Source organism: Oxalicibacterium solurbis (genome assembly GCF_014635845.1).
Classification (GTDB): Bacteria; Pseudomonadota; Gammaproteobacteria; order Burkholderiales; family Burkholderiaceae_D; genus Oxalicibacterium; species Oxalicibacterium solurbis.
This window is the reverse complement of record NZ_BMDP01000003.1, coordinates 564739-622409: the sequence shown is the minus strand read 5'-3', so window position 1 is coordinate 622409 and position 57671 is coordinate 564739. Positions and strand designations below refer to the sequence as shown.

General features: G+C 60.8%; 55 protein-coding genes and 1 tRNA gene (1 of these 56 running past the window's edge). 27 read left to right on the top strand and 29 right to left on the bottom strand.

Going from position 1 to position 57671, the window contains the following annotated elements; all coding sequences use genetic code 11:
* The 7 genes from rpe to trpC all read left to right on the top strand — a co-directional run.
* Window positions 1-541 carry the 3' portion of a ribulose-phosphate 3-epimerase gene (rpe, locus tag IEV40_RS12895; RefSeq protein WP_188422321.1) on the top strand. It extends 125 nt beyond the left edge of the window, so only the last 541 of its 666 coding nucleotides appear in the window; the start codon falls outside the window, past its left edge; its stop codon occupies window positions 539-541.
* On the top strand, window positions 541-1236 hold the full coding sequence (locus tag IEV40_RS12890) for a phosphoglycolate phosphatase (RefSeq protein WP_188422319.1): 696 nt from the start codon (window positions 541-543) through the stop codon (window positions 1234-1236). The genes rpe and IEV40_RS12890 overlap by 1 nt, the downstream gene beginning before the upstream one ends.
* A 191-nt stretch (window positions 1237-1427) precedes the next feature.
* Window positions 1428-2924, top strand: coding sequence for an anthranilate synthase component I (gene trpE, locus IEV40_RS12885; RefSeq protein ID WP_188422317.1), 1497 nt, complete (start codon window positions 1428-1430; stop codon window positions 2922-2924).
* A gap of 108 nt (window positions 2925-3032) precedes the next feature.
* Window positions 3033-3707 (top strand): hypothetical protein, encoded by a 675-nt coding sequence (locus tag IEV40_RS12880; protein ID WP_188422315.1) that lies wholly within the window; start codon window positions 3033-3035, stop codon window positions 3705-3707.
* 31 nt (window positions 3708-3738) lie between these two features.
* Window positions 3739-4299 carry an aminodeoxychorismate/anthranilate synthase component II gene (locus IEV40_RS12875; RefSeq protein ID WP_188422313.1) on the top strand — a complete coding sequence of 187 codons (561 nt, stop codon included), beginning with the start codon at window positions 3739-3741 and terminating at the stop codon, window positions 4297-4299.
* 12 nt (window positions 4300-4311) lie between these two features.
* Window positions 4312-5343: an anthranilate phosphoribosyltransferase gene (gene trpD, locus IEV40_RS12870; protein WP_188422310.1), complete on the top strand. Its 1032-nt coding sequence runs from the start codon at window positions 4312-4314 to the stop codon at window positions 5341-5343.
* 40 nt (window positions 5344-5383) lie between these two features.
* Entirely contained in the window at window positions 5384-6184 is an 801-nt protein-coding gene (gene trpC, locus IEV40_RS12865) for an indole-3-glycerol phosphate synthase TrpC (protein ID WP_188422309.1), read from the top strand.
* A gap of 63 nt (window positions 6185-6247) precedes the next feature.
* Here trpC and IEV40_RS12860 read toward each other — a convergent pair whose 3' ends face one another.
* The 3 genes from IEV40_RS12860 to IEV40_RS12850 form a co-directional block, all read right to left on the bottom strand.
* Window positions 6248-8041: a M61 family metallopeptidase gene (locus tag IEV40_RS12860; protein ID WP_188422307.1), complete on the bottom strand. Its 1794-nt coding sequence runs from the start codon at window positions 8039-8041 to the stop codon at window positions 6248-6250.
* 138 nt (window positions 8042-8179) lie between these two features.
* The gene (locus tag IEV40_RS12855) at window positions 8180-8911 is read right to left on the bottom strand and encodes a DsbC family protein (protein ID WP_371870059.1); all 732 of its coding nucleotides are present in this window, start codon (window positions 8909-8911) and stop codon (window positions 8180-8182) included.
* Between the two features lie 80 nt (window positions 8912-8991).
* On the bottom strand, window positions 8992-10179 hold the full coding sequence (locus IEV40_RS12850; protein WP_188422302.1) for an FAD-dependent monooxygenase: 1188 nt from the start codon (window positions 10177-10179) through the stop codon (window positions 8992-8994).
* Between the two features lie 109 nt (window positions 10180-10288).
* On the opposite strand from IEV40_RS12850, the gene IEV40_RS12845 reads away from it, so the two are divergent.
* Window positions 10289-10364: transfer RNA gene (locus IEV40_RS12845), tRNA-Phe, on the top strand.
* Window positions 10365-10465: 101 nt separating this feature from the next.
* On the opposite strand, the gene IEV40_RS14685 is transcribed toward IEV40_RS12845, so the two are convergent.
* Window positions 10466-10813 (bottom strand): hypothetical protein, encoded by a 348-nt coding sequence (locus IEV40_RS14685; RefSeq protein WP_229724104.1) that lies wholly within the window; start codon window positions 10811-10813, stop codon window positions 10466-10468.
* A gap of 27 nt (window positions 10814-10840) precedes the next feature.
* Between IEV40_RS14685 and IEV40_RS12840 the strand changes: the two genes are divergently transcribed.
* The 11 genes from IEV40_RS12840 (at window position 10841) to prmC (ending at window position 23126) form a co-directional block, all read left to right on the top strand.
* The gene (locus tag IEV40_RS12840) at window positions 10841-12046 is read left to right on the top strand and encodes an acetamidase/formamidase family protein (RefSeq protein ID WP_229724103.1); all 1206 of its coding nucleotides are present in this window, start codon (window positions 10841-10843) and stop codon (window positions 12044-12046) included.
* A 92-nt stretch (window positions 12047-12138) separates the two neighbouring features.
* Window positions 12139-12348 (top strand): XapX domain-containing protein, encoded by a 210-nt coding sequence (locus IEV40_RS12835; protein ID WP_188422298.1) that lies wholly within the window; start codon window positions 12139-12141, stop codon window positions 12346-12348.
* A 41-nt stretch (window positions 12349-12389) separates the two neighbouring features.
* Complete coding sequence (locus tag IEV40_RS12830; RefSeq protein ID WP_188422295.1) at window positions 12390-12584, top strand: DUF1427 family protein; 195 nt, start codon at window positions 12390-12392, stop codon at window positions 12582-12584.
* A 477-nt stretch (window positions 12585-13061) separates the two neighbouring features.
* Window positions 13062-14111: an alpha/beta fold hydrolase gene (locus IEV40_RS12825; RefSeq protein WP_188422293.1), complete on the top strand. Its 1050-nt coding sequence runs from the start codon at window positions 13062-13064 to the stop codon at window positions 14109-14111.
* Window positions 14112-14643: 532 nt separating this feature from the next.
* Window positions 14644-15333, top strand: coding sequence for a response regulator transcription factor (locus IEV40_RS12820; RefSeq protein WP_188422291.1), 690 nt, complete (start codon window positions 14644-14646; stop codon window positions 15331-15333).
* A 36-nt stretch (window positions 15334-15369) separates the two neighbouring features.
* Window positions 15370-16779: a FecR domain-containing protein gene (locus tag IEV40_RS12815; RefSeq protein WP_188422289.1), complete on the top strand. Its 1410-nt coding sequence runs from the start codon at window positions 15370-15372 to the stop codon at window positions 16777-16779.
* Between the two features lie 15 nt (window positions 16780-16794).
* Window positions 16795-19173: a CHASE2 domain-containing protein gene (locus IEV40_RS12810; RefSeq protein ID WP_188422287.1), complete on the top strand. Its 2379-nt coding sequence runs from the start codon at window positions 16795-16797 to the stop codon at window positions 19171-19173.
* An 84-nt stretch (window positions 19174-19257) separates the two neighbouring features.
* Entirely contained in the window at window positions 19258-20547 is a 1290-nt protein-coding gene (gene hemA, locus IEV40_RS12805) for a glutamyl-tRNA reductase (protein ID WP_188422285.1), read from the top strand.
* A 100-nt stretch (window positions 20548-20647) separates the two neighbouring features.
* Complete coding sequence (gene prfA / locus IEV40_RS12800) at window positions 20648-21730, top strand: peptide chain release factor 1 (RefSeq protein WP_188422283.1); 1083 nt, start codon at window positions 20648-20650, stop codon at window positions 21728-21730.
* Window positions 21731-21806: 76 nt separating this feature from the next.
* Entirely contained in the window at window positions 21807-22283 is a 477-nt protein-coding gene (locus IEV40_RS12795) for a disulfide bond formation protein B (RefSeq protein WP_188422281.1), read from the top strand.
* Window positions 22284-22286: 3 nt separating this feature from the next.
* Complete coding sequence (prmC, locus tag IEV40_RS12790) at window positions 22287-23126, top strand: peptide chain release factor N(5)-glutamine methyltransferase (protein ID WP_188422279.1); 840 nt, start codon at window positions 22287-22289, stop codon at window positions 23124-23126.
* 101 nt (window positions 23127-23227) lie between these two features.
* Here prmC and IEV40_RS12785 read toward each other — a convergent pair whose 3' ends face one another.
* The 5 genes from IEV40_RS12785 to IEV40_RS12765 form a co-directional block, all read right to left on the bottom strand.
* A complete protein-coding gene (locus tag IEV40_RS12785; protein WP_188422277.1) occupies window positions 23228-23743 on the bottom strand; it encodes a TlpA disulfide reductase family protein in 516 nt (171 codons plus the stop codon).
* 121 nt (window positions 23744-23864) lie between these two features.
* Window positions 23865-24530 carry a BON domain-containing protein gene (locus IEV40_RS12780; protein WP_188422275.1) on the bottom strand — a complete coding sequence of 222 codons (666 nt, stop codon included), beginning with the start codon at window positions 24528-24530 and terminating at the stop codon, window positions 23865-23867.
* Window positions 24523-25119, bottom strand: a complete 597-nt coding sequence (locus tag IEV40_RS12775) for a phosphoheptose isomerase (protein ID WP_188422274.1) — start codon at window positions 25117-25119, stop codon at window positions 24523-24525. Before IEV40_RS12775 ends, IEV40_RS12780 begins: the two co-directional genes overlap by 8 nt.
* Before the next feature lie 87 nt (window positions 25120-25206).
* Window positions 25207-25578 carry a YraN family protein gene (locus tag IEV40_RS12770; RefSeq protein WP_188422272.1) on the bottom strand — a complete coding sequence of 124 codons (372 nt, stop codon included), beginning with the start codon at window positions 25576-25578 and terminating at the stop codon, window positions 25207-25209.
* A gap of 28 nt (window positions 25579-25606) precedes the next feature.
* Window positions 25607-26803 carry a penicillin-binding protein activator gene (locus IEV40_RS12765; protein WP_229724102.1) on the bottom strand — a complete coding sequence of 399 codons (1197 nt, stop codon included), beginning with the start codon at window positions 26801-26803 and terminating at the stop codon, window positions 25607-25609.
* Between the two features lie 84 nt (window positions 26804-26887).
* Between IEV40_RS12765 and rsmI the strand changes: the two genes are divergently transcribed.
* Window positions 26888-27817, top strand: coding sequence for a 16S rRNA (cytidine(1402)-2'-O)-methyltransferase (gene rsmI / locus IEV40_RS12760; RefSeq protein WP_229724101.1), 930 nt, complete (start codon window positions 26888-26890; stop codon window positions 27815-27817).
* A 3-nt stretch (window positions 27818-27820) separates the two neighbouring features.
* On the opposite strand, the gene IEV40_RS12755 is transcribed toward rsmI, so the two are convergent.
* The 6 genes from IEV40_RS12755 to IEV40_RS12730 form a co-directional block, all read right to left on the bottom strand.
* Entirely contained in the window at window positions 27821-28954 is a 1134-nt protein-coding gene (locus tag IEV40_RS12755; protein ID WP_188422268.1) for a septal ring lytic transglycosylase RlpA family protein, read from the bottom strand.
* A gap of 46 nt (window positions 28955-29000) precedes the next feature.
* Window positions 29001-30104 carry a rod shape-determining protein RodA gene (gene rodA / locus IEV40_RS12750; RefSeq protein ID WP_229724100.1) on the bottom strand — a complete coding sequence of 368 codons (1104 nt, stop codon included), beginning with the start codon at window positions 30102-30104 and terminating at the stop codon, window positions 29001-29003.
* A 62-nt stretch (window positions 30105-30166) separates the two neighbouring features.
* Entirely contained in the window at window positions 30167-32080 is a 1914-nt protein-coding gene (gene mrdA / locus IEV40_RS12745; RefSeq protein WP_188422263.1) for a penicillin-binding protein 2, read from the bottom strand.
* Window positions 32081-32162: 82 nt separating this feature from the next.
* A complete protein-coding gene (gene mreD, locus IEV40_RS12740; RefSeq protein WP_188422261.1) occupies window positions 32163-32681 on the bottom strand; it encodes a rod shape-determining protein MreD in 519 nt (172 codons plus the stop codon).
* Window positions 32678-33658, bottom strand: a complete 981-nt coding sequence (gene mreC / locus IEV40_RS12735; protein ID WP_188422259.1) for a rod shape-determining protein MreC — start codon at window positions 33656-33658, stop codon at window positions 32678-32680. The genes mreD and mreC overlap by 4 nt, the downstream gene beginning before the upstream one ends.
* Window positions 33659-33831: 173 nt before the next feature.
* On the bottom strand, window positions 33832-34875 hold the full coding sequence (locus tag IEV40_RS12730; protein ID WP_188422257.1) for a rod shape-determining protein: 1044 nt from the start codon (window positions 34873-34875) through the stop codon (window positions 33832-33834).
* A gap of 262 nt (window positions 34876-35137) precedes the next feature.
* Here IEV40_RS12730 and gatC point away from each other — a divergent pair, with 262 nt between their 5' ends.
* From gatC to gatB, 3 genes are all read left to right on the top strand, one after another.
* Window positions 35138-35440 (top strand): Asp-tRNA(Asn)/Glu-tRNA(Gln) amidotransferase subunit GatC, encoded by a 303-nt coding sequence (gene gatC, locus IEV40_RS12725; RefSeq protein ID WP_188422255.1) that lies wholly within the window; start codon window positions 35138-35140, stop codon window positions 35438-35440.
* Between the two features lie 70 nt (window positions 35441-35510).
* Window positions 35511-36971, top strand: coding sequence for an Asp-tRNA(Asn)/Glu-tRNA(Gln) amidotransferase subunit GatA (gene gatA, locus IEV40_RS12720; RefSeq protein ID WP_188422253.1), 1461 nt, complete (start codon window positions 35511-35513; stop codon window positions 36969-36971).
* Window positions 36946-38475 (top strand): Asp-tRNA(Asn)/Glu-tRNA(Gln) amidotransferase subunit GatB, encoded by a 1530-nt coding sequence (gene gatB, locus IEV40_RS12715; RefSeq protein ID WP_371870060.1) that lies wholly within the window; start codon window positions 36946-36948, stop codon window positions 38473-38475. The genes gatA and gatB overlap by 26 nt, the downstream gene beginning before the upstream one ends.
* Before the next feature lie 72 nt (window positions 38476-38547).
* Here the strand turns inward: gatB and IEV40_RS12710 are convergent, their stop codons facing one another.
* The 3 genes from IEV40_RS12710 to pyrE form a co-directional block, all read right to left on the bottom strand.
* Entirely contained in the window at window positions 38548-38865 is a 318-nt protein-coding gene (locus IEV40_RS12710) for a DUF805 domain-containing protein (protein WP_188422249.1), read from the bottom strand.
* A 159-nt stretch (window positions 38866-39024) separates the two neighbouring features.
* Entirely contained in the window at window positions 39025-39669 is a 645-nt protein-coding gene (locus IEV40_RS12705) for a DUF4124 domain-containing protein (protein WP_188422247.1), read from the bottom strand.
* Window positions 39670-39696: 27 nt separating this feature from the next.
* The gene (gene pyrE / locus IEV40_RS12700; protein WP_188422245.1) at window positions 39697-40362 is read right to left on the bottom strand and encodes an orotate phosphoribosyltransferase; all 666 of its coding nucleotides are present in this window, start codon (window positions 40360-40362) and stop codon (window positions 39697-39699) included.
* A 179-nt stretch (window positions 40363-40541) separates the two neighbouring features.
* Here pyrE and IEV40_RS12695 point away from each other — a divergent pair, with 179 nt between their 5' ends.
* The 3 genes from IEV40_RS12695 to IEV40_RS12685 all read left to right on the top strand — a co-directional run bounded on the left by IEV40_RS12695 (window position 40542) and on the right by IEV40_RS12685 (window position 44882).
* Window positions 40542-41315 (top strand): exodeoxyribonuclease III, encoded by a 774-nt coding sequence (locus tag IEV40_RS12695; protein WP_188422243.1) that lies wholly within the window; start codon window positions 40542-40544, stop codon window positions 41313-41315.
* A 307-nt stretch (window positions 41316-41622) separates the two neighbouring features.
* Window positions 41623-43629, top strand: coding sequence for a PhoX family protein (locus IEV40_RS12690; RefSeq protein WP_188422241.1), 2007 nt, complete (start codon window positions 41623-41625; stop codon window positions 43627-43629).
* Between the two features lie 143 nt (window positions 43630-43772).
* Window positions 43773-44882: an MFS transporter gene (locus tag IEV40_RS12685; protein ID WP_229724099.1), complete on the top strand. Its 1110-nt coding sequence runs from the start codon at window positions 43773-43775 to the stop codon at window positions 44880-44882.
* A gap of 11 nt (window positions 44883-44893) precedes the next feature.
* On the opposite strand, the gene IEV40_RS12680 is transcribed toward IEV40_RS12685, so the two are convergent.
* The gene (locus tag IEV40_RS12680; protein ID WP_188422237.1) at window positions 44894-46063 is read right to left on the bottom strand and encodes a putative sulfate/molybdate transporter; all 1170 of its coding nucleotides are present in this window, start codon (window positions 46061-46063) and stop codon (window positions 44894-44896) included.
* A gap of 253 nt (window positions 46064-46316) precedes the next feature.
* On the opposite strand from IEV40_RS12680, the gene IEV40_RS12675 reads away from it, so the two are divergent.
* Window positions 46317-47699, top strand: a complete 1383-nt coding sequence (locus tag IEV40_RS12675) for an AmpG family muropeptide MFS transporter (RefSeq protein ID WP_188422235.1) — start codon at window positions 46317-46319, stop codon at window positions 47697-47699.
* Window positions 47700-47711: 12 nt separating this feature from the next.
* Here the strand turns inward: IEV40_RS12675 and metW are convergent, their stop codons facing one another.
* From metW to IEV40_RS12625, 10 genes are all read right to left on the bottom strand, one after another.
* Window positions 47712-48314, bottom strand: a complete 603-nt coding sequence (metW, locus tag IEV40_RS12670) for a methionine biosynthesis protein MetW (protein ID WP_188422233.1) — start codon at window positions 48312-48314, stop codon at window positions 47712-47714.
* The gene (gene metX, locus IEV40_RS12665; RefSeq protein WP_188422231.1) at window positions 48311-49495 is read right to left on the bottom strand and encodes a homoserine O-succinyltransferase MetX; all 1185 of its coding nucleotides are present in this window, start codon (window positions 49493-49495) and stop codon (window positions 48311-48313) included. The genes metW and metX overlap by 4 nt, the downstream gene beginning before the upstream one ends.
* A 333-nt stretch (window positions 49496-49828) precedes the next feature.
* Window positions 49829-51568, bottom strand: a complete 1740-nt coding sequence (gene ptsP / locus IEV40_RS12660; protein WP_188422229.1) for a phosphoenolpyruvate--protein phosphotransferase — start codon at window positions 51566-51568, stop codon at window positions 49829-49831.
* 79 nt (window positions 51569-51647) lie between these two features.
* Window positions 51648-51917, bottom strand: coding sequence for an HPr family phosphocarrier protein (locus IEV40_RS12655; RefSeq protein ID WP_188422227.1), 270 nt, complete (start codon window positions 51915-51917; stop codon window positions 51648-51650).
* Between the two features lie 27 nt (window positions 51918-51944).
* Entirely contained in the window at window positions 51945-52352 is a 408-nt protein-coding gene (locus IEV40_RS12650; protein WP_188422225.1) for a PTS sugar transporter subunit IIA, read from the bottom strand.
* Between the two features lie 62 nt (window positions 52353-52414).
* Window positions 52415-53368, bottom strand: a complete 954-nt coding sequence (gshB, locus tag IEV40_RS12645) for a glutathione synthase (RefSeq protein ID WP_188422223.1) — start codon at window positions 53366-53368, stop codon at window positions 52415-52417.
* Window positions 53369-53486: 118 nt separating this feature from the next.
* Window positions 53487-54785, bottom strand: a complete 1299-nt coding sequence (gene gshA / locus IEV40_RS12640) for a glutamate--cysteine ligase (protein WP_188422221.1) — start codon at window positions 54783-54785, stop codon at window positions 53487-53489.
* A gap of 193 nt (window positions 54786-54978) precedes the next feature.
* Window positions 54979-56373, bottom strand: coding sequence for an ammonium transporter (locus tag IEV40_RS12635; RefSeq protein WP_188422219.1), 1395 nt, complete (start codon window positions 56371-56373; stop codon window positions 54979-54981).
* Window positions 56374-56383: 10 nt separating this feature from the next.
* Window positions 56384-56722 carry a P-II family nitrogen regulator gene (locus IEV40_RS12630; protein WP_188422217.1) on the bottom strand — a complete coding sequence of 113 codons (339 nt, stop codon included), beginning with the start codon at window positions 56720-56722 and terminating at the stop codon, window positions 56384-56386.
* A 14-nt stretch (window positions 56723-56736) separates the two neighbouring features.
* Window positions 56737-57495: a TorF family putative porin gene (locus tag IEV40_RS12625; protein WP_188422215.1), complete on the bottom strand. Its 759-nt coding sequence runs from the start codon at window positions 57493-57495 to the stop codon at window positions 56737-56739.
* Between the last annotated feature and the right edge of the window lie 176 nt (window positions 57496-57671).

Below are 57671 nucleotides of genomic sequence, written 5' to 3'. Positions count from 1 at the left end.
CGTTCCCAACCTGACGGTCGGCCCGCTGGTCTGCGAAGCGATCCGGCCGCACGTGCAGGTGCCGATCGACGTCCATCTGATGGTCAAGCCGGTCGATCGCATCATTCCGGACTTCGCCAAGGCTGGTGCCAACATCATCACTTTCCATCCGGAAGCATCCGAACACATTGACCGCTCGCTGCAACTGATCCGCGACAATGGCTGCAAGGCCGGCCTGGTCTTCAATCCGGCCACGCCGCTGCATTATCTGGAACACGTAATGGACAAGCTCGACATCGTCCTGCTGATGTCGGTGAACCCCGGCTTCGGCGGCCAGTCCTTCATTCCGCACACGCTGAAGAAGATCGAGGCCGTGCGCAAACTGATCGACGAATCGGGACGCGACATCTTGCTGGAAGTCGACGGCGGCATCAAGGTCGACAATATTGCCGCCGCGGCAAAGGCCGGCGCCGATACTTTCGTGGCCGGCTCCGCTATTTTCGGCAAGCCGGATTACAAAGCCGTCATCGACGCCATGCGCGGCGAACTGGCAAAAGTCTGATGACGGGAAACACCGCAGTGCAGCCGCTGCATGGTATTCGCGGCGTCATCGTCGACCTCGATGGCACCATGCTGGATACCGCGCAGGATCTGCATGAAACCGTCAACCGCGTGCGCCGCGATCTGCATCTGGCGCCGCTCGATCGGCAAACGGTGGTTTCCTTCGTCGGCAAGGGCGCCGAGAATCTGGTGCGCAGTGCATTGCGCATGAATTTTTCGCCGGAACAGCTCGAACAGCATTTCGCCAATGCCATGCAGGCATTCAACCGGCACTACCACGACATCAACGGCGACTACGCGACCGCCTACCCGGAAGTGCACGAAGGCCTGCAGGCCATGCGCGCCAAGGACTTGCGGCTGGCTTGCGTGACCAACAAGCCGCTGGCCTTCACGATCCCGCTGATGCAGAAAACCGGCCTGCACGACTATTTCGAGATCATCTACGGCGGTGATTCGTTCGCAAAGAAAAAACCCGACCCGATGCCATTACTGCAAGTCTGCAAGGATTTCGCGCTGCAACCGCAGGAAGTCGTCGCCATCGGCGATTCGATCAACGATTCGCAGGCAGCGCGCGCGGCCGGCTGCCGCGTGCTGAATGTCCCGTATGGCTACAACCACGGGCAATCTATACAAGAAGTCGACAGCGATGGTATAGTTTCCTCGCTGCTCTGTGCAGCGCAACTGATCAATCCCTGAATCCATTCATGTCTCTCGGCAAAAAACGATTCGCGACACCCGGCACGCATGAGGCCTGGCTCTGGCGACGCTGGCAATTCTGGTGCTAACCACCAGCTGCCGCTGATCGCCTGTGCGCGGTCGGCAACGTTTTTTGAACACCGTCTACTGTGACGAACCGCTCGACTACAATAGCGGTCCGGGAGAAAACCATGACTGAACTCGAATTCAAATCGCTGGCCGCGCAAGGCTACAACCGCATTCCGCTGGTCGCTGAAGCCTTTGCCGATCTCGAAACCCCGTTGTCGCTGTACCTGAAACTGGCGCAGACCCAGAACGGCGGCAAGAACACCTTCCTGCTGGAATCCGTCGTCGGCGGCGAACGCTTCGGCCGCTACTCCTTCATCGGCCTGCCCGCCAACACACTGATGCGCAGCTACGGCAACCGCGTCGAAGTGGTACGCGACGATGCCGTCATCGAAACCTTCAACGGCAATCCACTCGATTTCATCGCGCAGTTCCAGTCGCGCTACAAGGTTGCGATCGCTCCGGGCATGCCGCGCTTTTGCGGTGGCCTCGCCGGTTACTTCAGCTACGACACCGTGCGCCATGTCGAAAAACGCCTGGCGAACACCGCACCGAAGGACGACCTGGGCCTGCCGGAAATCCAGCTGCTGCTGACCGAAGAACTAGCCGTCATCGACAATCTGTCCGGCAAACTCTATCTGATCGTCTACGTCGATCCGACGCAGTCGGAAGCGTTTGCAAAAGGCCGCCAGCGCCTGAAAGACTTGCGCGCAAAGCTGCACCGCGCGGTCGATGTGCCGGTCACCAGCGGTTCCGTACGCACCGAAGCCATCCGCGAATTCGACAAGAAGGATTATCTGGATGCCGTCGCCAAAGCCAAGGAATACGTCATGGCCGGCGACCTGATGCAGGTGCAGATCGGCCAGCGCATCAAGAAGCCCTACGTCGATGCGCCGCTGACGCTGTACCGCGCGCTGCGTTCGCTGAACCCGTCGCCGTACATGTACTTCTACAACTTCGGCGACATGCAGATCGTCGGCTCGTCGCCGGAAATCCTGGTGCGCAACGAGGCGACTGCAGACGGCAAGAAGAAAATCACGATCCGTCCGCTGGCCGGTACGCGCCCGCGCGGCGAAACACCGGAAAAGGATGCGGCACTGGCGAAGGAACTGCTGGCCGACCCGAAGGAAATCGCCGAGCACGTGATGCTGATCGACCTGGCACGCAACGACATCGGCCGCATCGCCGACATCGGCAGCGTCAAGGTCACCGACAAACTGGTCATCGAAAAGTATTCGCACGTGCAGCACATCGTTTCCAACGTTGAAGGCACCTTGAAGGATGGCCTGTCGAACCTCGACGTGCTGAAAGCGACCTTCCCGGCCGGCACGCTGTCCGGCGCACCGAAAGTCCGTGCGATGGAAATCATCGACGAACTGGAGCCGACCAAGCGCGGCATCTACGGCGGCGCCTGTGGCTATCTGTCGTTCGGCGGCGAGATGGACCTGGCGATCGCGATTCGCACCGGCGTCATCAAGGACGGCACGCTGTATGTACAGGCCGCCGCCGGCATCGTCGCCGATTCGGTTCCGGAAATGGAGTGGCAGGAAACCGAGAACAAGGCGCGTGCCGTGCTGCGCGCCGCGGAGCAGGTACAGGACGGTCTGGACGGCGAAGCCTGACGGCTGGCGCAAGGAGAATTTCCATGTCCTCCCCTCGATTGTTGTTGCCCCCTTATTTGCCTGACGATACTGCGTCGCCCGGCCTCACCCGTTTTTCATGTAGTCCGAATGTCCGCATATATAGCTTCCCGCAGGTTTTCGCTGCCACTCGTTTTCTGTTTCCTCGCTGCTCTGATCGCCAGTTATTTCATCGCACCGCGCCTGCCGGCGACTTTCGGCTGGGAGAACGGGCCGATCGAAAATCTGCAGGCTGCCCTGCTGCTCGTCGGCGGTCTCTGGGCATTCCGCTTGCGTGCCGCGTCGACGGAACCGCGCTATCGCAAATTCTGGCTGCTGATCGCACCGATCTGGCTGGCGATGTTCGCCCGCGAGTTAAGCTGGGGCGCCGTGCTGCTTCAGCCGCTGGACGTATCGGCCATTACCGGCCCGGTGTTTTCATCGACGAAACAGCTCTGGTACAAACCGGCCATTGCTCCCGCGCTACTGCTGTTGCTGCTGCTGGGCATCGGCTCGTTCATCCGCAACCGGCAGACGCTGACCGTCAGCGAGCTTTGGCGATCGCGCAGTCTGCCGCTGCTGCAAATTGCGCTGTTCGTTTTCGTACTGTTTGCTTCCGCCATAGCGGAAGGCCACATGGGCATGAATCTGGACGAACTTGGCGAAGCCGGCGCACAGAATTTCGAGGAACTGGTGGAACTGTGCGGCTACCTGCTCCTGATATGCGCGCAATGGCGCGTCGCACGATGTCTGAAGCAACTGCAATTCTCGTTTCATTCGGGGTGATTTCATCCCACTCACCATTATCGGGTGCCCTATGCTGCTCATGATCGACAACTACGATTCATTCACCTACAACCTGGTGCAATACTTCGGCGAACTCGGCCAGGACGTGCACACCGTGCGCAACGACGAAATCACGCTGGAAGAAATCGCCGCGCTGAATCCGGAACGCATCTGCATTTCGCCGGGCCCGTGCACGCCGCACGAAGCCGGCGTTTCGATTCCCATCCTGCAGCATTTCGCCGGCAAACTGCCCATCCTCGGCGTCTGCCTCGGCCATCAGGCAATCGGCGCGGCATTCGGCGGCAACGTCGTGCGCTCCAAGCAAGTCATGCACGGCAAGACTTCGACGATCGAACATACCGGCGTCGGCGTCTTCAAGGATCTGCCTAGCCCGTACACGATCATTCGTTATCATTCGTTGGCGATCGAGCGCGCATCGCTGCCGGATTGCCTGGAAGTGACCGCCTGGACCGAAGACGGCGAGATCATGGGTGTGCGCCACAAGCAGTTCGACATTCAGGGCGTGCAATTCCATCCGGAATCCATCCTGTCCGAACACGGCCACACGCTATTGAAAAACTTCCTCGTCTGACAGAGGTATACGATGATCACCAACCAGGAAGCCCTGCTGCGCTGCATCGAACATCGCGAAATCTTTCACGATGAAATGCTGGCGCTGTTCCGCCGCATCATGCGCGGCGAAATGTCGCCGGTCATGATCGCGGCGCTGACGATGGGCCTGCGCGTGAAGAAGGAAAGCATCGGCGAAATCGCTGCCGCCGCGCAGGTGATGCGCGAGTTCTCGACCAAGGTCGAGCTGGCCGACACCACCGGCCTGCTCGACATCGTCGGCACCGGCGGCGATGGCGCCAATACCTTCAACATCTCGACCGCCTCCATGTTCGTCGCCGCTGCGGCCGGCGCACGTGTCGCCAAGCACGGCGGCCGCAGCGTGTCGTCGTCTTCCGGCAGCGCCGACGTACTGGAGTCGCTGGGCGCGAAGATCGACCTGCAGCCGGCACAGGTTGCCGAATCGATCGCACAGACCGGCATCGGCTTCATGTTCGCGCCTAACCATCACGCGGCGATGAAACATGCCGCTCCGGTACGCAAGGAACTCGGCGTACGCACCATCTTCAACATCCTCGGCCCGCTGACGAATCCGGCCGGCGCGCCGAACATCCTGATGGGCGTGTTTCATCCGGATCTGGTCGGCATCCAGGTACGTGTGCTGCAACGTCTCGGCGCACAGCATGCGATCGTCGTCTGGGGCCGCGACAACATGGACGAAGTATCGCTGGGCGCCGCCACCATGGTAGGCGAACTGGTCAATGGCGAAATTCGCGAATACGAAATCCATCCGGAAGATTTCGGCCTGCAGATGATCGCCAGCCGCAATCTGAAAGTCGACAATGCAATCGAATCAAAGACCAAGATTTTCGAGGCGCTGGACAACGTCAACGGCCCTGCACGCGATATCGTCGCCCTGAATGCCGCGACTGCGCTGTACGCGGCCGGCATCGTCTCGTCGATTGCCGACGGTCTCGCCAAGGCACGCGAAACCATTGCTTCCGGCGCAGCCCGTGCGAAGCTCGAACAGTTCGTCCGCGTCACGCAGGAACTCGGCAAGACCTGAGCCGATTCACACTCACATCCCATACCGGAATCGAAACATCATGTCCGACATTCTCAACAAGATTCTCGCGGTCAAGGCCGAAGAAATCGCCGCTGCGAAAAAAGCACGCAGCCTCGCCAGCCTGCGCGGCGAAGTCGAAAGCGACAAGGAAGCGCGCGCTGCGTTGCGCGGCTTCGAAGCATCGCTGCGCGCGAAGATCGCTGCCGGCCAGGCGGGCGTGATCGCCGAAGTGAAAAAGGCGTCGCCGTCCAAAGGTGTGCTGCGCGCCGATTTTCGTCCGGCCGACATCGCCGCCAGCTATGCGCAACATGGCGCGGCCTGCCTGTCCGTGCTGACCGATGTGCAATTTTTCCAGGGCGCCCCGGATTACCTGAAACAGGCACGTGCGGCCTGCGCATTGCCGGTACTGCGCAAGGATTTCATCGTCGATCCGTATCAGGTCTATGAGGCGCGTTCGTGGGGCGCGGATTGCATCCTGCTGATCGTCGCAGCGCTCGACCACGGCTTGATGGCGGAGCTGGAAGCCTGCGCCCACGATCTCGGCATGAACGTGCTGGTCGAAGTGCACGATGCGGCGGAACTCGATGCCGCACTGAAGCTGAAGACAGCGCTGCTCGGCATCAACAACCGCAACCTGCGCACGTTCGAAACATCGCTGCAGACGACGATCGGCTTGCTGCCGCGCATCCCGGCCGACAAACTGGTCATCACCGAATCCGGCATCCTGGCGCCGGACGACGTGAAGAAGATGCGCGATGCCAATGTGCATGCCTTCCTCGTCGGCGAGGCATTCATGCGCGCGTCCGATCCAGGCGTGGAACTGGCACGGCTCTTTCAATAATCCTTACCATTCACCCAACAAAAAAGCCCGCTATTGCGGGCTTTTTCATGTCTGCGAAACGATTCACTGGCCCAGCCAAGCCGTGCGCAAACGCATGGCGGCGGCCGGCCGCTCTTCCGCTTTCAGCGTGACGGCAGGCGTATCGTCACTACCGAGCATCAATGCCAGCGACAGCAGTTCATCACGGCGGAATACATGCAATGCAATAGCATCACCGACACGATATCGACTCAACACGTTCTCCAGATTCATGCTGGTGACGCGCAAACCATCGATCGCAACCAGTACATCGCCAGCCGATACGCCCGCCAGATGCGCTACACCGTTTTCATAGACGGCGGCCACCTTGCAATCCCCGTTGTCGCGTACGGTACGCACACCCAGGATGGGCTTGCCGCGCTTGCGCTGATCGAAATAGGCAATGCCGAACGGCGCAAGCAGTTTTTCCAGCGGCAGATCGCCGGTGCCGCGCACCCAGCGATCGAGCAGGCGCTTGAGCCGCAAGCCTGTCACGCTGTCGAACAGCGCATCGACTTCCGCTTCCGTCACGCCGCGGCCCGCTTCACCGTCGGCATAGAAATCGCGGCCATAACGCTGCCACAAGGCACGCATCACGTCGTCCAGCGACTTGCGTCCTTTGGTTTCTGCTCGGATCGTCAGATCCAGCGCCAACGCGACCAGCGAGCCTTTTGTGTAGTAACTGACGATGGCATTGGTCGAATTTTCGTCCTGGCGGTAATACTTGGTCCACGCCTCGAAGCTGGATTCCGCCACGCTCTGCTTGTGCCGTCCGCTGCCGCGCAGCACGCCGTTGATCGTTTTCGAGACCAGCTTCAGATAGGCTTCCTGCGTGATGACGCCGCTGCGCACCAGAATCAAATCGTCGTAATAGCTGGTGAAACCTTCGAACAGCCACAGCAACGGCGTGTAATTTTCGCGCGACAGGTCGTATGGCGCAAAAGCCGCCGGCTTGATGCGCTTGACGTTCCATGTGTGAAAATATTCGTGGCTGCACAGTCCGAGGAAGGTGCGATAGCCGTCCGTCATTTCCTTCTGCCCCGCCACCGGCAGATCGGCGCGCGAACAGATCAATGCGGTCGACGCACGATGCTCGAGGCCGCCATAGCCATCGCCGACCACCATCGTCATGAAGACGTAGCGATCCATCGGCGCGCGTTTCGACTGCGGTTCGAACAGCGCGATCTGCGATTCGCAGATGCGCTTCAGATCGGCCGTGATGCGCGGCAGATCCAGATGCGGAATGACGCCGGTGAACACCACGTCATGCGGCACGCCGTGCGCCTTGAATGTCGCCAGCGCAAACGCGCCCATCTCGACCGGATGATCGATCAGTTCGTCGTAATTCGCCGCGGCATAACGGCCGAAGCCGTAACGCCGCCCCTTGATCTGCCGCATCGCCGTGGCGACGCGCCAGTCTGCATAAGACTCGCCGTCCGGCGCGACGATATCCACCACATGCGCACCATGTTCGTATCCTTCGGCGCGCAGGAAAACGCTGGTGCCGTTGAAGAAACCGTGCGTGCGATCCAGATGCGCCGTCCGCACCGACAAGTCCCAGGCATAGACTTCGTAATACAGCGTCAGCGGTCCCTTGCACGGCGCCGCGCGCCACGTATGCTTGTCGAGTTTGGTTAATGCCACGCGCTCCTCGCCGGCCATCGCGGCAATCTGCACAATGTTCTTCGCGAATTCGCGGATCATGTAGCTGCCGGGTATCCACGCTGGCAAGGTGAACAATTGTCCGTTCAGGTCAGGACGATCGACGGTCACGGTGACACCGAACAGATGTGCAGCCGGGTCATGTGGAACGATCGTGTAATGCACGGTATTTTTCATGCGAATTCTCGTCTTGTGAATGTGTCAGTGTAACGGCATCGCGTATCGGTTGCATCGCGTCACCGCATATGAAAATGGCCGCGCACCCTGCGCGGCCATTCATGCATGATTTCGCTATCGATAGCGTTTCCGGTGTGCTTACTTTCCGCCGCCAACCGTTGCCAGTTTCGCTTCAAGCCCCTTGGCATCGATCGCGCCCGGGATGCGCGAACCATCGACGAAGAAGATCGTCGGCGTGCCGGTCACACGCAGACGCTTGCCCAGTTCCAGCACCTTCTCGTGCGGCGCAGAACAATCGGCATTGGCAGCCGGCGGCAGTTTGCCGTTCAGCATCCAGTCGCTCCAGGCCTTGTTGCGATCGGCTGCACACCAGATGTCGCGCGACTTGGCGATCGAATCCGGCGACAGAATGTTGTACTGGAAGGTATAGACGGTGATGTTGTCGATGCCCTGCAGCGTCTGATGAAAACGCTTGCAGTAACCGCAGTTCGGATCCTCGAACACGGCGATCTTGCGCTTGCCGTTGCCTTTTACTCGCTTCATCGCCAGATCCAGCGGCAGATCGGCAAACGGCACCGCGTTGATTTCATCCAATCGCGCTTTCGTATAGTCCTGATAAGTACGCGTATCGACAATACGACCGACGAACAGGTATTGCGCGTTGGCGTCGGTATAGATGATGTCGCCGTTGACCTGGATTTCGTACAAGCCGGAGTACGGTGTCTTCGTCACCGATTCGATCTTTGCATCCTCGCCCAGGCGGGGAGCGACTGCCTTGCGCACGGCCGCTTCCTGCGCCGTTTCCGCATGCGCCATGGCGCCGACCATTCCCATCAATCCAGTCAGCATCACGCCGGCCATTCTGCTCATGTTCATTTCAATCTTTCGTTCGTTTTCAGGTCGTCGTGACACAACATTGCAGCACGACGTTGGCGGCACCAAGTGTGGCGTTACAGCTTTTTTCCAAGCGCATGGCCGATCAGCCGCCGCTTTAAGACAGGCAGTCGGTTCACGAGGTTCAATCCGAGATTGCGCACCATGCGCAACGGCTCCAGATCGACGGTAAACAAGCGCGCCAGACCGTCGGTTGCCAGTTGCATCAGCAATATCTCTTCCTTGCGGGAACGGGCGTAACGCGACAGCACGCGCGCATCGCCGCAATCGCGATAAGCATCGCGACCGGCAACCGCCTCGACCAGCGCGGCGATATCGGCAAACCCGAGATTCATGCCATGCCCGGCCAATGGATGGATCACATGCGCTGCATCGCCGATCAATGCGACGCGCGGCGCAGTGATCGCATGTGGCCGCACCAATGCCAATGGAAACGATTTCATCGCTTCCGGTTGCAGAGGCGTCAAATTACCCAGCTCCGGCAACGCATACGCAGCCAGACGCGCTGCCAGAGACGCCGGCGTTTGCTGCAGCAATTCCGTCGCCAGCGCATCCGGCGCGGACCAGACCAGCGACACACGCTCGCCCGGCAAGGGAAGCAATGCAATGATGCCTTCGTCGGCAGTGAACCATTGGTGCGCGACATGACGGTGCGGTTTCTCGCAACTGAAATTGGCGACGATCGCACGCTGGCCGTAGGCACGATAATCGAATCCGATATCGCAATGCGAACGCACCCAGGACTGGCCGCCGTCAGCACCGACCAGTAGATCGGCATCGAGTACATCGCCATTCTCCAGCTGCACGACGACGCCGTCCTGCTTCGACTGCAATGCGCTCGCACGGCCGGCCACGATGCGGACATTGGAAGCAAACTTCAGCGCAGCATCCAGCGCACGATTGAGATTGGCGTCCTCGACAATCCAGGCCAGCGTTCCTACACGTGCGCCATAGGCATCGAATGCCAGCGCACCGGCCGCATCGCCATTGACCGACATCGCATCCACCGGCGCAACACGGGAAACGTCCAGCGCATCCCACACCTTGAGAGGCGACAGCAATGCATGCGCCGCGTGATTGAGCGCATAGACGCGCACATCCCACGCATCAGCCGCCGATGCAGAAGGACCTGCAGCGGCAGGGCGCAGCAGCGTCACCTTCAATCCGGCCTGCGCAAACGCCAGCGCAGCCGTCTTGCCGATCACGCCGTCGCCGATGATGCAAATTTCGCTTCGTACCTGCATGTTCCGACACCGCATTCGCAAAAATATGCCTGCATTATAGCGGCGCGCTTTGGCGTCACACATAATTGCGCTTGCATATTGCCGCAAGTTTGCTATACTTGCCCGCCTTGGCCTGGTAGCTCAGTTGGTAGAGCAGAGGATTGAAAATCCTTGTGTCGGTGGTTCGATTCCGCCCCGGGCCACCAAGAATCAAGCACTTAGCCCGGCCTTGCGCTGGGCTTTTTGCTTTTCTGCTTCCATCGGCCAATTTGATCCTCAAGCCGAAGCATTCCCTCCTTCCCGCACATCATTGTCGATCCGTCCACTTTTCAGGGCTGCGAACTCGCGCCCAAATGACAATAAGTAGTGCGCCTCCAAACAAAAACCAAAAATCCCGCGCTCCTATGATTTGCGACAGACCACAATCAAGTGGAGCCTTAGAGAGATTAGGAGACATATGTCGGATCACATTTGCAGCGCTGGATGCACCCATTCTTCCCATCTGAATGATGCGGATCTGCAAGGAGAATTTGCGGAAGCCCGCCGCAGTTTGCGTGCCAGCATAGGAGGCAAACCCACTACCGGAGCCGCAGGAAAGGCTGGTGTTACGCAACGCCCGCTGCCGTCCAAGAAGGCCGGTGAGAACTTCAGCCATTACTACGTTCCAGCCAACGACAAGACCGTGCACTGGGGTTATTTCAGCAAGTCCATCGAACCGCTGCTGAAAGTCGAATCCGGCGATTACGCGACGATCGAAACCGTCACGCACCATTCGAACGATGATTTCGATCGCATGATCAAGGGTGACCCGGGCGCCGAGAGCATTTTCCACTGGGATGCCAAGGGCAAGAACATCGATCGTCGCGGCATGGGTCCGATGGACCACCCGCTGGGCGCCGGCGGCGGCATGGGCGTGCACGTTTGCACCGGCCCGATCTTCATCAATGGCGCCGAACCGGGCGACGTGCTGGAAGTGCGCTGCATCGACACCATGCAACGTCCGTCCGGCAACCCGGAATTCCATGGCAAGACCTTTGGCATCAACGCAGCCGCCAACTGGGGCTTCCAGTACAACAACCTGATCACCGAACCGAAGACGCGTGAAGTCGTCACCGTCTACGAAGTGGATGCCAAGGGCGACCATACTTCGGCAAAGGCGGTCTACAACTACCGCTGGACGCCGCAAACCGACCCGTTCGGCGTCGTCCACCCGATCATCGACTACCCGGGCGTTCCGGTCGATCACTCCACCATCCAGAAGAACTACGACGTCCTGAAGGGATACGAAATTCCTGTGCGTCCGCACTTCGGCCTGATCGGCGTGGCTCCTGCAGAAGTGGAAATGGCTTCGTCGAATCCGCCTAGCTACACCGGCGGCAATTTCGACAACTGGCGCATGGGCAGAGGTGCGACGGCCTTCTTCCCGGTCTCGGTCAAAGGCGCGATGTTCACGGTCGGCGATCCGCACGCTTCGCAAGGCGACGCAGAACTCTGCGGTACCGCAATCGAGTGCTCGCTGACCGGCCTGTTCCAGTTCATTCTGCACAAGAAAGCGGATCTGCCGGGCACCAAGCTTTACGACCTCGACTATCCGCTGCTCGAAACCGAAAGCGAACTGATCGTTCACGGCTTCAGTTGCCCGAACTACCTCAAGGAATTTGCCAATAGCGCAGATCCGGTCGCAGAAGTCTGCAGCCGCGCTTCGCTCAACACGGCAATGACCGATGCCTTCAACAAGACGCGCCGTTTCTTCATGAATACGCGCAACCTGTCGGAAGACGAGGCCATTTCGCTGATTTCGGTTTCGGTCGACTTCGGCATTACGCAGGTCGTGGACGGCAACTGGGGCGTGCACGCCATCATCAAGAAAAGCATCTTCCCAAAATAATCGATATGACATCGCGCCGGTGAATGGTCGCCGGCGCGCTTTCAGAATCAGAGGAAAAACTTACCGAAGTGCTTTTACAAGGAGGAGTAGAGATGAAACCGGAACACGTTTATGTAGGTAGAAACGAGATCGTGGCGCTAATCGTCGGCCTGATTACAGGCTCGCTGTACACGTGGCTGAACCTGCCGATTCCCGCACCGCCTGTCCTCGGCGGCATCATGGCGATCATCTTCACGTACATCGGTTACCTGATCGTACAGGTGATCCGCAAGGCTGTCGTCTTCGGTCCGCCAAAAGAGTGATCCATCTTTCGAATCAATCATTCATATAACAGGAGACACTCATGATCGAAATCGGTTTTGGCGCAACTGAATTGCTGGCATCCGGCGTCGGACTGGTAACCGGCCTGCTCTATACATCGGTGCGTGCACCGATTCCGGCACCCAATGTGCTTGGCGGCATCTTCGCCATTCTGGGAACCTTCATCGGCTATCTCGCCGTCGCCGCAATGCGCGGCCAGGTGGTTTTTGTAGGCTGATCGTCAGCAAGGTTCACCTTGCATCACACTGCCGTGATGGTGTCCTGACAGCCATCACTTCGCACGCAGAACAAGAACCCCACCTTGCGTGGGGTTCTTGTTATTTCCGCCATTCAAAACAAAGCTCACGGCATTTTCGAAAGCCGGCCGGCACTCGTTCCCTTCCTGCACAAGCAGCGCTGCATACGCGCGTCACCACCCTTCCCATGCGACAAAAAAATCAATCACACGACGCAGGAATGCACTCGCAACGTACTGAAAAGCACGCTGAAAACGTATTTAAAACGACAAAAATGCAATGTTATGTATCTGTCGCAACGACGGATACATTCCGACACAAACACCGCGAACGGCTTCGGTATAAATCCATCTGTCCACAACGAAACCGTTGACGAGACTTTCGATACCGACCGCTGCGACGCTGGCAGCGCCCTTTAAACGGCCTGAAGCAGGCCCATCCGTACCGTGGAGCAAAACATGTCCGAACCGATCAACCAGCATCGCCGCCGATTCTTCAATACCGCCGCCCTGGGCCTGGCCGCCGCGCAGATGGGCCTGGCAAGCCATGCCGGAGCCGCGCTGAGTTCTCCCGCTCAAACCGCTCGCAAGGCAGGCGGCCACACCTCTTTCGCATCGTTGAAACAAATCAGGGCCGGCCTGCTCGATGTCGGCTATGCGGAAGACGGCCCGGCAGACGGGCCGCCCGTCATCCTGCTGCATGGCTGGCCATACGACATCCACAGTTTCGTCGACGTTGCGCCCATTCTGGCGGCAGCCGGATACCGCGTTCTCGTTCCTCATCTGCGCGGTTACGGCACCACGCGCTTTCTCTCCGAAAACACGTTGCGCAACGGCCAGCAGTCCGTCTTTGCCGTCGACCTTCTGGCCTTCATGGATGCGCTGCACATTCAGAAGGCGATCATCGCCGGATTCGACTGGGGCGCGCGCATCGCCAATACGCTGGCCGTCCTGTGGCCGGAGCGCTGCAAGGCGATGGTATCGGTCAGCGGCTACCTGATCGGCACGCAGGAAGCCAACCGCAAGCCGCTGCCGCCGAAAGCCGAATTGCAATGGTGGTATCAGTACTACTTCGCCACCGAACGCGGCGAGGCAGGCTACCGGGCCTACACGCACGATTTCGCGCGTCTTATCTGGGAACTGGCTTCCCCGAAATGGGCATTCGACGACGCCACCTTCAACCGCTCCGCCGCCTCTCTCGACAATCCGGACCAGGTCGCCATCGCCATCAGCAATTACCGCTGGAGACTAGGTCTCATCGAAGGAGAAGCGAAATACGACCGCCTGGAAGCCGTGCTCGCGCAACGCCCGGCCATCGCCATTCCGACCATCACGATGGAAGGCGATGCCAATGGCGCCCCGCATCCGGAACCGGCTGCCTATGCGGCGAAATTCTCCGGCCCTTATGCGCATCGCCTGATTACCGGCGGCATCGGACACAACCTTCCGCAGGAGGCGCCCGCAGCATTTGCGCAGGCGATCATGGATGTCGACAGATTCCCGGTTTGAAGCAACCGTCCAGCCAGCAAGGCCATCCCTGCGCACAGCCCCATGCGATTGAGCATGGGGCTTTTTTGTTTTGGCGCATCACAGCCGCCAACAGCGGGATAAATCGTGAAATTCCTTGTCTAAATTTCCGGAGATTTTTGCCGTTTACAAACTCAATCGCCCAATGAAACGAGGAAAAATTGATGCCGCGTTTCCTGACAAGCGAATTTGCAAAACAATGTGAAATCCGGCAGCAGTCCACAGAGCTTGTAGTTAAATTACCAACAAACTGCATGATCATGCAGGCGGATCGGCAAGAAAAGTACAGACAATCTTGCCTTTTCCTTATGCGAAGAGATATCGGACCCGGTAAATTTTGTCAGCAAACAAAGTAAGCCAAACACCGACATGATGCGAAAAAGCCATAAAAATCCGATATATAGCTCTCGGATTTGTGAAATATTGTCACATCGCAACTGTCGAAGGTTCAGCGCGGGAATAGTTTGTTAAATTAGGACCACGATGTACTACCTGCTGATCAAGCGTCAAAAATATGCGAATTGCCGTACTTGATGATGACCGCAGCCAGACAGATTTAGTCTGTCAGGTGCTGAATGCAGCCGGTCACTTCTGTCATCCGTTCCAGAGCGGGAAAGAACTGCTGAACCAGTTGCGCCGTGAGAGCTTCGACATGCTGATCATCGATTGGCAGGTCCCCGACTTGAGCGGTGCCGATGTGCTGCGCTGGGCGCGCGAGAAATTGCCGACCAACCTGCCGGTGCTGTTCATGACCAGCCGCTCGGGCGAAGACGACATCGTTGCCGGCCTGGCCGCAGGCGCGGACGATTACATGATCAAGCCGATCCGGCGCGGTGAACTGCTGGCACGGGTGCAAGCCCTGTTGCGACGCGCCTACCCGAGCCAGAACCCGATCGAGCAGATCCAGTTCGGCAATTACGTATTCGAAGCGCGCACCGGCCGCCTGACGGTATCCGGCACGCCAGTCGAAGTAACGCAGAAGGAATTCGATCTCGCGCTGCTGTTCTTCCGCAACCTGGGCCGTCCGTTGTCGCGTGCCTACATTCTGGAAGCGGTATGGGCGCGCGATGTCGAAATTCCGTCGCGGACGATGGACACGCATGTTTCGCGCGTACGCAGCAAGTTACAATTGCGCCCGGAACATGGTTTCCGCTTGGCTCCGGTGTACAGCTACGGCTACCGGCTGGAGCAGATGACAGGTTAGCAAGTCGCGCCTTACAGGGTTGCGCGGAGAGGACAGATGCGCATCACCCTCCATAAACTGATTCTCGTTGCAGTGCTGGCGTTCGGCTTGCCGTGCGCCTGGTCGGGTTCTGCCGCGCAGACACCCGGCAGCATCGCCGTCAACCCATCCGGCATCGTCTACTATGCACAGGCTGGCGATACGCTGATATCGATCGCGCACCGCTTCACCGCCAAGGCTGCGAACTGGGCTGCGCTCGGCGATATCAATCGCATCTCCCAGGACACCAGCATCCCGATCGGCGCCGGCATCGCCATTCCCGCCGACCTGTTGACCGACGAGCCCAGCGAAGCCACCGTCATCGCCCGCAACGGCGCCATCACCGCCACCTACCCCGACGGCAGCAGCAGCCTGCTCAACGTGGGCAGCCGCATCGTCGAAGGCATGAAGATCCAGACCGGCATCAACAGTTTCCTGACGATTTCACTGCCGGACGCCTCGCGCATCTCGCTGCCTTCCAACAGCGGCATGCAGATGACCAAACTGCGTCGCGCCCTATACACCGGCAGCCCACGCGTCGAAGTCACGCTGCTGCGCGGCCGCGTGTTGTCGCGCGTCTCGCCGCTGGATACCAACAAGGGCCGCTACGAAGTCCGTACGCCGCTGTCGGTCGCAGGCGTGCGCGGCACCTACTTCCGCGCCAACTACGACGGCACCAGGGCATCGACCGAAGTACTCGACGGACATGTCGCCACCAGCTCTTCCCGTACCCAGGAAACGCGTCTGCTGCCGCCCGCCAAAGGCAACATCATCAACAGCAGCAATGTCGGCCCCGCCATCGATCTGCTGCCGCCACCGCAATTGAGCGACATGCCTTACCGGCAGGGAGGCGCGGCACAGTTCACGCTGAAACCGGTGAGCGGCGCGCGCGGCTATCACGTGGAACTGGCGCAGGACGCCGAGATGCTGAACCTGCTGGCGGAAGCCACCGCCAACACGACCAGCATCCCGCTCGACAACATCGCCGAAGGCCATTATTTCGCCCGCCTGTCAGCCATCGATGTACTCGGTCTGGAAGGCCTGCCGCGTGTCGTCGCCGTCTCGATCCGCAATCGCAGTGCTGCGGCAATCAACGAACCTCCGCAACCGGCGCCCGCCGTCGCCAGCAGCGACCCCGGCGAACTCATCCTGCGCTGGCAAGGCGTGGCCGATGCGCGATACAACATCCAGGTCGCGCGCGATGCAGAATTCAGCTGGCTCATCTATTCGACCACCGTAACGGGCACGGAAGCGCGCTTTCCGCGACCGGCATTCGGTACCTATTACGCACGCGTCCAGCGCGTCAACGAAGATGGCAGCACCCGCACCTTCTCGTATCCGCAAAGCATGATCGTCACCGATCAGTGGATCATCAACGATGGCCATCCGCTGCGTCCCGGCCAGTCGACGCATAACGCTTCCCGCTAAGCGCAGATCGCCTGCATGAACACACGCTGGCTTTCCCCCTTCGTGCGACGACTGGCCCTGCGCGAATGGCTGATGCTGTTCGTCGGCCTGCTGATGCTGGCGGCGACACTGGGCTGGCAGAACGGGCTGGGGCGTCTCGATCAATCGATCTACGACTTCTTCCTGTCCTTCAACAACAGCCAGGCACGCGACGACATCATCATCGTCGCCATCGACGACTACAGCATTTCCCAGCTCGGGCGCTGGCCGTGGCCGCGCCATCTGCATGCGCAACTGGTCGACCGCATCAATCATGCGCATCCGCGCGCGCTCGGCCTCGACATCATTCTTTCGGAAGCGGAGTCCGGAAAAACCGGTAACGACGATGACGATGCACAACTGGTCAAAGCGATCCGGCAAAACGATCGCACGGTGCTGCCGGCGTTGATGTCAAGCGCCGGCCAGGGATTGATGATCAGCACGCCGATTCCGGCCTTGGCGCAAGCCGCACACGCACTCGGCCACATCGATCTGGAGCACGACAGCGACGGGGTCGTACGCAGCGTCTATCTGCGTGAAGGACAGAACGGCCGATGGTGGCCGCATTTCGCCGCTGCGCTGCTCGCCACCGGGCGCGGCGAAGACATGTCCGCCACCAGAGCGCCCGTGAAGTTGCATGCCGATCGTCCGGACGACTGGCAGCGCGACGACCAGATCCACATTCCGTTCAAAGGCGGCATCGGCCACTTCCAGTCGGTACCATACGTGTCGGTACTGCGCGGCGAAGTTCCGGATACATTCTTCACCGACAAGTACGTGCTGGTCGGCGCCACCGCGCTCGGCATGGCCGACTCCTATCCCACGCCTGTTTCGGGTTCGTCGGGCGCGATGCCCGGCATCGAGATCAATGCGCATGTGCTCGCCAGTCTGTTGAACGGAAAACGCATCGTGATTGCGCTGCCCTGGCAGACTGCCCTGTTCAATGCCCTGCCCGTGCTGCTGGTGTTGTTCGGCTATCTGGCCCTGTCACCGCGCATGTCGCTGCTGGCGACCGGCGGCTGCCTGGCGGCGACGCTGATCGCCAGCTGCATCGGCCTGCACATGGACGTATGGATGGCGCCGTCGGCCGCCATCATCGTGCTGATGCTGTCCTACCCGCTGTGGAGCTGGCGCAGGCTGGAAGCGGCCATCACCTATCTGGGACAGGAATTCATTCGCCTCGACAAGGAACCGCATCTACTGCCGGAAGAACGTAATGCATCGCAACAGGAAGAAATCGCCGACGTGCTCGAACAGCGGATCATCGCCATGGAGAAGGCAACACGGCGCGTGCGCGACCTGCGTCAGTTCGTTTCCGACAGCCTGAACAGCCTGCCCGATGCCACGCTGATCACCACGATGGAAGGCCGCGTGCTGCTGGCCAACAAGCATGCGACCGACTATTACCGCTCGGTCGGCTTCAACGATGTCATCGGCCTGTGCATCCATCACCTGCTGCTGCATCTGAACGCGCCGCAACCGCTGGACCAATCGGTCATGTCATCGTTCGAATGGACGGAGCTGTTCGATCCGAAATACGCCGATGCTTTCTCCAACGGCGTCTCGGTGCAGGATCCGAAAGGGCGCGACCTGCTGATCAAGAGTGCACCGTGCTATGCGTCATCCAGCCAGCTGATCGGCTGGATCGTCAACATCATCGATATCTCCGCCATCCGTGCCGCCGAACGCAGCCGGGATGAAACGCTGCGCTTTCTGTCGCACGACATGCGTGCACCGCAGGCTTCCATCCTTGCATTGCTGGAACTGCAGAACGAGGAATCGTCGGCATTGCCGCAGGAAGAATTCTTCGCACGCATCGAAAAGGCATCGCGCAAGACGCTCGGTCTGGCAGACAACTTCGTGCAGCTGGCGCGTGCCGAATCGCACGAATACCGGCTGGAGATCGTCGACTTCCACGACCTGCTGTTCGATGCCGCCGACGAAATCTGGTCGCTGGCGAAAAGCAAGCATATCGTGGTGCAGGTCGAAGGCGAGGCAGGCAACTATCCGGTCAACGTCGACCGCACGCTGATGACGCGCGCGCTGAACAACCTGCTGTCCAACGCCATCAACTACAGTCCCGAACACACGAACATCGTCTGCACGGTCTGGACCGAACAGCGCAACGACCAGCCGCACGTCGCCTGCGCGATACGCGATCATGGCTACGGCATCGCGCCGGCCGATCAGGTCAAGCTGTTCCGGCGCTTCCAGCACGCGGAAACTTCGACACGCGCCCGGCACGACGGCGTCGGCCTGGGCCTGGTCTTCGTGAAAACCGTGGTCGAGCGGCATCAGGGCAGCATCGCCTGCACCAGCCAGCTCGGCGAAGGCACGACATTCACGCTGGCGCTTCCCTGCTGCCAGATCGCGTAGCCGGCCAAACAGCCTGCGCCCTTGGCAAACGGGCCGTCAGGCTATAATAATGTGCTATTCATGCGCTGAATATTTGTGCAAAAAATGCAACTCGTCGCCGTCGGCATCAACCACACTACCGCGCCGGTTTCCCTGCGCGAAAAGGTCGCTTTTCCCGCCGACCAGCTCGGTCAGGCGGTGGCCTCCGCACGCTCGTGGTATGCGCGCAGCCTGAGCAAGGCCTACAGCGACGAAGCGGCCATCCTGTCGACCTGCAACCGCACCGAGCTGTATGCGGCCAGCGACGTGCCCGGCGGCATCGACGAAGCGCTCGACCTGACCGCGCATTTTCTCGCCGACTATCACAAGCTCTCCTATCCCGAACTGCGGCCGTATCTGTACGCGCTGCCGCAGGACAACGCCGTGCGCCACGCCTTCCGCGTCGCCTCCGGACTCGATTCGATGGTGCTGGGCGAGCCGCAGATTCTCGGCCAGATGAAGGATGCGGTGCGCCAGGCCGAAGCGGCCGGCGGGCTCGGCACCTATCTGCACCAGATGTTCCAGCGCACCTTCGCCGTTGCCAAGGAAGTGCGCAGCACGACCGAGATCGGTGCGCACAGCGTGTCGATGGCGGCTGCCGCTGTGCGGCTTTCGCAGCGCATCTTCGACAAGCTGTCCGAGCAGCACGTGCTGTTCATCGGCGCCGGCGAAATGATCGAACTGTGTGCCACGCACTTCGCCGCGCAAAATCCGAAATCGCTGACGATCGCCAACCGCACACAGGAGCGCGGCGAAGCGCTCGCACACCGCCTCAACGGCCGCGCGATCCGGCTGGCAGAATTGCCGGACCAATTGGCGCAGTACGACGTCGTCATTTCGTCGACCGCCTCGTCGCTGCCCATCATCGGCCTCGGCATGGTCGAACGCGCAATCAAGACGCGCCGTCACAAACCGATGTTCATGGTCGATCTGGCCGTGCCGCGCGACATCGAGGAAGAAATCGGTCGCCTGAACGACGCCTATCTGTACACCGTCGACGATCTCGGCACCTTCGTGCAGACCGGCGTCGAAAATCGCCAGGCTGCCGTGGCACAGGCCGAAGCCATCATCGAAACCCGCGTGCAGTCGTTCATGCACTGGGTCGATTCGCGCTCCGTCGTACCGCTGATCCAGGATCTGCATGAAACCAGCGAAGCGATGCGAATGGCCGAACTCGATCGCGCCCGCAAGCTGCTTGCCAAGGGCGAGGATGTCGATGCCGTTCTCGAAGCCTTGTCGAAAGGCCTGACCGCCAAGTTCCTGCACGGTCCGCAACAGGCGCTGCATCATGCACAGGGTGACGAACGCGCACGCCTGGCCTCGCTGCTGCCGCAACTGTTCCGCACCAAACGCTAGCGACGCCCTGTCGCCGCTGCATGATTCGCATGCAGCATCCGCTCGCCGCATCGCCCTGCGATGCGGCCTCCTCTCCCGATTTTTTCGATTCGCTATCAAGATGAAACCATCGATGCTTGCCAAACTCGACCAGCTGACGGAACGCCTGGCCGAACTGAACCTGCTGCTGATACAGGAAAACGCGACGTCCGACATGGACAACTATCGCAAGATGACGCGCGAACATGCCGAACTCGGCCCGCTGGTCGCGCTGTATCAGGATTACCAGCAGGCCGGCAACGACATCGAAGCCGCGCAAGGCATGCTGTCCGATCCGGACATGAAGGAATTCGCACAGGAAGAAATCTCGAACGCGAAAGCGCGCATCGAACAGTTCGAACACGACCTGCAGATGATGCTGCTGCCGAAAGACCCTAACGACGAACGCAACATCTTTCTCGAAATCCGCGCCGGTACCGGCGGCGACGAATCGGCGCTGTTCGCCGCCGACCTGCTGCGCATGTACACACGCTTTGCCGAACGCAATCGCTGGCAGGTCGAGATCGTTTCCGCCTCAGAATCGGAGCTCGGCGGCTACCGCGAAGTGATCGCACGTATCATCGGCCACGGTGCCTATTCGAAACTGAAGTTCGAATCCGGCGGCCATCGCGTGCAGCGCGTGCCCGTCACCGAAACCCAGGGGCGCATCCACACGTCGGCCTGCACGGTCGCGGTGATGCCGGAAGCCGACGAGGTCGAGGATGTCGATATCAATCCGGCCGATCTGCGCATCGATACCTTCCGCGCCTCCGGCGCCGGCGGCCAGCACATCAACAAGACCGATTCGGCCGTGCGTCTCACACATCTTCCGACCGGCATCGTCGTCGAATGCCAGGACGACCGTAGCCAGCACAAGAACAAGGCGCAGGCGATGAAGGTGCTGGCCGCGCGCATCAAGGACATACAACTGCGCGAACAGCAATCGAAGGAAGCGGCCACACGCAAATCGCTGATCGGCTCCGGCGACCGCAGCGAACGCATCCGTACCTACAATTTCCCGCAGGGCCGCATGACCGATCACCGCATCAACCTGACGCTCTACAAGCTGGACTTCATCATGGACGGCGACCTGACGGAACTAACCAATGCACTGGCGGCCGAACACCAGGCCGAGTTGCTGGCCTCGCTGGCTGAAGCGGCCTGAACGGAATTACTGTAGGCTTCCGCCACGCCGTTCATCCATCGATTTCATTTTCACGATCGCATTTCGAAAGCCGGACATGAACAATTACCGCACAACCCTGCTCAGCATCGCCTTCATTTCGATCGCGCTGCTGGGCATCGCGCTGTATCTGCAATTCTTCGAAGACATGCTGCCCTGCCCGCTGTGCGTGATGCAGCGCTATGCCTTCGCCGCCATCGCCATCATCTGTCTCGTCGTCGCCTGGCTACCGCGCGCCGCCGTCAAGGTCGGTGCGCTACTGGCCGCATTCGCTTCGATGGCCGGTGCCGGCATCGCCGGCTGGCATCTGTACGTGAAGGCGCATCCGACGGTTTCCTGCGGCATCGATCCGCTGGAAACGGCAATGAACCGCCTGCCGTTCGCCGACTGGCTGCCTTTCCTGTTCAAGGCGGACGGCCTGTGCGCGACCGAATATGCACCGATACTGGGTCTGTCGCTGCCGCAATGGACGCTGGTCTGGTACGCCATCTTCGCCGTCGTGCTGCTGCGCACCGCCTTGCAACGCAGCCGCTGATCCATGCCGTCATCCGTCTTCCGGAGCGGCGAGACGCTGGCCGGCGTATTGCACGGCGTGCGTACCGCGCTGCCCCGGCTCGAACTGCGCATGCTGGTCCAGCATGTGATGCAGCTGTCGCATGTGCAGCTGCTGACGCAATCCGAACGTACGCTGACCGATGAAGAAGCGGCGCGCCTGAACGAACTAGTGGCACGTCGCATTGCCGGCGAACCGGTCGCCTACCTGATCGGCGAGCGCGAATTCTTCGGCTTGCCGTTCTGCGTGAATGCTTCCGTACTGATTCCGCGCCCCGAAACGGAACTGCTGGTGGAACTGGCGATGCAGCGCCTGCCGCAAGGCGGCCGCGTGCTCGACATGGGAACAGGTTCCGGCGCCATTGCCGTCGCCATTGCGCACACGCGTCCCGATGCCAGCGTCGCCGCACTCGACATCAGCGAAGAAGCGCTGGCCGTGGCCCGAAAAAACGCCGAACGCAATCGCTGCAGCGTCCGCTTCCGCCAGAGCGACTGGTTTTCTGCCTTGCAAACCGACGAACGCTTCGACCTGATCGTTTCCAATCCGCCTTATATAGTCGCCGGCGATACCCATCTTTCCGAGGGCGATCTGCGCTTCGAGCCGATCGATGCACTGACCGACCATGCAGACGGACTGTCGGCATTGCGCACGCTGTGCCGCCATGCAGGCGACTATCTGCAGGCAAACGGCTGGCTGCTGATGGAGCACGGATACAACCAGTCGGCCGCCGTGCGTCAGCTATTGACGGCAGCGGGGTTCGAGGAAGTGCAAAGCTGGCAGGATCTGGCCGGCATCGAGCGCGTCAGCGGCGGCCGGAAGCGTTGAAGCGAACGACGCAATGCGTGATGAAGACGCGATGAAACAAAGGCGGCGATGAAATAAAGATGGGAAAGCGACCGAATGAAGTCCGGCCGAACAGCTGACGATCAGGCCGCCAGTTCCTTTTCCAGCAGGCGATGCAACGCCGCAAAATCCGGTTCGCCCACGTAGCGCTTGAGCACCTGGCCGCGCTTGTCGATCACCAGCGTGGTTGGCGTCAACTGGACATCGCCGAAGGATTTCGCCAGGCCACCCTGTGTGTCCAGCGCCACCGTGAACGGCAGCTTGCGCGTCTCGACGAAATTCAGCACATAGTTTGGCGGATCGTAGGCCATCGCCACCGCGATGAATTCCAGGCCGGCTGCCTTGTACTTGTTGTAGGTATCGACCATCTCCGGCATTTCCTTCACGCAGGTCGTGCAGGACGTCGCCCAGAAATTGATCATCACCACCTTGCCGCGCAAATCCTGCGAGGTGATCTTCTGCCCTTGCAGGTCGACGAAGGTCACGTCCGGGATCGTTTCCTTCTTCGTTACCGACAGATAGCCGACGGCAGCGATCGCCGCGACGACAAGCGCCAGCAGAATCCTGAACCAGCTGCGGGAAGCGATGGAAGCTGACATGTTCGAAATCCGGGTCGGAAGGCAGATGCGCCCCATTATAGTCAGATAGCCGGAAGGCATCCGGCCGCCATGAAAAAAGACCGCACAATGTGCGGTCTTTTCGTTTCTCCGGGCCTTGGGCTTACTGCTGCGTGCTCGGCTTGTTCGACGTATCCGGCGTCGTCGTCAGCTGGCGATATTCTTCGTCGCTGATGTATTCGAAGATCTTGACGACCTTCACCACGCCGCTGACACCACGCGCGATCTCGGCCGCACGGTCGCCTTCGGATTGCGTCACACGACCCATCAGGTAGACGATACCGCGCTCGGTCGTGATCTTGAATGCGTTCGAATACAACGCCTTGTCATCGACGAACGAAGCCTTGACCTTACCGGTGATCAGCGCGTCGTTCGAACGCGACGTGAAGCTGGAGGGGCCGAGGATCGCCAGCTCGTTGACGACGGATTGCACGCCTTCGATGGAAGCGGCTTCACGCTCGGCTGCGGCCTTCGCCGATTCGTCGCGCACCTCGCCGGTCAGCAATACCTTGCGATTGAAAGCCGTCACGTTGACGTGATCGTTCGGCCCTGCCACGCCAGGAATGCGGCTTTCGCCCTTGACCACGATCGCCTTGTCTTCGGTTTGCGCACCCAGCGTGCGACGGTCGGTCGCGGCCAGCGTACCCGCCACCGTGCCGCCGGCCACGAGGGCAAAACAGCCCTGCAAACTGACGGTTGCAGCACCGACGATCAATGCCAGCGCAAGCGGGCGGCGTGCCGCGACAAAGTAACGATTCAGGTCAATCATGTTCATCTCCTCCGAAGAGTGCAACGTCAATGCCGTCGCACAGACAATGCAAGGTCAATAAATGCACTTCCTTGATACGGGCCGTGCGGTCATGGGGAACGCAGATGTGAACATCTGCGTCGGTAAGCAGTTTGCCGATTGCGCCGCCGCCTTTTCCGGTCAGCGCCACGACGCGCATGTCGCGCTCCAGCGCAGCATCGATGGCCGCGACGATGTTGGCCGAATTGCCGGATGTCGACAGCGCCAGCAACACGTCGCCGGGCTGGCCGAAGGCCTGTACCTGTTTGCTGAAGATTTCCTGATAACTGTAGTCATTGCCGATGGCAGTCAGTATCGAGGTATCGGTCGTCAGCGCCAGCACCGGCAGCGGCAATCGTTCGCGTTCGAAGCGGCCGACCAGCTGCGCCGAAAAATGCTGGCAATCGGCGGCCGAACCGCCGTTGCCGCACGCGAGAATCCTGCTTCCGTTAGACAGAGCGGCAAACATTAGTTCCACCGCCTCTTCGATCGCATGCGACAGTTGCGCCGCCGACTGGATCTTCAATTCGGCGCTTTCGTGGAAATGACTGAGGATGCGTTGCGTATTCATGGTGTACCGGATTATAGAGCAGCCATCATGTACAAACCGTTACCAATCTTTACAAAACCGGATCGAAGCGCAAATGGCTCAAGCTGCTCACGTGACAATCGCATCCCGGATCCATGCCGTTTCATTGCCGTCGATTGCGATCACGTCGAAGCGGCAAGCCGGCGGCATCCGGTAACGCTGCAGATAATGCTGGGCGGCGAGAATCAGTTTGCGCTGCTTGGCCGGCGTCACACTGGCGGCCGCACCGCCATGGCTGCGATCGGCGCGCAGGCGCACTTCGACGAAAACCAGCACGTCACCCTCCTGCATGACCAGATCGATCTCGCCGCCCTTGCAGCGAAAATTGCGCTCGACCAGTGCCAGGCCGCGCTGTCGAAGATAATCGCACGCCGCATCTTCTCCGCGCTGGCCGGCATCCTGCCTTGCCGTACGCGGACGAAGGAAATTCGATAGCGGCACAGCTTACGTGGCTTTGATGACGCGCCGGTTACGGCGTAACCGGCGTCGCCAGCGGCTGCACCATGCCATCACGGTAAACCGCCGTCGGCATGATGCGGTCGAAGGAAGTGCGGCCGTTGCCGAAACGGATCGCCAGGCGGCCTGTCACGCCGTCGAGCTGGAAGTCGTCTTCCTGCAGCGCGAGGTTGTGAGCGACGCGATAGGCGTCGATGCCGAGCGCATACAGCCGTTCGATGTCGGGACTGCGGCGCTGATCAGGGTTGGGCGGCAGATGCGGATAGGCCATCACGGCGGCATGATCCGGCTGCAGTTGCCACGGCACGTCGACCAGCATCACGCCTTCCAGATCGTTCAGGCGGGTGGCGTTCGGCCAGTCGTCCAGTGCGACCGGATTGAGTTGCGAAGTACCGACCATCGGCACGTCATTGCCGATCGCCATGCGCAACTGGATGGCTTGCGCCGCATCGAGCGCGAGGAACAGCAGCGCGGGCTGCTCGGACTGGATGCGCTTGCGCAATTCGAGCAGGCCGTTGGCGCTGATGAAGCCGCTGCCGGTTTCCAGTTCGACCGTATCCGATCGCATGCCGAGCGCCTGCCACTTGGCGGCAAACGCACCGGCAGCGCGACGCTGCCACGAGACGGATGTCGAAATCGCCATGGCCCGCAATCCATGCGGCTGGCCGACCGACATCCATGTCGCATCCTGGCGCGCCTCGTCTTCCACCGACAGGCCCATCATCAGCATGTTGGACGAGATCGGCCCCGATTCGGCAGCATCCAGCTGGGTCAGCGCGATGGTCGGCTTGATGACGGCATGGTTCTGCACGATGGCGGTCGCACCGCTGCGCGTCAGCGGGCCGACCACGATGTCGTTGTCGGCTGCCGCCTGCTGATAGGCGGTGAGCACGTCCTGCGCGGCATCGCCGGTTTCGATCAGGTTGACGGTGATGTTTGCAGGCTCGTACTGATAGGCGGCCGTGAAACCGGCCTGCACCGCGTTGGCGACCTGTTTCAGCGAATCGGACAGCGTGGGCAGCAGCAGCGCAATGCGTGTCGGCGGCTTGATCGGCGTTACGGCCGGCTGTTCGACAGCTTCCGTGACGGGGCCGTAGCTGAGATCGGCGGAATCGCCCTGCAGCGTCAGATCGGTCTGCGCCAGTTGCACGCCATCGAGGGAATACTGTGCCGAGGCGACGACGCCGCCTGTCGTGTTTGCGGTTGTCATCGCCGAGACAGGCAGGCACAATCCTCCGATCAATCCTGCTAGCGCACATATCCTCGCGAGATTTCCCAACATCCGGTACCCCCAATGACTGAATCCGACCAATCCCTGTCCGCACTTGCGCCGCTCATGCACGACGTGTTGCGACAGACGTATCCTGCCGCGACATTATATGTGGTGGCCACGCCGATCGGAAATGCAGCCGATATATCGTTGCGCGCCCTGCACATTATGACGACGGTCGACGCCATCGCCTGCGAAGACACGCGCAATACCGCACATCTGCTGTCGCGCTACGGCCTGTCGAAACCGCTGATCGCCGCGCATCAGCACAATGAACGCGAAATCGCCGAAAAACTGATCGCGCGCCTGCAGGCCGGCGAACGCATTGCGCTGGTTTCCGATGCCGGCACACCGGCCGTTTCCGATCCCGGCGCGCGCATCGTCGATGCCGTGCGCAATGCCGGCCTGCGCGTGGTGCCGCTGCCCGGCGCGTCGGCAGTCGTGACGGCATTGTCTGCCGCCGGACTGCCCGACGATGCCTTCCATTTCGTCGGTTTCCTGCCGAGCAAAGCCGGCCAGCGCGATACCGTGCTGGCATCGCTGAAACGCATGCGCGCCACGCTGGTATTCTACGAAGCACCGCACCGGATCGCGGAAACCGTGACTGCACTGGCCACTGCATTCGAACCTTCGCGGCAGATCGTGCTGGCACGCGAGCTGACGAAACTGTTCGAGGAAACGCATCGCTGTGTATTAAGCGACGCTGCCGCATGGATTGCTGCCGATGCGAATCGGCAGAAAGGCGAATTCGTGATCCTGCTGGAAGGCGCCCCCGACAGCATCGACGCCGAAGCGCAGGAAGCGGAAAGGGTATTGCGCATCCTGCTGCAGGAATGTCCGGTGAAACAGGCAGCCACACTGGCCGCACAGATCACAGGCAGCAAGAAAAACGCGCTCTACGAGCGCGCGTTGCAACTGAAATCGTCCGCAACGGACGAAGCGAACAAAAACTGATCGTTACCGCTGCACGATGAACGGCTTGATGCCGTCGCGCTCCGCCTGTGCCGCCGCAGCAGCAGCCGCCTCGCGGCTGGCGAACGGACCGCTGTAGAGCCGGTACAGATTGTTCGACGATTCCACCGTCAATGACGGAAGCGGCGCACCGGCATTCTGCAACAATCGCGCACGCAAGGCTTCCGCATTGGCCGCCTGCGAATAGGCACCGAACTGCAGGTAAAACCCTTTTGCCGGAACGATGGGCTCGGATGACGCGATTGCTGTCGTTTCAGATGCCGGAGACGATTCGGCAAGCGCTGTCGCAACCTGCGCATTGGAAGTTTGCGCATCAGGCGCCTGATTCGCCGAAACCGTAGTCGTCTGCAGCGCCGGCAGTGCCATCGTTTGCACGGCTGGCATCGCGATATCGGTCGGTTCCGGTGCAGCAGCTGCCTGCTGCGCATTCGCCTTGGCTGCCAAAATACGTTCGATATCGGCCGGCAGCAGGCGATCGACCTGCAGCTTCGCGCTGCCATGACCGACATAACCCAGCTTCAACGCCGCCGTATAGGACAGGTCGATCACGCGGTCGGAACGGAACGGGCCGCGATCGTTGACGCGCACGATCACCTGCCTGCCATTACTCAGATTGGTAACGCGTGCATACGAAGGAATCGGCAATACCGGACTGGCCGCTGTCATCTTGTACATGTCGTACAGCTCACCGGATGAAGTCTTCTGTCCGTGGAATTTCTTGCCGTACCAGCTGCCGTACCCCTTCACGCTATAAGGGCGATCGTCGGTGATCGGCACATAGCGCTTGCCGAACACGACGTAGGGCTTGTTGCCGGTACGCGAATACGGCTCGACGCGCGGATCGGCATCCGGCACATCCATCAATCCTGCAGGAATCGCATCGCCGGGACCGTCATCGAGGTAGTAACCGCCGCGCCCCGAACCGGCCGGCGGCAATGCAGGATAAGCCGATCCGGACGACCTGGCCGCAGGCTGCGATGACGTCGACGAGGTGGCCGATGTGGACGGCGCAACCGGCGTGCTACTGCAACCGGCCAACGCCAGCAACAATGCCAGACACGATGCGACCGGCAATGTAACTTTCCATCCGCGGACGGCATCCAGAGTACGAAACTGCATCGGCTTCTCCTGAAAAATCGGCATGCAAGTCAACAATCAACGGTCGTCAGCTCTGCATCAACTTCCTGTGGCGCTGGATGCTCATCAGGATGCCGACGCCGAGGCCGAGCGTCACAAAGGCGGTGCCGCCGTAGCTGACGAAGGGCAGCGGCACGCCGACAACCGGCAGGATACCGCTGACCATACCCATGTTGACGAATGCATAGGTGAAGAAAATCATCGTGATCGCGCCCGCCATCAGGCGCGTAAACAATGTCGGCGCATTGGCCGCGATTATCATGCCGCGCCCGATCAGCAACAGATACAGCAGCAACAGGATGCCGTTGCCGATCAGGCCGAACTCTTCCGAAAACACGGCGAAGATGAAATCGGTCGTACGTTCGGGGATGAATTCCAGATGCGCCTGCGTGCCGTGCAGCCAGCCTTTGCCGGCAATGCCGCCAGAACCAATGGCAATCGTCGACTGGATGATATGGAAGCCCTTGCCGAGCGGATCGGTGGTCGGATCGATCAGCGTCATCACGCGCTCGCGCTGGTAGTCGTGCAACATCGACCACGCGACCGGCAGGCTGGCCAGTGCGGCAACCACGCCCGCCGCCAGCACTTTCCACGACAAGCCGGCGAAGAAGATCACATAAAACCCCGCCGCCAGCACCAGCAGCGACGTGCCCAGATCGGGTTGCCGCATGATCAGGCCGATCGGGATCACCAGCAGCACGCCCGCCACCAGGAACTCGCTCCAGCGCGTGATGCCTTCGCGCTTCTGGAAGAACCACGCCAGCATCATCGGCATCGCGATTTTCATGATCTCGGACGGCTGGATGATGACGCCAAGGTCGATCCAGCGCCGCGCGCCGTTGCGGATCAGACCGAACATCGCCACGCCGATCAGCAGCGCAACGCCCAGCGTATACAGCGGCACCGCAAAACGCATCATCGTCTGCGGCGGCACCAGCGCCGCCAGCCACATGATGAACAGCGAGATCATGATGTTGCGCATGTGATCTTCGAAGCGCCCGGGAAAATCGATGCCGGCGGAATACAGCGTGATGGACCCAACCAGCAGGATCAGGCAGACGATCAGGAACAGCGGGCCGTCGAAGACCTGCACATAGGGTCGCACCAGTTGCAGCAGCGAACGCTTGTCCATCTTTACCTCATTGCGGCGCATGCACCGCATCATTCGATTTCATCCGGCGCAACACGCGCCGGTCAATCCTCAGGTTCCTCTGCCGGCACCGGCTTGGCTTCCTTCTTGTCGGCAGGCTTGACCTCGGGCCGCTTGCCGAGCAGATAGTAATCCATCGCCGCCTTCGCGATCGGCGCCGCCGCCACCCCGCCAAAGCCACCGTTCTCGACGATCAACGCGATGGCGATACGCGGATTGTCGGCCGGCGCAAATGCCGTATATAACGCGTGATCGTGATGACGATCCCACAGCTTGGATGCATCGTACTTCTCGTTCTTCTTGATGCCGATCACCTGTGCGGTGCCGGTCTTGCCGGCCGATACGTAACCTGCGTTGGCAAACACGCGCGCCGACGTGCCTTCCTTCGTCACACCGACCATCGCACGCTTGATGAAATCGATGTTTTCCTGTTTCAGCGGAATGCGGTAGCTTTCCTTCGGTACCGTCAGCGTGCGCTCGCGCGTGGCGCCATCTTCAATCAGCTTCACCAGATGCGGCTTCATCACGATGCCGTTGTTCGCCAGCGTCGCTGTTGCATGCGCCAGCTGCAGCGGCGTAAAGGCGTTATAACCCTGGCCGATGCCGATCGAAATCGTTTCGCCGGCATACCATTTCTGCTGTTCAGGCCGGCGGTAGGCTTCCCGCTTCCATTGCGTGGACGGCAATACGCCGGTGCGCTCGTACTTTAGATCGACGCCGGTCTTCTGGCCGAAACCGAACGGCGCCATGAAATCGTGAATCGCATCGACACCGAGATCGTTGGCCAGCATGTAGTAATAGGTATCGCACGATTCGACGATGGACTTGTACATGTCGACCATGCCGTGGCCGCCTTCCTTGTCATCGCGGAAGCGGTGGCCGCCGAAAATGAAATAGCCGGGATCGGCAATCGCATCGCTCGGCTTGCGCTTGCCCAGTTCCAGCGCCGCCAGCGCCATGAAAGGCTTGAAGGTTGAACCCGGCGGATAGGTACCCGACAGCGGCCGGTTCAGCAGCGGATGATCAGGTGAATTGTTCAGCGCATCCCAGCTCTGCTGATCGATGCCTTCGATGAACAGGTTGGGATCGAAATTGGGCATCGAGACATAGGCGAGAATGTCGCCGGTCGACGGCTCGATCGCGATCAGCGCGCCGCGCCGGTTGCCGAAGGCTTGTTCGACCACTTTCTGCAATTCGATATCGACCGACAGGATCAGGTTGTCGCCGGGAATGGCCGGCGTGCGCGACAGCGTGCGCACCGGCCGCCCACCGGCGGAAACCTCGACTTCTTCGTAGCCGGTTTTGCCATGCAGCTGCCGTTCATAGCTGCGCTCCAGCCCTTCCTTGCCGATGTGCTCGGTGCCGCGGTAATTGGTCGCGTCGTCGCTGTCCTCGATTTCCTTCTCGTCGCGCTGGCTGATGCGGCCGATATAGCCGATCACATGCGAGGCTGTTTCGCCCAGCGGATACTGGCGGAACAGGCGTGCCTGAATTTCTACACCGGGGAACCGATAATGCTGCGCCGAAAAGCGCGCCACTTCCTCGTCGGTCAGGCGTACCCGAATCGGCGAACTGCCGAGATTGCGCGACTCTTCCCGCAGCTTCTTGAAACGGCTGCGGTCGCGCGGCGTGATCTCCACCAGCGTCGACAATTCGTCGATGAGGTCGTTGAGATTGCCGTTGATCTTGCTCGGCGTGATTTCCAGCGTGTAGGCGGAATAATTGCGCGCAAGCACGACGCCGTTGCGATCCAGGATCAGGCCGCGGTTCGGCACGATGGGCACCACCGATATCCGGTTTTCCTCCGCCTGCGCGACATAATCGTTGTGCTTGAAGACCTGCAGCCAGACGAAGCGCGCAAGCAGGCAGGAAAAGAATACGAACACGACCATGCCGGCCACCGACAGGCGCACACGGAAGCGATGCAGTTCGCGTTCGGTATCTTTCAGTTCAGTCATGCGCCGCCCATGCCCGACATCCGGCCAATGGCGACGGGAAGACCGTCGATGCGCCGCCTGGTGAATGCATTCGGAGTCATCGTCAGATCGGCCGCGTGTCGTCCCGGTCGACCGCCCTGCGCTGCGGCGCCAGCAGCACCCAGGTGACGACCGGCCACAGGCAGGCAGCAACGGCGCTTTCGGCGAAATACAGTACGCCGGGGAATTTGCCGCCGATCACCACGCGTACCACCACGCCGACGATCTGCGTCAGCAACAGCAGGATGAATACGTGCAGGGCCTGCGTACGCAGCGGAAACCACAGCACGCGACGGTGAATCGTGATCGCGAAATAGGACAGCAGCGTGTAAGCCAGCGCATTCTCACCCAGCACTGCCGCATCGTGCACATCCATCAGCAGGCCCATGAAGAAGGCAATGCCGATGCCTACCTTGCGCGGCTGATGCATGCTCCAGAACACCAGGATCAGCGCGACAAAATCGGGAATGCCGATCCACTGGCCCCACGGCAGCAGATTCAGCAGAAAGGCGCCGCACAGGCTCGCCGCGATGAACAGCGGACTGACAGGCAACAGGATGTCATCGGAATTGCGCGGGTTCATCGCTGTACCTTTCCGGATGCCGGCGCGGGCTGTTCCGCTTCGGGTTGCTTGATCACCGGCTCGCCGCCGCGATTGGTCGCGTGCTGCAGCAAGCCCTGCTTGCGGGTGGCCGGCCTGGATTCGCTGGGCGGCCGTGGCACGAATTTTTGCTCGGTCTGCAGGATCAGCAGATGGCGGTGCCGATCGATGCCGGCAGCCGGCACGCAGATGATGCGCGCAAACGAATCGGACTTGTTCTCGACATGCGTCACCGTCGCCACCGCCAGTCCCGGCGGGTAGACGCCGTCGATGCCCGACGTCACCAGTACGTCGCCTTCCTGGATATCGGCACTGGTCGGCATGAAACGCAGTTCCAGCAGATTGGATTGCCCGCGCCCGTAGGCCACGCTGCGCAACCCGTTGCGCACCACCTGGACCGGAATGACCTGCTCCTTGTCGGTCAGCAGCGTGACTTCGGAAGTAAACGGAAACACGCGCGTGACCTGTCCGACGACGCCGACATGGTCGATGACCGGTTCGCCCGGTTCGACATCGCCATTCTGGCTGCCGCGATCCAGCAGGATCTTGCGGGTGAAGGGATCGCGTGCGTCGTACAGGATTTCACCCAGCACGGATTTCACCGGCAATTGCTGGCTCATGCCCAGCAGATTGCGCAATTGCTCGTTCTCGGCCAGCAACTGTTGGCCCTGCTGCAATGCGCGGGCATCCGTCGTCTGCTGCAACCGCAACTGGGCGTTCTCGTGCTGCAGATCGGATACCGATGTGAAATAGCCGGCCACGTAGCGAAAGCCGTCGCGCGGCGCCAGCGCCACGACCTGCAGCGGATACAGCGCTGTGGAAACGACCTGACGCACGACGCTGAGCGCGCGCACATGCGAATCGACCGTCAGCAAAATCAGGGCAATCAGGGCGAAGAACACCATCTTTGCGCGGGCCGAGGCGCCCTGCTTGAAAAGTGGTGGCGGACTGTATTCCATTTATTGACTGACGAATTGCCTGACGAGTCTGCGGGGAAAGCCCAAAACGCAATCTGAAACAAAACGCCGCGTCGGGGAAACCTCCCCGGCCGCGGCGCATCCTGCCTCGGTTGCTGCTGTCTTCATCGCATCATGCATGGTGTGGCGTCTGATGGAGAAGTATTACGGGGAAATTATTCGTTGGAGAAGATGGAACCGAGCTTGTCCATGCGCTCCAGCGCCATGCCGGAACCGCGCACCACACAGGTCAGCGGATCTTCGGCGACGATGACCGGCAGGCCGGTTTCTTCCATCAGCAGGCGATCCAGATCGCGCAACAGCGCGCCGCCGCCGGTCAGCATCATGCCTTTTTCGGCAATGTCGGCACCGAGTTCCGGTGGCGTCTGTTCCAGCGCGTTCTTGACGGCCGATACGATGTTGTTCAGCGGATCGGTCAGCGCTTCGAGGATCTCGTTGCTGGAAATCGTGAACGAGCGCGGAATGCCTTCGGACAGGTTGCGGCCCTTGACTTCCATCTCGCGCACTTCGGAGCCGGGGAAGGCGGAACCGATTTCCTTCTTGATCGCTTCGGCGGTCTGTTCGCCGATCAGCATGCCGTAGTTGCGGCGGATGTAGTTGACGATCGCTTCGTCGAACTTGTCGCCGCCAACGCGGATCGAACCCTTGTAGACCATGCCGCCCAGCGAGATGATGCCGACTTCAGTCGTGCCGCCGCCGATATCGACCACCATCGAACCGGTCGCATCCGACACCGGCAGGCCGGCGCCGATTGCCGCAGCCATCGGCTCTTCGATCAGGTAGACCTGCGCGGCGCCGGCGCCCAGTGCCGATTCGCGGATCGCGCGGCGTTCAACTTGCGTCGAACCGCAAGGAACGCAGATGATGATGCGGGGAGAAGGCTTGAACAGCTTGGTGTCGTGCACCATGCGGATGAACTGCTTGAGCATCTGCTCGGTGACGGTGAAATCGGCGATCACGCCGTCCTTCATCGGGCGGATCGCCTCGATATTGCCCGGCACCTTGCCCAGCATCTGTTTTGCTTCCTTGCCGACCGCCATGATGGTCTTCTTGGCATTCGGACCGCCTTGCTGGCGGATGGCGACAACCGACGGCTCGTCGAGCACGATGCCGGCGCTGCGTACATAGATCAGCGTGTTGGCGGTGCCGAGGTCGATTGCGAGGTCATTCGAGAAGTAACTGCGTAAAAATCCAAACATGAATTGTCCTGATGCGCAGCAGTCGTGCGCGAAAGTGTGAAAAGGATTTTTCGTGCCGCGAGGCCGGACATCGCAGGATGTCGGCGCCAGCAGGGCATTAACCAAGTATTCTACCTTATAATTTACAGGAAACCGGGCAGCAAAAATCGTAAAAATCCGTGACAGCCGCACCGTTTTCGCGGGATGCGCCAATACCGGATGCGCCTTCACCCGCTCCTTCGTTCAACCCCTTTTTGACCGGCGGCCCGACCGCTTTTTCGCCATGTCCCTCGACCTTTCCGATGTCAAACGCCTATCCACGCTCGCGCAGATCGAGCTGACCGAAGCCGAATCCGCCCGTACGCTGGACAAGCTCAATGGCATCTTCTCGCTGGTCGAGGAACTGCGCGCAGTCGACACCACCAGCATCGCGCCGCTGAACCATCCGATCGCCGCCGCCCAGCCCGCACTGTCGCTGCGCCTGCGCGACGACGTTGCCAGCCAGCCGAACCGCCGCGACGATTACCAGCAGGTCGCCCCTGCCACGCAGGACGGTCTCTACCTGGTGCCCAAGGTGATCGAATAACACCCGGATAAGGTCCAGAACAACCGCGCATTTCCGACCGGCGCCTTGCGCCATGTACACAGACATCACCATGCATAACAAGACTCTCAAGGAACTCTCCGCGCTGCTGCAGGCCAAGGAAATCTCTGCCGCCGAGCTCGCCGAACTGTTTCTGCTGCGCATCGAAAAAAGCGATCTCAACGCCTTCCTTCACGTCGACCGCGACTTCACGCTGCAGCAGGCAAAGGCCGCCGACGCGCGCCTGGCCGACGGCACCGCGACCGCGCTGACCGGCATTCCGATCGCGCACAAGGACATTTTCGTCACGCGCCACTGGCGTTCGACCGCCGCATCGAAGATGCTGGAGAACTACGTCAGCCCGTTCGACGCCACCGTGGTCGAGCGCTTCAACCAGGCCGGCGCCGTCACGCTCGGCAAACTGAATTGCGACGAGTTCGCGATGGGTTCGTCGAACGAGAATTCGCATTTCGGCGCAGTGAAAAATCCGTGGGACAAGGCAGCGATTCCGGGTGGTTCGTCCGGCGGTTCCGCCGCCGCCGTCGCCGCGCGCCTGGCGCCGGCCGCCACCGGCACCGATACCGGCGGCTCGATCCGTCAGCCGTCCGCGCTGTGCGGCATCACCGGCATCAAGCCGACCTACGGCAGCGTGTCGCGCTTCGGCATGATCGCGTTCGCCTCGTCGCTCGATCAAGGCGGCCCGATGGCCAAGACGGCCGAGGATTGCGCGCTGCTGCTGAACGCGATGGTCGGCTTCGACGAACGCGATTCGACCAGCGTGGAACGTCCGCAGGAAGATTTCACGCGCGACCTGAACGCCAGCCTGAAAGGCCTGAAGATCGGCGTGCCGCGCGAATACTTCGGCGAAGGCCTCGCATCCGACGTCGAACAGGCAGTGCGTGCTGCGCTGGCCGAATACGAAAAACTGGGCGCGACGCTGGTCGACATTTCGCTGCCGAAAACCAAGCTGTCGATCCCTACCTACTACGTGATCGCACCGGCCGAAGCGTCGTCCAACCTGTCCCGCTTCGACGGCGTGCGCTACGGCCATCGCGCCAAGGAATACAAGGATCTGGTCGACATGTATCGCAAGACGCGCGCCGAAGGCTTCGGCGACGAAGTCAAGCGCCGCATCCTGGTCGGTGCCTACGTGCTGTCGCACGGCTACTACGATGCCTACTACCTGCAGGCGCAAAAGCTGCGCCGCCTGATCGCCGACGATTTCCGCAATGCATTCACGCAGTGCGACGTCATCATGGGACCGGTCACGCCAACCGTCGCCTGGGACCTCGGCGACAAGGCCGACGATCCGGTCGCCAACTATCTGGCCGACATCTACACGCTGTCGACCAGCCTGGCTGGCCTGCCGGGCATGTCGATTCCCTGCGGCTTCGGCCAGGGCGACAAGAACGGCAAGCGCCCGGTCGGCCTGCAGTTGATCGGCAACTATTTCGCCGAAGCGAAACTGCTGAACGTCGCACACCAGTACCAGCAGGCGACCGACTGGCATCTGCGCCAGCCGGCCGACGCCTGATCGGCATCCGAATGAGACACGCAAATCAGCGAGTGAGGAAAACATGCAGTGGGAAGTAGTGATCGGTCTGGAAACGCACGCGCAGTTGACGACCAACAGCAAGATCTTCAGCGGTTCGCCGACGCAGTTCGGCGCCGAGCCGAATACACAGACGTCGCCGGTCGACCTGGCGCTGCCGGGCGCATTGCCGGTGATGAACCGCACTGCCGTCGAACGCGCAATTCAGTTCGGCCTGGCGATTGGCGCGCACATCGCGCCGACGTCGGTGTTCGCGCGCAAGAATTATTTCTACCCTGACCTGCCCAAGGGCTACCAGATCAGCCAGATGGATCTGCCTGTCGTGCAGGGCGGCACCATCTCGTTCCCGCTGGAGATCGACGGCAAGACCGAGATCAAATCCGTCACGCTGACGCGCGCGCATCTGGAAGAAGATGCAGGTAAATCGCTGCACGAGGATTACCACGGCATGAGCGGCATCGACCTGAACCGCGCCGGCACGCCGCTGCTGGAAATCGTCACCGAGCCGGACATGCGCAGCGCCGCCGAAGCGGTCGCCTATGCGAAGGCATTGCACACGCTGGTGACCTGGCTTGGCATCTGCGACGGCAACATGCAGGAAGGCTCGTTCCGCTGCGACGCCAACGTCTCGGTGCGCCCGATGGGCCAGAAGGAATACGGCACGCGCTGCGAGATCAAGAACCTGAACTCGTTCCGCTTCCTCGAAGACGCGATCAACTACGAAGTGCGCCGCCAGATCGAACTGATCGAGGATGGCGGCCGCGTGGTGCAGGCCACGCGCCTGTATGATCCCGACAAGCGCGAAACGCGCGAGATGCGCAGCAAGGAAGATGCGCAGGATTACCGCTACTTCCCCGACCCCGACCTGCCGCCGCTGGTCATCGCCGACGAATGGATCGCGCGCGTGAAAGCCGCGATGCCGGAACTGCCGGGAGCGATGCGCGAACGCTTCGTGCGCGACTACGGCCTGTCCGACTACGATGCTTCGGTGCTGACACAATCGAAGGCGATGGCGAACTACTTCGAACAGGTCGTCGCCGCTGCCGGCAACGAGCAGGCCAAACCCGCCGCCAACTGGCTGATGGGTGACGTCTCGTCAACGCTGAACCGCGAAGGCATCGAGATCGACGCGTCACCGGTCGCACCGGCACAATTCGCGCTGCTGCTCAAACGCATCGCCGACGGCACGATCTCGAACAAGATCGCGAAGGAAGTGTTCGGCGGCATGTGGGAAGCGAAATCGGACAGCGCGACGCTGGCCGACGAGATCATCGAAGCCAAGGGTCTGAAGCAGATTTCCGATAGCGGCGCATTGGAAAAAATCGTCGACGACGTATTGGCCGCCAATGCCAAATCGGTGGCGGAATACCGCGCCGGCAAGGAACAGGCCATCAACGCGCTGATGGGACAAGCGATGAAAGCCAGCCGCGGCAAGGCCAATCCGGCGCAGCTGACTGAACTGCTAAAGAAAAAACTGGCCGGTTGAGCAAGGCACCGCTCCATGAAAAAAGCGCACCCGAGGGTGCGCTTTTTTTGTATCCGAATCCGTGAGCAGCGCTCAACCGAAACGCGTCGTTTCCTTGCCTGGCTGCGCGCACCAGTAGACGACGATGATCCAGCCGATGAATGGAATCAGGCCGATCAGTTGCCACCAGCCACTGCGGTCGATGTCATGCAGGCGCCGTGCGGTGACGGCGATATTGGGCAGAATCATCGCCAGCGAGAACAGTTGCGCCAGCCTTTCGTTGATGCTGCCGAGCACGATGCCGACGACAATGACGAACAAGACCCACCACCAGAATTCCGACCGCGTTGCGCGGCCATTGAAATCGGCGTATTTCCTGAAACAGGTGCGAATCGATTCGGCGAATGTCATGGTTGCCCTCCATTGTGCCCGGACCTGTTCCGGGATTCCGCATAATACGACGCGCAAGGCGCCGCAGGGCATCCCATGCGCATGAGAGTTCGAAGAATCGGCTTTCGCGGGAAATTCGGGAAGGCCGGGAAGGTCGCGGCGAGCCGGATGGATTCCTGATTATCGGCTGGCCGATTCCGCCGGCAACGACTGTCCGACGATCTTCCGGTAGCGCCGCAGCACCGCATCGTACTTCGCATTGATCTGGGCCAGCGCGATCTCGTTGTCGCGCAATGCCGCTTTCTGCACGCGTACGTTTTCCAGTGCCTTGGCCAGTTTGTCGCGCATGGCAGGCGGTATCTTGCCCTTGTCCTGCCGCGCATCGACGGCGGCCTGGGTCGCCTGCCATTCCGTCTCTGCCGCAGCCAGTTCCTTCTTCTGCTGCACGATCTGTTCGTTCGTTGCCGCACCGGCGCGCTTGCGTGCAACGCCAATATCGTCCTCGCTACGGTAGCGGGCCAGCAGTGCGCGATCGCTGCGCTTCTGTTCTTCGAGCGCGGCAAGTTCGTCCTGGCGCTGCTGTTCCTGCAAGGCTTGCGCGCGTTTCTGCTCGGGCGTCAGCGGCGCGGCGATTTCCCGTTTCAGCACGCCGTTGCTGCCGTATTCACGCAACGGCCGGTTCGCACACTCCGAAATCGGACGGTCGGACGTGAAGGTGCGGCCGTTCGCGTCCTTGCACATGTAGAACGTGCCGGCATGCGACGATGCCGCACAAAACAGCGACAGCAACGACAACAAACGCAGCGTTCTTACCGCAGCTTGCATTCCACTCCTCCCACAGAAAAACGACGATCAACTCACGCCGTACTTTCTGCGGTACGCCGCGATCGCTTCCTTGTACTGCGCCTGCTCCGTTCCCGCGCCGGCGTTCGAGATGTATTCGAACAGGTCGGACAGGTTGCCGATCGAAATCACCGGCATGCCGTAAGTATTGCTGACATCCTGCACCGCCGAATGCGCGGACAGCGCATCGTCCTTGCCGGAACGCTCCATGCGGTCCAGCGCGATCAGCACCGCACATGGCGTCGCGCCCGCCGCGCGGATCATGTCGACCGATTCGCGCACCGAGGTGCCCGCCGAAATCACGTCGTCGATGATCACCACGCGGCCTTCCAGCCTGGCGCCGACGATGGTGCCGCCTTCGCCGTGATCCTTGGCTTCCTTGCGGTTGAACGCAAACGGCACGTCGCGGCCGCGATTCGCCAGCGCCACCGCGGTGGCCGACGCCAGCGTGATGCCCTTGTACGCCGGCCCGAACAGCATGTCGAACTGCAGGCCGGAATCGATCAGCGTCTGCGCGTAGAAATCCGCAATGCGCGCCAGCGTGCCGCCCTGGTTGAACAAGCCGGCATTGAAAAAATACGGCGACGTCCGTCCCGCCTTGGTGACGAATTCGCCGAAGCGCAATACGCCGGCGTCGACCGCAAATCTGATGAATTCCTGCCGCAAATTGTTCAAGACGACCTCATGACGAAAGAAAAAGTGACGAAATTTGTCGCTACTGCCGCGACGAAGGCCACATTTTAAATCGTTATCGGACGATTCTCGCTGTCAATGCAAAGGCCGTGCCTGTCGGCCCAGCGCATCGCCGCCGCCGAATCGGGTATCCTGTGCCCCTCTATTTTTGCGACGACACCATGAAAATCATCTCCGCCAACCTGAACGGCATCCGTTCGGCCGCCAGAAAAGGCTTCTTTCCGTGGATGGACAAGCAGAATGCCGATTTCATCTGCGTGCAGGAACTGAAGGCGCAGGCGACCGACATGACGACAGAATTCCTGACGCCGGAAGGCTATCGCGGCTATTTCCACTATGCGGAGAAAAAGGGCTATTCCGGCGCCGGCGTCTATTGCCGCAGCGAGCCGGACAACGTGCAGATCGGCTTCAACTGCCCGGAATTCGATGCCGAGGGTCGCTACGTGCAATGCGATTTCGGCAAACTCAGCGTGATCTCGGTCTATTGCCCGTCCGGCTCGTCGAGCGAGGAACGGCAGCAGGCAAAGTTCCGTTTCATGGACCTGTTCCTGCCGCACCTGATCGAATTGAAGGCGTGCGGACGCGAGTTCGTCATCTGCGGCGACTGGAACATCGCGCACAATGAAATCGACCTGAAGAACTACAAGGGCAACCGCAAGAATTCCGGCTTCCTGCCGGAAGAGCGCGCATGGCTGACGCGCCTGTTCGACGAAGTCGGCTTCGTCGACGTGTTCCGCCGCATCGACGTGCGCCCCGAGCAATATACGTGGTGGAGCAACCGCGGCCAGGCCTGGGCCAAGAACGTCGGATGGCGCATCGATTACCAGATCGCCACGCCGGACTTCGCCGGCACCGCGCAGAGCGTCTCCATCTACAAGGACGAACGCTTCAGCGATCACGCGCCGCTGACTATCGATTACGACTGGCAGCTTTGAGCATTCCCGCCGCATCGGATCACAAGTCACGCTGCTGACCTTGCATGATCTGATGCGGCGGCGGCAATGACGGCATTCACCGCGTCGCCATTTTCCTCCGCACTTCAATTTCTACATCTCAATCTCCGCACTTCAAAACACGTCACAACGCCGCATTGGAGTGTGCGCGCCTTCCTGCGCAGCAACTTCATCAAATCGTCATATCGCATTCCTATAATCCGCTCACCCAAACCCGGATTATCCTGAGCGTCTGTCGGCCGCGGCCGGCCCGCATCCAGACATGTGCTCCCAGCCAACGGAACCCCTTATGTCAGACCTTGCCATCCCTTCACGTCGCAAAGCGCTGAAACTGCTCTCTGCCGTACCATTGCTTCCGCTCGGATCGATGGCAACCGCTTCGCTGCTTGCCGGCTGCAGCAACATCGGCCGCGCCGCTTCCGGTACGGCCGGCTACGCCGCCACATCCTTCACCGCGATGGCAGCGCCCACGGATGCCGCCGCGATGGCGACAACGACCGTGGGTTCCGTCATGAACGTCCATTTCAGCGACGACACGGTGCGACGCTACAAACTCGCCTACCAGCCGTTCTTCCTGACCGGCACCGAAGTGCCGAAGCAGGGCGGCGGTATCATCGTTGCCGGCGGCTACTACGACATTCACAACAAGCCGATCATGGATACGTCCGGCGCCACGCCGCGCCAGTATTTTTCCGATTCGCCGGACGGTACCTCGCTGCTCGCCCTGCCGAATCCGACCGTACCCGGCATCAAGGGCAAGGCCGTGTTCGCCGTCGTGCAGTTCGAATACACGAGCAGCGATGCGGCCGGCAAAGACATCTACGGCCAGCTGCCGTCGCCGATCGCCGTGCTGACGCTGGACCAGGATCAGTCCACCGGCAAGCTGACGCTGGTGCAGTATCACAATGTCGATACCTCCGGCGTGCATGGCCTGTGGATCACCTGCGGCGCCAGCCTGTCGCCCTGGGGCACGCACCTGTCGAGCGAGGAATACGAACCGAACGTGCCCTTCCTCGACGCACCCGCCGGCAATCGCAACAACACCTCGCCGTATTTCAACAGCTTCAGCCTGCACACGTTCAAAGCCGCCTACGGCACGCCCGGTGGTGCCAACCCGTACCACTACGGTCACGTGCCGGAAGTCACCGTCCATCCGGACGGCAGCGGCAGCATCAAAAAGCATTACTGTCTGGGCCGCATCTCGCACGAACTGATCCAGGTGATGCCGGACGAGCGCACCGTACTGATGGGCGACGACTACACGAACGGCGGCCTGTTCATGTTCGTGGCCGACAGAAAGAAAGATCTGTCGGCCGGCACGCTGTACGTCGCCAAACTGACTTCCAGCCTGACGCTGGACACCGCGTCCGCCGGCGCGACGCTCGGCTGGATCAAGCTCGGCCACGCGACCAGCGACGAGATCGAAGCACTGATCGACAGCGGCATCCGGCTGGACGACTTCATGCATGTGACCGATACGGACATGCGCGCCGATCCGGGCTACACGAAGATCTTTGCCGACAAGAATGCCAACTGGGTGAAGCTGGTCGACCCCGCCGATGCCAGGCTGGTGAAGGCCGCCGCCTTCCTCGAAACCCATCGCTACGCCAACCTGAAAGGCGCCAGCATGGGCTTCACGAAACTGGAAGGCACGACCGTCAACATCAAGGACAAGATCGCCTACTCGGCGCTGCAGAATATCCAGGATTCGATGATCGCCGGCCACGCCGCCAACCGCCCCGAGACCAACATCGCCTTGCCGCAAGCCTTGCGCTCCGGCGGCGTATTCGCACACGACCTGGCCGGCGGCCAGCACGATACCGACGGTGCGGCTATCGACAGCGAATGGGTACCCGCCCGCACGCGCGCGCTGCTGTTGGGTGAAGACATCGCCGCCGATGCACTGGGCAACAAATCGAACCCGGACAAGATCGGCAATCCGGATAACCTGAAGTTTTCCGAGAAGATGCGCACGCTCTTCATCGGCGAAGACAGCAGCCGCCATACCAACAACTTCCTGTGGGCCTACCACGTCGACACCGGCAAACTGTCGCGCCTGATGTCGCTGCCGGCCGGCGCCGAATCCACCGGCCTGCATGCGGTCGACGAAATCAACGGCTGGACCTACATCATGAGCAATTTCCAGCATCCGGGCGAAGGCACCGCCAAAGCCGCCATCGCGGACAAACGCCTGCGCGCCGACGTCGTCACCGCGATCGACCAAAACTACGGCAACAAATATCAGGCCGCCGTCGGCTACCTGACCGCGGATCCGCTCCAACCGAAATTGTCCTGAACCGAACTTCGTTTTCGCGTCATCCGAAGCAGCGCCCTTGATGCAACGTCAAGGGCGCTGCTTTATCGACAGCAGCACGGCCTGTCCCGCACTACAATCCCTCCTTTACCAGGACGCTTCGCCTCATGCCCGTTTCATCCCGTTTGCGAACAATCGCAACACCTTTCCTCTTCATCCTGCTCGGCATCATCTATGCATCGTGGGCGGCACGCATTCCGGCGATCCGCGACGGCCTGCAACTGACGCCGGCGCAACTGGGCATCGTGCTGCTGGGCGGTGGCTTCGGCGCCGTCGCCTCGTTCCCGCTGGCGGCCGGCATGGTCGCGCGCTACGGTGCGCGGCGCGCCGCCTGGTATGCCGGCCTCGCACTGATCGCCGTTCTGCCGTGCACGGCACTGGCACCCAACATGCCGCTGCTGGTGATGGCCGTCGTCGTGCTGGGCGGCGGTTCGGGCTGTTTCGACGTTGCCATCAATGCGCTCGGCACGGCACAGGAAAAATCCGCCGGACGTTCGACGATGTCGCTGCTGCACGCGTGGTTCTGCGTCGGTACGCTGTCGGGCGCGCTGCTGGGCAGCCTGCTGGCCGGCCTCGCGATCACGCCGCCCGTGCATTTCCTTGCAATCTCGCTGCTGCTGTTGCCGCCGCTGACGATCGCCTACCGCGCCTTGCCGCCGGATCGCGTCGAGCCGGAACCGGGACATGCCTTGTTCGCGATCGCGCACGGGCCGGTCATTGCGCTGGGCCTCATCGGTTTCTGCGGCGCGGTGGCAGAAGGCTCGATCGCCGACTGGAGCGGCGTATTCATGACGGACGAATTGCATGTGCACGATGGCGTGGCGCCGCTGGCGTTCGCCGGCTTCGCCTGTCTGATGCTGCTGGCGCGGCTGGTCTGCGATCCGCTGAAGGATCGCTTCGGCGCGCGTCGCGTGGTGTCGCTGGGCGCGCTGCTGGCGGCGTTCGGTATCTTCATCGCGACGCTGGCATTGAACGTGCCGCTGACGATCGCCGGTTTCGCGCTGGCCGGTTCGGGACTGGCGGCCGTCTTTCCGTTCACGTTCAGCGCGGCCGGCCGGCACGGCTCGACGGCGCTGGCGGCGGTCGCCACCTTCAGCTACAGCGGCGGCCTGCTCGGCCCGCCGGTGGTCGGCTTTCTCACGCAGGGATGGGGATTGCAGGCCGGCATCGCTTTCATCGGCGTACTGGCCGTGGCCATCGCGATTGCCGCCAGCCGGGCACGCTGGCTGGAGTAATTGAAAGCTATCTAGAAATGCAGCCAGCCGCGGCGCTGCATGTGATGCAATCCCAGGCCGGCCACGAAGCCGATGCCGACATTCCACATGCACAGCGCAGCCGTCAGCAGCACGACGACACGGCCGCCGCGTTCCTCCGGAAAGACGCTGCTGCCCAGCGCCAGTTGCGCGCCGGTCAGGAACAGGATCACGCCCAGCACGGCAATCGGAAACAGGCGGAACAGCAGCTCGACCGAACCGCTGAAGAAGAAAGCCAGCACCAGCAGCACGCAACCGAGGATCACCGGCGCGCCGCCGGTGCGCGCGCCAAACGCGATATGCCCGGCCATGCCGCCGGCGCCGTGGCACATCGGCACACCGCCGACCGTTGCGCTGAACAGATTCATGATGCCGGTCGAAACAGCGACGCCGCTCTCGCTGACCGGACGATCCGGAAACAGCCGGTTGTTCTCTTCCCTGATCGCGATCACCGCATTGCCAAGCGTCAGCGGCACCTGCGGCAAGGCCAGCAGCACGATGCCGACGAAGAGCTGGTTCCACGTCAGGTCCGTCAACGCAAAGCTCGGCGCATGAAAGGCAGCGCCGGCTTGCAACAGCGACGTCAGTGCCTGCGGATCGCGGGAAGCGCCGACGGCAATGCCGAACGTCAGCAGCACGAACATCGCCGGCACGCTGCGACTGCGCATCAGCAGCACGGTGCCGATGCCGCCGATCGCGGCAATCGTCCAGTCGTTGTGCATCATGCGCACGCCTTCCAGCATGAAGCCGAAACCGAGGCCGAACACGATGCCGGTCACCACGGTCGGCGGCACCAGCCGCGCTACGCGCGCAGCCAGTCCGCTCAGCCCCAGAAACAGCCAGATGACACCGGTCGCCAGCGCCGCGCTGTAGACGGCCGCCGACGTGACGGTCGCCGTCTGCACCGCTTGCAGGGCAGCGACCGCACCGATCGCCTTCATCGGCTGCACCGGGAACGGCGTGCGGTAATAGAGTCCGCACACCAGCATCGCGGCACCGAACGCGAACAGCACGCCGAACGGATCCATCTTCAGCACGCCGATGTAGGCCGCGACGAACGGGATCAGCGTGCCGAGATCGCCGAAGGCGCCGGCCCATTCCATGCGGTCGAAACGGTTGCGCCGCGGCTGTGCTGCAGAAGAAGGAAGATCCGGTTCGCTCATGGATAAGCTGGCTGCCTCGCGAAAGGTGTGAAGGAAATGCCAAGGATGCGCCATGATAAATCGTAAAGAGCCGCGTGTAATGAACGGCACGCAATGACCGGCGTGCAATAACCCGCAGGCTCCCCCGTACGACAAGCCGCGCGGCCATGGTCATGCTCGCTTGCCGCATCCCGGCGCTTGTGTCAGCATCGCACACTGCCGGCCACATGCCGGCGCTTCATTCGATCCCGCACTCGACCCTGGACAGGCAGACATGATTTTTCGCAACAGCGGCGCAGCAAGACGTGCCTGGTGGGACACGCTGAAGGTCTACCGCGAACCCGCCGCGCTGCGCATGCTGTTCCTCGGCTTTTCCGCCGGCCTGCCGCTGATGCTGGTGCTGGGTACGCTCAGCTTCTGGCTGCGCGAAGCCGGCATCGACCGCAGCACCATCGGCTACCTGAGCTGGGTCGGCCTCGCCTATGCGTTCAAGTGGGCATGGGCGCCGCTGGTCGATCGCCTGCCGATACCGTTTCTGACACGCACCATGGGCCGCCGCCGCAGCTGGCTGCTGTTGTCGCAACTGGCGATCATGGCCGGGCTCGTCGGCATGGCGACCAACGATCCGCATACGGCACTGGAGCCGGTCGTCTGGTGCGCATTGATGGTGGCTTTTGGCTCCGCCACGCAGGATATAGCGCTCGACGCCTTTCGCATCGAATCGGCCGCTACCGACAAACAGGCGGCGCTGGCGGCCAGCTACCAGACCGGCTACCGGCTGGCGATGATCTGGGCCGGCGCCGGCGTACTGTGGATTGCCGCGCGCGCCGAAGTGGCCGGCATAGACGGGTATCAACAAGGTGCATGGCGCGTCGCCTATCTGGCGATGGCAGCCTCGATGCTGGTTGGCACGATCACGGTTTTCCTGTCGCCGGAACCGGCGCGCCGGCTGCTGCCGCCAGCCAAGAATGCGGCGGCCTGGCTGGATGATGCCGTCATCGGCCCGTTCCGCGATTTCCTGGTCCGTTATCGCTGGCAGGCCGTCACCATCCTCGCGCTGATCGCGATCTATCGCATCAGCGACGTGGTGATGGGCATCATGGCCAATCCGTTCTATGTCGACATGGGTTACACGAAGGATGAAGTGGCGGCCGTGACCAAGGTGTTCGGCATCGTGATGACGCTGGCCGGCGCCTTCATCGGCGGCGCACTGTCGATACGCTTCGGCATGATGCGCATTCTCGCGCTGGGTGCGGTACTGAGTGCGCTGACCAATCTGCTGTTCGCGTGGCTGGCGGGACATGGCCATGACGTGACGGCACTGGTGGCGGTGGTGTCGGCAGACAATCTGGCCAGCGGCATCGCCAGCGCCGCCTTCATCGCCTATCTGTCGAGCCTGACCAACATCAGCTATTCGGCCACGCAATACGCGCTGTTCAGCTCGATCATGCTGCTGCTGCCGAAATTCCTGGCCGGCTATTCGGGCGTCTATGTGGATGCCTTCGGCTACGCCAACTTCTTCACCGGCACCGCACTGCTCGGCGTGCCGGTCATCATCCTGCTATGGCTTGCCTCGCGTATCGTTCCTTCTACCAGTGCAATGGTGGAAGGCGATGCGGCGAAAAACGATGCGGCAGAAGACAGCGATCCGATTTAAAAGAAGTAACGCCTAGATTTTCCGCAAACGAAATACCGCGAGGCTGCCGCGCCAGTTCGGCAGAAATTGTACCGGCTTGCCGTCATCCAGCGCCACGCATTCGACGACCTGCAGGCCGACTTCGGCTGCCAGTTCTTCGAAATCGCGGATCGTCGCGCAGCGCAGGTTGGGCGTGTCGTACCAGTCGTACGGCAGGCTTTTCGATACCGGCATGCGGCCGCGCAGCAATGCAATGCGATGCGGCCAGTAGGCAAAATTCGGGAACGACACGATCGCATCGCGGCCGACGCGCGCGATGTCGCGCAGCACGCCTTCCACGTTCTTCATCATCTGCAATGCGGACAGGCAGAGCACCGTGTCGAAGGCGTTGTCGTCGAAGATGGACAGGCCCGATTCCAGATCGCGCTGGATGACCTGCACGCCGCGCGCGATGCATTTTGGAATCATCACGTCGTCGATCTCGATGCCGTAGCCGCTGCAGTCCTTGTCCGTCTGCAGATAGTCGAGCATCACACCGTCGCCGCAGCCGAGATCCAGCACATGCGATTCCTTCTTCACCCAGTGTGCGATGAAGGCAAGGTCCGGACGGAAGCCGCTCAATTCCCCGAAGTTCATGCGCGCGCTCCTTCCGTCGTGTTTTTCGGCTGTAGTTGCGGCTGCTGTTGCTGCTGCTGCATCTGCTGCCACATGTTGCCGAAATAGGAACGCACAGCATTCATGTAACGCGCATCGTCCAGCAGGAAGGCGTCGTGGCCGTGCGGCGCATCGATCTCGGCGTAGCTCACCTTGCGGCGATTGTTGACCAGTGCCTCGACGATCTCGCGGCTGCGCTCGGGCGCAAAACGCCAGTCGGTCGTGAACGAGACGAGCAGGAATTCCGCTTGCGTGTTTTCCAGCGTCTTCGTCAGGTCGCCGCCGAAATCACGGGCCGGATCGAAATAATCGAGTGCCTTCGTGATCAGCAGATAGGTATTCGCATCGAAGTATTCGGAAAACTTGTCGCCCTGATAGCGCAGATACGATTCGATCTCGAAATCGATGCCGTAACCGAACTGGTATTTGCCGGAGCGCAGGTCGCGGCCGAACTTGGCGGCCATCACATCGTCCGACAGATAGGTGATATGGCCGATCATGCGCGCCACGCGCAGGCCGTTCTTCGGCACCACACCGTGCGCGTAGAAATCGCCGCCATGAAAATCCGGATCGGTCAGAATCGCCTGCCGCGCCACGTCGTCAAACGCGATGTTCTGCGTCGACAATTTGGGCGTCGATGCGATCACGATGCAATGCCGCAGGCGCTGCGGAAACAGGATGCTCCAGCTCAGCGCCTGCATGCCGCCGAGCGAACCGCCCATCACAGCCGCGAATTGTTCGATGCCCAGACGATCGGCCAGGCGCGCCTGCGCCTGCACCCAGTCTTCCACCGTGATGACCGGGAAGTGCGCACCATAAGGTTTGCCGGTCGCCGGATTGGTGTGCATCGGGCCGGTCGAGCCGAAACAGGAACCGAGATTGTTGACGCCGATGACGAAGAATTTGTCGGTATCCACCGGCTTGCCGGGGCCGACCATGTTGTCCCACCAACCGACGCTGCTTGCATCCTCGCCGTAACGGCCGGCGATGTGATGCGAGGCATTCAGCGCATGGCAGATGAGAATGGCATTCGAGCGATCCGCATTCAGCGTGCCGTAGGTTTCGTAGACGAGCGTGTAATCGGCAATCTCCGCACCGCTCTGCAACGGTAGCGGTTCGGGGAAGAACATCGATTGCGGGGAAACGATTCCGAGAGAACTCATGTTATCCATCAGGAGAAACGCCATTCGACGTGCAGGCCACGGTTTCCCGATTTGCAAAAAATTGCGCAAAAAACAAAAAAGCCCGACGGCGCTTGGACGTTCGGGCTAATTCGGGACTCGTTTCGAGCACGCGCTTTAGCCGTATTTGTTGTGCGCCCGCAAGCTGGTGTCAAATCGGCGCAATGACGTAAGAATAAACAAGTCGCTCCGCCGCGTCAAACGGCCAGGCCGGCCATCGATGCTGCAAGCAATATGAAAATGGCAATCGCGCGAACAGTCCGCAACGCAGGCTGCACAGTGCCGATCGGGGCACCTGCATTGCGCTGCAATGGATTACAGCGTCTGCAGGCGCTCGACCGCCTCGGCGATCACTTGCGGTTCGTAGCTGCGCAGAATCTTGCGCGTGGCCGGCTCCAGCACCGACAGGTCGCTGTTGAGGATTTCGTTCTTCACCGACAGCAATTGTGCCGGATGCATCGAAAATTCCCGCAAACCCATGCCCAGCAGCAAGCGCGTCATCTTGATGTCGCCGGCCATCTCGCCGCACACCGAAATCGGCACTTCCGCCTTGGCCGCCATCGCAATCGTTGTCGACAGCAGGAACAGCACGGATGGATGCAGCGGGTTGTACAGATGCGCGACCTCGTGATCGACGCGATCGATCGCCAGCGTGTACTGGATCAGGTCGTTAGTGCCGATCGACAGGAAATCCAGCCGCTTGATGAACATCGGCAGCGCCAACGCCGCGCCCGGCACTTCGATCATTGCGCCGATCCGAATCTCGGCATCGAACTTGATCTTCTCGGTGCGCAATTGCGCCTTGGCCTGCTCGATCAGCGCCAGCGTCTGATCGATTTCGAAGGCATGCGACAACATCGGAATCAGCAGCTTGATCGGGCCGAACGCGGAAGCGCGCAGGATCGCGCGCAGCTGCGTCATGAACATCTGCGGCTCGGCCAGGCAATAGCGAATCGCGCGCAAGCCGAGTGCAGGGTTAAGCGACGTCTGCTCGTCCTCGTCGATCGGCTTGTCGGAACCGATGTCCAGCGTGCGGATCGTAACCGGCCGCCCCTTCATTGCGATCACCGCCTGCTTGTACGAATGAAACTGTTCTTCTTCGGTCGGCAACTCGTTCGCCGCGCGATTCATGAACAGGAATTCGGAACGAAACAGGCCGATGCCGTGCGCGCTGCCTTCCAGCGCATGTACGCAATCGTCGGGGAATTCGATGTTCGCCAGCAGCGTGACCGGCGTGCCGTCCAGCGTGACGGACGGCATCTTCTTCAGCTTGCCGAGCTTCTTGCGTTCGCGCAGCTGGCGCGCCTGTCTATCGCGATACTGGTCGAGCACAATGGGCGCCGGATCGACCACCACCACGCCGGCATCGCCGTCGATGATGATCCAGTCGCCCTGCCGGATCAGCGCGGAGGCGAACGACACGCCGACGGTAGCCGGAATATCGAGGCTGCGCGCGACGATCGCGGTATGCGAGTTCTGGCCGCCGACATCGGTGATGAAGCCGCTGAATGCACGATCACGAAATTGCAGCATGTCGGCCGGCGAGATGTCGTGCGAGACGACGATCATGTGCGGTCCGTCGCCGTCGACATTCTTCGGCAACAGGCTGGCGCTGCCCATCAGCTGCTTCAGGATACGCTCGCCGACCTGTTCGACATCGGCCTTGCGTTCGCGCAGATAGGCATCCTCGATTTCCTCGAACTGCGACGACAGCTCCTCGATCTGCGTCACCAGCGCCCATTCGGCGTTGTAGTGGCGCGTGCGAATGATGTCGAGCGGCACGTCGGCAATCATCGGATCGGACAGGATCAACGCATGGACGTCGATGAAAGCGCCCAGTTCGGCCGGCGCTTCCTTCGGCAATTCGCTCCACAACGTCTGCAATTCTGTGCGCACGGCCGCCAGCGCGGATTGCAGGCGCGCGACCTCGGCCTCGACCTTGTCTTCGGCAATCAGGTAATGCTCGACATCGAGCGCGGCGGGCGCAAGCAGGTGCGCGCGGCCGATGGCGATGCCGCGCGAAACCGGGATGCCGTGTAACGTGAATGATGTCATCGAAGTGTCTGTTCGGTGAACGTGGTGCAGTAAATACATGCGCGCAATTGCTGATGCAAGCGGCGCCGAGCGTCGGGTTTTATTCGCCTTCGCCGAATTTATCCTTGATCAGCAGTTCGATCGCGTCGAAACATTCCTGCTCGTCGGGGCCATTGGTTTCCAGCGTGACCTTGGCACCCTTGCCGGCGGCCAGCATCATCACGCCCATGATGGATTTGGCGTTGACGCGGCGCTTGTTGCGCGTCATCCAGACTTCGCTCTTGTACTTGGCTGCCAGTTGCGTCAGCTTGGCCGATGCGCGTGCATGCAGGCCCAGCTTGTTGATGATTTCGATTTCCTGTTCGATCATTTTTTCTTCTAGCTTTATGTTGCGAATTCAGTTCGGCGCCAGCCGGACGCGGTTGTCCACCCGGACCGCTCCTCCCTGGCCGCCGGCCAGCGCCATTTCCACCACGACGTCGAGCGTATCGTTGCGGTAAGTGATTGCTCGCAGCAGCATCGGCAGGCTGATGCCGGCGATGATTGCCACGTTCTCGGCATTGCACAAACCCAGCGTGCAGTTGGACGGCGTGCCGCCCATCACGTCGGTGATCACCAGCACACCGGAACCGTCATCCAGCTTCGCGATCGCCTCCTTTGCGAGCCGCTCCACTTCGCGCGGATCCTGATCGGCGACGACGTCGAGCGCCGTCAGCCGTTCCGGGGCGGTACGGAACACATGCGTCGCCGCAGAAATGAATGCCTGTCCGAGCGGTGCATGCGTCAACAACAGAATCCCGACCATCGGTTTACCTACCCTTCAACGCTTCAACTTAACGCTTCAATGCCGTTTTCGTGCACATGCCGTCAGGCATTCCACGTTGCGGCGTGTTTTTCCAGCGCATCGACGAACATCGCAGCGACGTCGAACCCCGTCTGCTGCCGGATTTCCTGGAAGCAGGTCGGGCTGGTGACGTTCAATTCGGTCATCCAGTCGCCGATGGCGTCCAATCCTACCAGCAACAGGCCGCGCTGCAGCAGAACCGGCGCCAGCGCGGAACCGATCTCGCGGTCGCGCGCCGAAATCTCGCGCGCCACGCCGATGCCGCCGACAGCCAGATTGCCGCGGATCTCGGTGCCCTGCGGAATGCGCGCCAGGCAATACGGCACGACTTCGCCGCCGATCAGCAGGATGCGCTTGTCGCCCTGCGTGATCTCCGGAATATAGCGCTGCACCATGATGGTCTGGCGGCCGTTGTGCGTGAGCGTCTCGATGATGGAACCAAGGTTCATCGCATCGTCCTTCACGCGGAAGATGCCGATGCCGCCCATGCCGTCCAGCGGCTTCAGGATGATGTCGCGATGCTGGTGGTGGAAAGCGCGAATGCGCGCCGCATCGGCGGTCACCAGCGTCGGCGCGATGAATTGCGGGAATTGCGCGATCGCCAGCTTTTCGTTGAAATCGCGGATCGCTTCCGGCTTGTTGAAAATGCGCGCGCCCTGCTTTTCCGCCAATTCCAGCAGATAGGTCGCGTAGATGTATTCCATGTTGAACGGCGGATCGGTGCGTTCCAGCACCGCGTCGAACCACGTCAGTTCGCGCTCCAGCGGCGCATCCATGCGATACCAGTCGTCCGGATCGCCGGTCAGCGTCACGCGTGCCGCATTCGCCACCACGCGGCCGCCCTCGAACGCCATGTCCTTGTGCTGCAGGACATGGATCGCATGACCGCGGCGCGCCGCCTCCGCCATCATCGCGTAGGTGGTGTCCTTGTAAATCTTGAAGCCGTCCAGCGGATCGGCGATGAAAGCCAGTTTCATTCAATGCATCCCGGAAAATCTCGCGACGGTTTCAAACCGCCGGCGTGGAATATGCCATTGTGCCATCAAGCGGATTGTTCGATACGGCGGCCCGTTGCCGCATGCCGAATCGCTAGGCTCAATACACTTCCGGATTCGGATCGGTCTTTTCCATTTCCAGCGAAGCGGCCAGCAGCGCCAGCCGCGCCACCACGCCGTAGATGTAGAAGCGGTTCGGCGCAGCCGTGCCCGGCTTGGCCTGGTAATCCGGCAGCGCATGCTGGTGCGCGAACGCCAGCGGCACGAAATGCGCACCCGGCGCATTCAGGTTCTCGTGATTGCCGCGATCGGCGTGCACGCGGTAGAAACCGCCGACGACGTAGCGGTCGATCATGTAGACCACCGGTTCGGCCACCGATTCGTTGATGTGCTCGAAGGTCGGCACGCCTTCCTGGATGATGACGTCGGTCACTTCCAGCCCGTCCTTCAGCACGGCCATCTTGTTACGCTGCTTGCGATTCAGGTCCTTGACCTCGGCCGCATCGTGCACGGTCATGATGCCCATGCCGTAGGTGCCGGCATTGGCCTTGACGACGACGAACGGTTTTTCCTTGATGCCGTATTCCTTGTACTTCTTGCGCATCTTCGCCAGCAGCGTGTCGACGTTGGCAGCCAGGCATTCCTCGCCGGTATGGTCGTTGAAGTCGATGCCGTCACATTTCATGAAGAAGGGATTGAGCATCCACGGATCGACGTCGATCAGCTTGGCAAATTTCTTGACCACTTCATCGTAGGCGGCGAAGTGATTGGTCTTGCGGCGCACAGCCCAGCCGGCATGCAGCGGCGGCAGCAGGTTCTGTTCGTGAATGTTTTCCAGGATGGATGGCAGGCCGGACGACAGGTCGTTGTTCAGCAGGATCGTGCACGGATCGAAATTCTTCAGGCCGACGCGGCGGCCGTTGGCGGAGCGTTCCAGCGGTTCCAGCGTCAGCGTACTGCCGTCGGGCAATTCGATCGGCGTCGGTTTCTTGACGTCCGGCGACAGCGAACCGAGGCGCACATTCAATCCCGTCTGGCGGAAGATCTGCATCAGCCGCGCGACGTTCTGCAGATAGAAGGTGTTGCGCGTATGGCCTTCCGGAATCATCAGCAAATTCTTGGCATCCGGGCAATATTTCTCGATGGCGGCCATCGCCGACTGCACGGCCAGCGGCAGCATTTCCGGCGACAGATTGTTGAAACCGCCCGGGAACAGGTTGGTATCGACCGGCGCCAGCTTGAAACCCGCATTGCGCAAATCCACCGAACAGTAAAAAGGCGGCGTGTGTTCCTGCCATTCGAGGCGGAACCAGCGCTCGATGGCCGGCGTGGCGGTGAGAATCTTCTTTTCCAGATCGAGCAGCGGGCCGTTCAGGGCGGTGACGAGGTGCGGAACCATATAAACCTTTGGCGTTGACTATCTTTGCAGGCGCTTGATTCTAAACGGAAATTCCGATCGCGCCTCCGGATTCGATTGATCCGGTCTATGCAGATTAGGGTCGTTATGCAAATTTTAAAGGTCCATATGAAAAAAGCGCCTGCCGGAATCCGGAAGGCGCTTTTGCAAATCCCGCTTGCGCGGGAAGGAATAATTACGAGTGGTAAGCCGATTCGCCGTGGCTGGTGATGTCCAGACCTTCGCGTTCCGCTTCGTCCGATACGCGCAGACCGATTGTCATGTCGACCAGTTTGTAGGCGATGAAGGCTACCACGCCGGACCAGACCAGCGTGATGACCACACCCTTGATCTGCACCATCAGTTGATGGCCCATCGCATAGTCGGCAGCACCGGTGCCGCCCAGCGCAGGCGCAGCAAACACGCCAGTCAGGATCGCACCCAGGATACCGCCGACGCCATGGACGCCGAACACGTCGAACGCATCATCCACGCCCAGCATGCGCTTCAGGCCGCTCACACCCCACAGGCAGACCACGCCAGCCAGCAGGCCCAGCACGATCGATCCCATCGGGCCGACGAAACCGGCAGCCGGCGTCACCGCAACCAGGCCGGCAACCGCGCCGGAAGCTGCACCCAGCATCGATGCCTTGCCTTTGAACAGCGATTCGCAAGCCACCCATGACACGGCAGCAGCACCCGTTGCCAGAATCGTGTTGATGAATGCCAGGCCGGCAACACCGCCAGCACTCAGTGCAGAACCGGCGTTGAAACCGAACCAGCCCACCCACAGCAGCGAAGCGCCGATCATCGTCATCGTCAGCGAATGCGGCGGCATGGCTTCCTTGCCGAAACCGATACGCTTGCCAACCATGTAGGCACCCACCAGACCGGCGATACCGGCGTTGATGTGAACCACGGTGCCGCCTGCGAAATCCAGTGCGCCCTCTTCAAACAGCAGGCCGCCGGCCGCCCACACCATGTGTGCCATCGGGATGTAGCTGAAGGTGAACCACAACACGGCAAAAGTCATCACGGCAGCAAACTTCATGCGCTCGGCGAAAGCACCGACGATCAGTGCGCAGGTAATCGCGGCAAACGTCGCCTGGAACGATGCGAACACGTATTCCGGAATCGTGCCGGACAGCGTATCCGGCTTGATGCCGTTCAGGAACAGTTTGTCGAACGTGCCGAAGAAGGAGCCGCCGCCTGCAAATACCAGGCTGTAGCCGTAGATCGCCCACAACACGGTGATCAACGAGAACAGCATGAGCACTTGCATCAGTACGGACAGCATGTTCTTGGAACGACCGAGACCACCATAGAACAATGCCAGGCCAGGGATCGTCATCAGGATGACGAGCATCGTCGACGTCAGCATCCAGGCAGTATCGCCGGAATTCAACGTCGGCGCCGCAGCAGGCGCTTCCGGTGCAGCAGGCGCTTCCGCCGCAGGTGCCGCTGCTGCAGGCGCTTCGGCAACCACAGCCGGCGCCGCAGCCTCTTCCGCCATCGCCGGCATGCCGGCACCGGCTGCCATCAACAAGGCGCCTGCCGCCAAGGCGCTTGCGAACATTTTCTTGATACTCATTATTTTCCCCTTATAGAGCATCGCTGCCGGTTTCACCGGTACGAATGCGAACGACTTGTTGCAGGTCATAGACGAAAATCTTGCCGTCGCCGATCTTGCCGGTGCGCGCCGATGTCTCGATCGCCTCGATCGCACGATCGACGATGGCATCGTCGACCGCGGCCTCGATCTTGGTCTTCGGCAGAAAATCGACGACATATTCTGCGCCACGATAAAGCTCGGTGTGACCCTTTTGACGACCGAAGCCCTTGACTTCAGTCACGGTGATGCCTTGCACACCGATCTCGGACAAGGCTTCACGCACCTCATCCAGTTTGAACGGCTTGATGATTGCAGTGATCAGTTTCATGCTCGCCTCTTTGATTAGAAGGATTTGCTGAGGGTCAGGACGGCGCCGGTCTTGCCGTTGAAGTGCGTGCTGCCATTGTCTTTCACGTAAGAATACGCGTCACGCTCCGCATCCGTGCCAACCACGGCCAGCGTCACCGTCACAAGCGGGAAATCCTTGGTCACGCCGACTTTCCAGTCGGTGTAGCTTGCATCAACCGCTTGATCGCCCTTGATCTTCTGGTGACCTGCATGGAGGCCGAGCATATAGCCATCCACAATTTCAAAAGTGGCGTTGGCTTCGATATAGTTGCTGTTTTCGCTATCGTCAAAACCAAAGGCGTTGGTCACGGCGTGCGAATACTTGAGGGAAACCGGACCGTAGCCGATCGAGCCGTAGATTTCGGTCGTATCGGGATTGGTGCCCAGGCCGCTGCCTGGATAGAAATACCGCAGCACGCCGACGTCATAGGAAACATCCTTGACGATCTCGCCGCGGATACCGCCGTACAGATCGTATTCGATGTCGCTATCGCCGCCTGCATCGTCGATCCACTTGATGGACGACGCCCAGACGCCCGCGTACAAGCCTGTCGGGTTGTGCGTGTAATCAACGCCGCCGGAAATGGCAGGATCGCCGTGCGTCTGCGAAATGCCGCGGAAACGATAGTCCGAAGAGAAAGCGGCATTGAAGGCGAACTGATTGTCTGGAGCAGGTGCTGCAGCTTCCTGCGCTTGGGCAACATTGGCAGCGAAGGCGGCCGACACGGCAACTGCAAGAATCAGTTTTTTCATGATATTCCCTTTAAAGTAAATGTAGAAACCAGACTTTGGAATGTCCTCAGACTACATTTAGCAGGACTCATGCCAGCTTGATTCTCCAGATGTATTATCATTTTCACCATGAAGCACGGTGCAAAAAGCAGTTTGGAAATAACCTTTCCCATGCACCTTAATGGGCCTGCACCGTT

Bases quoted from the DNA above. Each gene is read 5' to 3' on its own strand.
- IEV40_RS12890 (WP_188422319.1), top strand. From the start codon at position 541: ATGACGGGAAACACCGCAGTGCAGCCGCTGCATGGTATTCGCGGCGTC.
- trpE (WP_188422317.1), top strand. From the start codon at position 1,428: ATGACTGAACTCGAATTCAAATCGCTGGCCGCGCAAGGCTACAACCGC.
- IEV40_RS12880 (WP_188422315.1), top strand. From the start codon at position 3,033: ATGTCCGCATATATAGCTTCCCGCAGGTTTTCGCTGCCACTCGTTTTC.
- IEV40_RS12875 (WP_188422313.1), top strand. From the start codon at position 3,739: ATGCTGCTCATGATCGACAACTACGATTCATTCACCTACAACCTGGTG.
- trpD (WP_188422310.1), top strand. From the start codon at position 4,312: ATGATCACCAACCAGGAAGCCCTGCTGCGCTGCATCGAACATCGCGAA.
- trpC (WP_188422309.1), top strand. From the start codon at position 5,384: ATGTCCGACATTCTCAACAAGATTCTCGCGGTCAAGGCCGAAGAAATC.
- IEV40_RS12860 (WP_188422307.1), bottom strand. From the start codon at position 8,041: ATGAAAAATACCGTGCATTACACGATCGTTCCACATGACCCGGCTGCA.
- IEV40_RS12855 (WP_371870059.1), bottom strand. From the start codon at position 8,911: ATGAGCAGAATGGCCGGCGTGATGCTGACTGGATTGATGGGAATGGTC.
- IEV40_RS12850 (WP_188422302.1), bottom strand. From the start codon at position 10,179: ATGCAGGTACGAAGCGAAATTTGCATCATCGGCGACGGCGTGATCGGC.
- IEV40_RS14685 (WP_229724104.1), bottom strand. From the start codon at position 10,813: ATGGCTGAAGTTCTCACCGGCCTTCTTGGACGGCAGCGGGCGTTGCGT.
- IEV40_RS12835 (WP_188422298.1), top strand. From the start codon at position 12,139: ATGAAACCGGAACACGTTTATGTAGGTAGAAACGAGATCGTGGCGCTA.
- IEV40_RS12830 (WP_188422295.1), top strand. From the start codon at position 12,390: ATGATCGAAATCGGTTTTGGCGCAACTGAATTGCTGGCATCCGGCGTC.
- IEV40_RS12825 (WP_188422293.1), top strand. From the start codon at position 13,062: ATGTCCGAACCGATCAACCAGCATCGCCGCCGATTCTTCAATACCGCC.
- IEV40_RS12820 (WP_188422291.1), top strand. From the start codon at position 14,644: ATGCGAATTGCCGTACTTGATGATGACCGCAGCCAGACAGATTTAGTC.
- IEV40_RS12815 (WP_188422289.1), top strand. From the start codon at position 15,370: ATGCGCATCACCCTCCATAAACTGATTCTCGTTGCAGTGCTGGCGTTC.
- IEV40_RS12810 (WP_188422287.1), top strand. From the start codon at position 16,795: ATGAACACACGCTGGCTTTCCCCCTTCGTGCGACGACTGGCCCTGCGC.
- hemA (WP_188422285.1), top strand. From the start codon at position 19,258: ATGCAACTCGTCGCCGTCGGCATCAACCACACTACCGCGCCGGTTTCC.
- prfA (WP_188422283.1), top strand. From the start codon at position 20,648: ATGAAACCATCGATGCTTGCCAAACTCGACCAGCTGACGGAACGCCTG.
- IEV40_RS12795 (WP_188422281.1), top strand. From the start codon at position 21,807: ATGAACAATTACCGCACAACCCTGCTCAGCATCGCCTTCATTTCGATC.
- prmC (WP_188422279.1), top strand. From the start codon at position 22,287: ATGCCGTCATCCGTCTTCCGGAGCGGCGAGACGCTGGCCGGCGTATTG.
- IEV40_RS12785 (WP_188422277.1), bottom strand. From the start codon at position 23,743: ATGTCAGCTTCCATCGCTTCCCGCAGCTGGTTCAGGATTCTGCTGGCG.
- IEV40_RS12780 (WP_188422275.1), bottom strand. From the start codon at position 24,530: ATGATTGACCTGAATCGTTACTTTGTCGCGGCACGCCGCCCGCTTGCG.
- IEV40_RS12775 (WP_188422274.1), bottom strand. From the start codon at position 25,119: ATGAATACGCAACGCATCCTCAGTCATTTCCACGAAAGCGCCGAATTG.
- IEV40_RS12765 (WP_229724102.1), bottom strand. From the start codon at position 26,803: ATGACAACCGCAAACACGACAGGCGGCGTCGTCGCCTCGGCACAGTAT.
- rsmI (WP_229724101.1), top strand. From the start codon at position 26,888: ATGACTGAATCCGACCAATCCCTGTCCGCACTTGCGCCGCTCATGCAC.
- IEV40_RS12755 (WP_188422268.1), bottom strand. From the start codon at position 28,954: ATGCAGTTTCGTACTCTGGATGCCGTCCGCGGATGGAAAGTTACATTG.
- rodA (WP_229724100.1), bottom strand. From the start codon at position 30,104: ATGGACAAGCGTTCGCTGCTGCAACTGGTGCGACCCTATGTGCAGGTC.
- mrdA (WP_188422263.1), bottom strand. From the start codon at position 32,080: ATGACTGAACTGAAAGATACCGAACGCGAACTGCATCGCTTCCGTGTG.
- mreD (WP_188422261.1), bottom strand. From the start codon at position 32,681: ATGAACCCGCGCAATTCCGATGACATCCTGTTGCCTGTCAGTCCGCTG.
- mreC (WP_188422259.1), bottom strand. From the start codon at position 33,658: ATGGAATACAGTCCGCCACCACTTTTCAAGCAGGGCGCCTCGGCCCGC.
- IEV40_RS12730 (WP_188422257.1), bottom strand. From the start codon at position 34,875: ATGTTTGGATTTTTACGCAGTTACTTCTCGAATGACCTCGCAATCGAC.
- gatC (WP_188422255.1), top strand. From the start codon at position 35,138: ATGTCCCTCGACCTTTCCGATGTCAAACGCCTATCCACGCTCGCGCAG.
- gatA (WP_188422253.1), top strand. From the start codon at position 35,511: ATGCATAACAAGACTCTCAAGGAACTCTCCGCGCTGCTGCAGGCCAAG.
- IEV40_RS12710 (WP_188422249.1), bottom strand. From the start codon at position 38,865: ATGACATTCGCCGAATCGATTCGCACCTGTTTCAGGAAATACGCCGAT.
- IEV40_RS12705 (WP_188422247.1), bottom strand. From the start codon at position 39,669: ATGCAAGCTGCGGTAAGAACGCTGCGTTTGTTGTCGTTGCTGTCGCTG.
- IEV40_RS12695 (WP_188422243.1), top strand. From the start codon at position 40,542: ATGAAAATCATCTCCGCCAACCTGAACGGCATCCGTTCGGCCGCCAGA.
- IEV40_RS12690 (WP_188422241.1), top strand. From the start codon at position 41,623: ATGTCAGACCTTGCCATCCCTTCACGTCGCAAAGCGCTGAAACTGCTC.
- IEV40_RS12680 (WP_188422237.1), bottom strand. From the start codon at position 46,063: ATGAGCGAACCGGATCTTCCTTCTTCTGCAGCACAGCCGCGGCGCAAC.
- IEV40_RS12675 (WP_188422235.1), top strand. From the start codon at position 46,317: ATGATTTTTCGCAACAGCGGCGCAGCAAGACGTGCCTGGTGGGACACG.
- metW (WP_188422233.1), bottom strand. From the start codon at position 48,314: ATGAACTTCGGGGAATTGAGCGGCTTCCGTCCGGACCTTGCCTTCATC.
- metX (WP_188422231.1), bottom strand. From the start codon at position 49,495: ATGAGTTCTCTCGGAATCGTTTCCCCGCAATCGATGTTCTTCCCCGAA.
- ptsP (WP_188422229.1), bottom strand. From the start codon at position 51,568: ATGACATCATTCACGTTACACGGCATCCCGGTTTCGCGCGGCATCGCC.
- IEV40_RS12655 (WP_188422227.1), bottom strand. From the start codon at position 51,917: ATGATCGAACAGGAAATCGAAATCATCAACAAGCTGGGCCTGCATGCA.
- IEV40_RS12650 (WP_188422225.1), bottom strand. From the start codon at position 52,352: ATGGTCGGGATTCTGTTGTTGACGCATGCACCGCTCGGACAGGCATTC.
- gshB (WP_188422223.1), bottom strand. From the start codon at position 53,368: ATGAAACTGGCTTTCATCGCCGATCCGCTGGACGGCTTCAAGATTTAC.
- gshA (WP_188422221.1), bottom strand. From the start codon at position 54,785: ATGGTTCCGCACCTCGTCACCGCCCTGAACGGCCCGCTGCTCGATCTG.
- IEV40_RS12635 (WP_188422219.1), bottom strand. From the start codon at position 56,373: ATGAGTATCAAGAAAATGTTCGCAAGCGCCTTGGCGGCAGGCGCCTTG.
- IEV40_RS12630 (WP_188422217.1), bottom strand. From the start codon at position 56,722: ATGAAACTGATCACTGCAATCATCAAGCCGTTCAAACTGGATGAGGTG.
- IEV40_RS12625 (WP_188422215.1), bottom strand. From the start codon at position 57,495: ATGAAAAAACTGATTCTTGCAGTTGCCGTGTCGGCCGCCTTCGCTGCC.